Origin of the sequence: Pseudomonas sp. GD03862, from assembly GCF_029840855.1 — a bacterium.
Classification (GTDB): domain Bacteria; phylum Pseudomonadota; class Gammaproteobacteria; order Pseudomonadales; family Pseudomonadaceae; genus Aquipseudomonas; species Aquipseudomonas alloputida.
Window position 1 is genome coordinate 1 of record NZ_JAOCDI010000041.1, and the last position, 52454, is coordinate 52454.

The window sequence follows — 52454 nt, forward strand, 5'->3', positions numbered from 1 at the left end:
CCGCTTTGCGGCCCTTCGCGGGCACGCCCGCTCCCACAGGATTGGCGCGACATTTCAAGTGTGCGCTATCCCTGTGGGAGCGGGCGTGCCCGCGAAGGGCTGCAACGCAGCCCCAGTTACTTCAGTCAGCCAGACGCCAGGTAGTCGTGCCCTTGCTGTCTTCCAGCACTACACCCATGGCGGTCAGCTGATCGCGAATGCGGTCAGACTCAGCCCAGTTCTTGTCCGCACGCGCCTTCAGGCGCGCCTGGATCAAGCCCTCGACTTCAGCCGCATCGACCTTGCCTTCGGCACCAGCACGCAGGAAGTCATCGGCCTCCAGTTGCAGCACACCCAGCACATCACCCAGCTCGCGCAGTCGACCGGCCAGGCCAGCAGCGGCCTCCACGTCGCTGTCGCGCAGGCGGTTGATCTCGCGCACCAGGTCGAACAGGACGGCACAGGCTTCGGGGGTGCCGAAGTCGTCGTTCATCGCCACGCTGAAGCGCTCGACAAACGCTTCGCCACCCTTGGCCGCCACCCGTGGCAGGCCGCGCAGGGCGTGGTAGAAGCGCTCCAGCGCGCCCTTGGCGTCACGCAGGCTGTCTTCCGAGTAGTTGATCGCGCTGCGGTAGTGGCTGGCTACCAGCAGGTAGCGCACCACCTCCGGGTGGTACTTCTCGAGCACGTCGCGGATGGTGAAGAAGTTGTTCAACGACTTGGACATCTTCTCGCCGTTGATACGGATCATGCCGCAATGCATCCAGGCGTTGGCGTACTGCTTGCCAGTGGCCGCCTCGCTTTGGGCAATCTCGTTCTCGTGGTGCGGGAACTCCAGGTCGCTGCCGCCACCGTGAATGTCGAAGCTCTCGCCCAGGCAGCAGGTGGACATCACCGAGCATTCGATGTGCCAGCCCGGGCGACCCGGGCCCCATGGCGATTCCCAGCTCGGCTCGCCCGGCTTGACGCCCTTCCACAGGACGAAGTCGAGCGGGTCCTGCTTGGCTTCGTCGACCTCGATGCGTGCACCGATACGCAGGTCTTCGATCTTCTTGCGCGACAGCTTGCCGTAGCCGACGAACTTGCCAACCCGGTAGTACACGTCGCCATTGCCTGGCGCGTAGGCGTACCCCTTGTCGATCAACGTCTGGATCATCGCGTGCATGCCGGCGATATGGTCGGTGGCACGCGGCTCCTGGTCTGGCGGCAGAATGTTCAGGCGGCGCTCGTCTTCGTGCATCGCGTCGATCATGCGGGCAGTCAGGGCGTCGAAACTTTCGCCGTTCTCGTTGGCCCGGTTGATGATCTTGTCATCGATGTCGGTGATGTTGCGCACGTAGGTCAGCTCATAGCCACTCTTGCGCAGCCAGCGGGTGACCAGGTCGAAGGCCACCATGCTGCGGCCATGGCCCAGGTGGCAGTAGTCGTACACGGTCATGCCGCACACGTACATGCGCACCTTGTTGCCATCCAGCGGCTTGAAGGTTTCCTTCGCTTTGCTCAGGGTGTTGTAGATGGTAAGCACGGCGGTTCCTCAGCTGCCCCAGGAGTCACGCAGGGTGACAGTGCGGTTGAACACCGGGCGACCCGGCTGGCTGTCTTTCAGGTCGGCGCAGAAGTAGCCTTCGCGCTCGAACTGGAAACGGTCCTCGGGCTGCGCCTGGGCCAGCGACGGCTCGGCACGGCAACCGCTGAGCACTTGCAGCGAAGCAGGGTTGATGTTGTCCAGGAAGCTGCCGCCCTCCTCGGTCTTTTCCGGGTTCGGCGAGCGGAACAGGCGGTCGTACAGGCGCACTTCGCACTCGACGCTGCCTTCGGCCGGCACCCAGTGGATCACGCCCTTGACCTTGCGGCCTTCAGGGTTCTTGCCCAGGGTGTCGGGGTCGTACGAGCAACGCAGTTCGACGATATTGCCGTCGGCGTCCTTGATCGCTTCGTCAGCACGAATCACGTAGCTGCCGCGCAGGCGCACTTCACCGGCCGGTTCCAGGCGCTTGTAGCCCTTCGGCGGTTCTTCCATGAAGTCGTCGCGGTCGATGTACAGCTCGCGGGAGAACGGCAGCACACGCACGCCCATGTCTTCCTTCGGGTGACGTGGCAGCTCAAGCTGCTCGACCTGGCCTTCCGGGTAGTTGGTGATGACCACTTTCAGCGGGCGCAGCACGCACATCGCGCGTGGCGCGGTGCGGTCCAGGTCGTCACGGATGCTGAACTCGAGCATCGACATGTCGACCACACCGTCGGAACGGTTGGTGCCGATCATTTCGCAGAAGTTGCGGATCGAAGCCGGCGTGTAGCCACGGCGACGGAAGCCGGACAAGGTCGACATGCGTGGGTCGTCCCAGGCATCGACGTGCTTCTCGTCCACAAGCTGCTTGAGCTTGCGCTTGGAGGTAATGGTGTAGTTCAGGTTCAGGCGGCTGAACTCGTACTGGCGCGGGTGTGCCGGCACCGGCAGGTTGTCGAGGAACCAGTCGTACAGCGGACGATGCCCTTCGAACTCCAGGGTGCAGATCGAGTGGGTAATGCCCTCGATGGCATCCGACTGGCCGTGGGTGAAGTCGTAGTTGGGGTAGATGCACCACTTGTCGCCGGTCTGGTGGTGGTGAGCATGGCGAATGCGGTACAGGATAGGGTCGCGCAGGTTCATGTTTGGCGAGGCCATGTCGATCTTGGCCCGCAGCACACGCTCGCCGTCCTTGAACTCGCCGGCCTTCATGCGGGCGAACAGGTCGAGGTTTTCTTCCACGCTGCGCTCGCGGAACGGGCTGTTCTTGCCCGGCTCCTTGAGGTTGCCGCGGTATTCCTTGGCTTGCTCGGGAGTAAGGTCGCAGACGTAGGCCTTGCCGCGCTTGATCAGCTCGACCGCCCAGTCGTGCAGCTGGTCGAAGTAGTCGGAGGCGTAACGCACGTCGCCGCCCCACTCGAAGCCCAGCCATTTGACATCGCTCTGGATGGCGTCGATGTACTCCTGGTCTTCCTTGGCCGGGTTGGTATCGTCGAAACGCAGGTGGCAGACGCCGCCGAATTCCTTGGCCAGGCCGAAGTTGACGCAGATCGACTTGGCGTGGCCGATGTGCAGGTAACCATTGGGCTCCGGCGGGAAACGGGTGACGATGCTGCTGTGCTTGCCCGAGTCCAGGTCGGCCTGGATGATCGGCCGCAGGAAGTTCGCAGGGACAGCGGGGGCGCCTTTGGCAGCGGCGTTGGGCGCGTTGTCGGCAGTGGGCTTGCTCATAGGATCCTTGAATGCGTGTGTCCAGCCTGGGTAGGCCGATTGAATCAAAGGGCCTATCATAGCCGAAGCAGTCAAGCTGCTGACAGCCGCGCCCGGACAAACTGATGTGATTTATCACGGCTTTTTGCCGCAGCCTGGCAAAATGGCCAGTGCGCGCCATGTGTCGCGATCGCCTGATCCTGCGTCTGGTGATAACCCGCGCCCTGCGCACCCTAATTTCTGATTGCCTTGAAAGAGCGAGTTTCAGCATGTCCAAAGTCAAACTGAGCACCAACCACGGCGACATCGTCCTGCAACTGGACGCCGAGAAAGCGCCGCTGACTACCGAAAACTTCGTTCAGTACGTCAAGGACGGCCACTACAATGGCACCGTATTCCACCGTGTGATCAAAGGCTTCATGATCCAGGGCGGCGGCTTCGAGGCCGGCATGAGCCAGAAGAAAACCCGCGCCAGCATCCAGAACGAAGCCGACAACGGCCTGAAGAACAAGAAGTACAGCATTGCCATGGCCCGTACCATGGAGCCGCACTCCGCCTCGGCGCAGTTCTTCATCAACGCCTCCGACAACGACTTCCTCAACCACAGCGGCAAGAACGTGCAAGGCTGGGGTTATGCCGTATTCGGTGAAGTGATCGAAGGCCGTGAAGTGGTCGACGCCATCGAAAAAGTGGCCACCGGTTCCAAAGCTGGCCACCAGGACGTACCGAAGGACGACGTGATCATCGAGAAAGCCGAGATCATTGAGTGATTCTGCTGATCTCTGATCTGCACCTGCAAGAAGAACGCCCGGATATTTCCCGGGCGTTTCTTGATCTGCTCGATGGCCGCGCCCGCCACGCCAAGGCCCTGTACATCCTTGGTGACTTCTTCGAAGCGTGGATTGGCGACGATGCCATGACGCCCTTCCAGCAGTCGATCTGCCAGGCCATGCGCCGGCTGAGCGACAGTGGCACGGCCATCTACCTGATGCATGGCAACCGTGACTTCCTGATTGGCCAGGCCTTCTGCGATGCCGCTGGCTGCACCTTGTTGAGCGACCCCAGCGTGATCGAGCTGGGCGGTGAACAGGTGCTGCTGATGCACGGCGACACCCTGTGCACCCGCGACCTGGGCTACATGAAGATGCGCCGCCTGCTGCGCAATCCGCTGAGCTTGTGGATCCTGCGCCACCTGCCGCTGTCGGCCCGCTACAGGCTGGCGCGCAAGCTGCGCAATGAAAGCCGTACACAAACGCGGATGAAGTCCACCGAGATTGTCGACGTCACGCCGGAAGAGGTACCCAAGGTGATGGCGGCGCATGGCGTGCGCACCCTGGTGCATGGCCATACCCATCGGCCGGCGATTCACAAGCTGGTGGTCGACGGCCAACCGGCACGGCGTATCGTGCTGGGCGACTGGGATCGCCGCGGTTGGGCCTTGCAGGTTGACGAGCAGGGCTTTCAGTTGGCGCCGTTCGAGTTTTCCTGACATTACAGGGCCTCGCGGGCAAGCCCGCAGGCCCCTGTAGGAGCGGGTTTACCCGCGAATGGGCCGGCGCAGGCTGACGCCTCAGGGCTGGCTGACTACCGCCCCCTTGTCCCGCTCACTGATCACCACTTCCCGGTACTCAGGGTCTGCCTTGATCTGCGCCTCGGTAAACGGGATCAGCGCCAGCTGTTTGGCCGCAAAGGCCTTGGTCTGGTCACTGGCATGCGCCGAAGCCTTCTCACTCGACTGGGAAAACGCAAGCAGGCCACGGGCTTCTGGCCCCTTGTCGGTGAAGCTGACTAGTTGCAGGTAGCTGGTCCCGCTCACCACCAGCCGCTTGCCCTGCCCGTGCGGCACGCTGTAGATCGCGTTGTACACCCCTAGCGCCTGCGGGCCGCCCGGTACCGGCGTGCCATCAAGGGCCTGTTGCACCTGCCCCCAGCGTGCCGCCTCGGCAACGCCGCTTTCACTGACCTGCTTGAGCGACGCCAGTGCTGCCTGATGAACCAGCCTGCTTACCGCCGCCTGCTCGACAGCCAGGCCGCGCGGGGTGTGCTGCGGGTCGGCCGGATTGAATGCCACTCGCCAGCTTTCCGGGTGCTCGGCCAGCGCATTGAACAGGTTCTGGAAGTGCACCAGGCCCATACCACTGTCGAGGTCGGCCTTGCCGTTCCAGGCGGCCAGGCTGCTGCACACGGCCTGCACATCTGCGCTGGCGCCCTTGCACCATTGCAGCAGGTCTGGCAACACCAGGCTGGCCAGGTACACCTCGTCATCGGTGACCATGCGCTGCAATTCATCTACACCTAACCGGGCTTTGCCCTGTAGGCGTTGCAAGGCAAAGCGGCCACGCATGCCCAGTGGTTGGTCATTGCGGCTGACCAGTGGCGAGTAGCCGGTCAGCGGCTGCGCCGGGTTGGCCATCCAGGCCGGGTCGTTGGAGTTCTGTACGAAGTCTTCACGCTCCAGGCTTGGCAGCAGCCGCGCCGGGAAGATGCCCGGTTGCGCCGCCTGCGCGTCAACCTTCCACTGGCATGCACTACGCGAGCCATCCAGCACCACCAGGCGCCCTTGCGCCCGCGGGTTGCTGCAGGTATCCAACAGTTGCTGGTCAACATAGGGCACTACCGACTGGTTCAGGTACAAGGCCCGACCTCCCTGATCCACGGCCAGCGTGTTGACCCAAGGGATACCTTGCAACTGCTCGACCGATCCCTTCAATGCCGCCAGGCTGTCGGCTCGGTTGATCTGGTACCACTGCTGCAACACCCGCGAGTTCTCAAGGTTGGCGTCTCGCACGCTGTAGGCTGCCTGCGCGTCCCAGTCCAGGCGGCCTGGCCATTGCACCACCGGGCCGAACTGCGAACTGTAGACCTGCCGCTCAATCTGGCTCAGGCTGCCATCCGTGCCTTTGACCGCGACACGGATGGTTTGCCGGGCCATCGGCAGCGACTTGCCATCGAGCACATAGCGGGTCGGGTCTTTGGGGTCGAGTTGCAGGCGGTAGAGCGTGAAGTGCTTGGAGGTGTCGACGGTGTGCGTCCACGCCAGGTGCTGGTTGAAACCGATGTTGACCACCGGCAGGCCCGGTAGCGCCGCGCCCATCACATCAAGCTGGCCGGGAATGGTCAGTTGCATCTGGTAGAAGCGCATGCCGCCCATCCACGGGAAGTGCGGGTTGGCCAGCAACAGGCCGCGGCCATTGGCTGAGCGCTGCGCGCCTACTGCCACCGCATTGCTGCCACGCTCCGCGGCGAACCGCTCCTGCCGGGCCAGCGCGGTGGCAAAGCCCGCTGACGATTGCTGACGGGCCAGCGTTGGCGGTTGCGCCCCTGCCAACGCCTCGACGAACTGCCCGACACCGCCCTCGGCCAGTAAACGGCGGGTCAGTTTGACCAGATCCTGGCTGCTGATGGGGCGCACCCACTCACCATCACCACACTCGGCGGGCAGCCCTTGACGACGGCGCTCGACCAACGCCCGGTTGTAGCCGCTGGCATAACCCGCCAGCAAAGCCTGCACCGGCGCGGGTTGCGCCTGCAGGAAGGCATCGACCGCCGCTGGGCTATTGAGCCAGGTGAAGAACAGGTCGCTGGCCAGGTTGTCACGCTGCTCCAGGGTCTGGCCCTCGGCGCCGAAATAACGTGAGCGCTCACCGCTCACGGTCAGCACTTCATTGGCGAGCAGGCATAGGTTGTCCTGGGCGTAGGCATAGCCGACGCCATAGCCCAGACCACGCTCATCCTTGGCCACGATATGCGGTACGCCGTAACGGGTGTAACGGATCTGGGCACTGGCGTCGGCTGGCGCGGGCTGCGCCTGCACACCGACGCTGAAGGCCACCAGGGCAGCGGCCAGGCCGGCGCAGGTCATGGGACGGCAAAGTGAAAACACGGGCACTCCTCGGGTTCGGGGGTCATCCCGATCAGACGAATGGCCAGATGAATATTTTACGTATTACAAGGCGATGGAGCGTCTTGATGAGAAACAGGCATTTTTTTCACGAATGGGTTGCAGTTTTTGCGTGCTCATTCGTCCTAGTAAGTGAGCCACCCACATTTCGGGTTCGTCCACGAAAAGGAGCATTCGCATGTACAACCCGCAAACCTCGGTCCAGGCCGGGCGCGTCCCTGGCAAAACGTCCAAGGGACAGGACGTGTTTGCCGAAGAACGAATCGGCAACGAACAGATCCGCGAGCTGTTGCGCACCTTCGGCCTGCGCACCAGCCTGATCCGCCTCAAGGTTATCGACGCCTTGCACGCCGCCGACCGCAATGGCCGCAGTATTGGCGTGCGCGGGGTGCACGCACAACTGGAACAACTGGATATCCCGCTGTCGTTCCTCAGTGTGCGTGAAGTGCTCAAGCGCCTGTGCACCGAAGGCGTCATACAACTGGGTAGCGACAAGTGCTACAGGCTCAACCCCCAGGCGCGCGCCGTACTGGAGCAAACACCCTCGCGCTGAGCGCATGGCCGGCCATACCTGGCCGGCCCGCGCAGATCAGGGCTTGACCTTGCGCCGCAGAATGCCGTTGATCACCACGACCACCACGGCAATGGCGATGGCCAGCATCTGGAAGGTCTGCTCACTGATCGTGCCCTGCTTCTGCAGGTGGGACAGGCCCAGCATCAGGCCCAGTACCACCAGGATGATCAGAAGTGAATATTTGAGGCGCTGCACGTGTGTCATCGAATGTTCCTTGCAACATCAGGGGCAAATGGCTCGCAACGAGCCGCGGCAATGATACAACGGTCACCGCCCCCGGCGCTGGATTTCCTGCTGGGTGGGGTGACGTCAGCCTGAAAGCATGGGGCTTCCTAGCACCCACGCCGGAGGCACCATGTACAAACCCCTGTTGTTCGCATCGCTGTTACTGACCCCGCTCTCCCTTCATGCACTGGACACCCAGCAGACGCCGACCGAGCACCTGCTCGAACTGGGCCGCGAGTTGGCCACCCATGCCGGTGCCAGCCAATGGCAACAACTGTGGCAACGCGTACGCCAGGCCGGCTACCTGCAGACCGACGCCGCACCGGTACATTTCAGCGTGCCCACAGCCCGCTTGCCCGACCTGGCCCGACAAACGCTGGCGCAGGCCGACCAGGCACAGCCACTGAATCAGACCCAGGTACTGTACCGCCGCCATTTTGCCGACCAGGTCATCGGCCAGCGCAACGGCCAGCCGTTGCACGCGCTGTGCCTGCTGGTCGATTGGCGCACGTTGCCGCCGGGCATGCGCGCCACCCCTCAAGCCTATCTGGGTAGCGCCAGTTTGCTGAGCAGCTACCCGTGCGATTGAGGGGTGCTGTACCCACTGCGCATCATCGCGAGCGCCCCGACAGGAAACCAAGAGGCGCAGCCAGATGTCCACGCCATTTCCTACAGCGCCAGATATCGCTGCCTGCAAATCCTGTTCACCGAAGCTACAACCCCCAACCCATATGCCGCCTAGCGACGCGCCTCGGCTGTCGCACAGAATTTGCTCACACCTTCGACACAACGCCGCGGGTGATCGGGTCGCACATCCCATCCACCCCGAAGGAGCGCCATATGCAAATGCCAGATTTGAGCCAGATCGATATCAGCCAACTGCCCCACTCGCTGCAGGCCCTGATCGACTGTATCGGCATCGAAAACGCCTACCAGCTGACCTGCGCCTACGGCGGCAGGCCCAAGTACATCCCCAAGCACCGCGAGCGCACCAAGCTCGCTGACGTGCTGCCGGCCGAAGCGCTTGACGCACTGATCAAGCGCTTTGCCGGGGTCGCCCTGGAGATCCCCAAGGCTGACCACTTTCTGCGTCAGCTGCGCAACCAGCAGATCCAGAAGGAAAGCGCCAACGGTTTGTCCCGCAGCCTGCTGGCCAACAAGTACGGCCTGAGCCTGCGGCAGATCGGCAACATCCGGCGCCAGGAGCTTTGCGAGCGCTGACGCCCGAACACCTTGGCAGCTATTCGCGGCTGCCTTAACCCACTAAATAGAGCGAGCTTCCCGATATGTCGTTAGATAACAGCCTTATAGGCTCCGTGATCAATGCCCTACCGATGGACCGCATGATCGCCGGTCCCTTGCAGGCCATGGTCCAGGCGCAGGTAACCGCCAGCAAATCGTACGCCGACTTCCTGATGCAGGTATGCGTCCAGGATGGCAAGGCAGTGGCCATCCAGTTCGACTACGACGAAACCATCGTCGACGAACAGGGCGAATACAAAGGCGTGGTCAGCAAGACCATGAAAGTGCCGCTGATGGCGGCCATTACCCACCCGAACATTTCCATCGAAGAGGGCAATGTAGAGTTCGAGCTGGTTATCAACCAGATGTCGGAAGATGTTTCCAGCAAGGACATGAATGCAGAAGTTACCGGCTCACTGGGATGGGGGCCGTTCAGGCTGAACGTGAAAGGCAGTGTGAGCCACAAATCCACGCAAACCCGCAAAACAGATACCCGCGCCCGCTATGCCTTCAACACGACCCTGAAGCGTCAGGAACCGCCCGAAGCGATGATGAGGGTAATCGAGTTCCTCACTGATGCCGCGACCAAGCCAACCGTTGTCCGAACCGCCGAGTTGGAAAGCCCGGACGAAATATCCCAGGCGGATACCTTGAAACGGCCCGCGCCTGCGAACCTGGCGACCCCGTAAGACACTGGCACTTGACCCGACAGCCCCTCCTGCCGGTAGTGGGAGGGGCACACCCTGGCCTGAGGAGTCGAATCATTGCAAAAGCCCCCCGCCCCCATGACCTCCATTGACCTGCGTGAAATTACCCGTGGCCTGCAAGAAGCCGCCAGTGCCACCAACAGCCTGATTGCCCAGCAGTACATCAACCTGTTCGACCAGTTTTTCGAGTGCGACACCGAGGCGCTGGGCGCCCCCATGAAAGCCAAGATGGTCGAGGTGGCCATGGATGGGCAGCACATCATGCGCGTCCCCCTGTTTGCGCTGGTGTCACCGAAAGGCCTGGCCCTTGAGCGCATGCAGGTCGACCTGTCGGTAAGGGTCAAAGGCACCGAGGCGCAGCAGGCACTGCTGACCGCAAGCGAGAGCAAGGCCGCGAGCTTCAAGGTCACCATTGGCGGCCAAGGCCGTCAGGGCGAAAACCGCGATCCGGACGAAGTGCAGATCCGCATGCAGTTCCAGGCAAGCGAACCGCCAGAGGCCCTGAACCGGTTGATCGAGGAATACACCAACCTGATCGTCCCGGTACGCGCCACCCCCCCACCGCCCTCACCCGACACCAACGAGTTCATCGAGGCGGCCACCGTCCGTTGATGGCCGCCACGCTGCGGGCCTAGAAGTCGCGCTTGTAGAAGATGTCCAGTGAGCTTGCCAGCCCACTGGCGGCCTCGAGGTAGACCTTCTTGCTCAGCTTGTAACGCAACGCGATCGTGTTGGCCGGTTCGAACACGCCCACCCCGTAACGAAGGCTGAGCTTCTCGGTGATGTTACCGCTGGCGACCACGCTGGTGCTGTTGCCAGAACCTTCGGTATCCAGTTGAAAGTCATCGATCCCCAGGCTCGACGCCAGGCTGCCGGTAATGCCGGCGCTCCCGGCAAGGCCCAGGCCCAGCGCCGCCTCGGCGAGCATGTTGTTATCTTCGCCGGTATTGCCCAATGGCCGGCCCAAGACCAGGTACGAAAGCGCCTGCTCCTGGCTCATGGCCGGCTCCGAGAACACTTTGGTCGTCGGCTGCTCGGCGCTGCCGCTCAGGCGGATACCGGCTATTACATCGTCAACCTTGCGGATCGCTTCGATGTCCAGATACGGCTGGTCGATCGGGCCGGCGAACAGCAGACGCGCCCGGCGGATGGTGAGGCGCTGGCCGTAGGCACGGTAGCGGCCGTCTGCCAGGCTCAGTTCGCCACGGGTATCGAGGTTATCACCGATGTGCACATGACCCAGCAGGTTGGCAGTCAGCCCGAAGCCGCTGAACGACAGCTTGTCGCGGCCGACTTCGACATCGATGTCCATGGCCATGGCCATGGGAGGTTTGCCTTCCTCGGTCTGGTGACCGACGATTACCGTGTCATCCGACACCTTGACCGTGGACGGCGGCAGCTCACGTACAGTGATCTTGCCCTTGGGCACCTGCACCTTGCCGGTCACTGCCAGCTTGTCATCGATCAGGCGCAAGGTCAGGTCCGGGGCAACTTCCAGTGTGGCGTAGGGCTCGACCGCGACCGGCAGTTGCTGGCCTTGCAGACGCACGTCCATGCCCAGTGCCTGCCCCCAGGTGAGGTTGCCGCTCAACTGGCCACGTCCCGCCTCGCCACTGCGCCAGTTACCGTTGAGCTGCACCTGCTCGCCGGCAATCAGCGCCTGCAATGACAGGTCCTGAAGGCTGGCCGGCAGCTCGGCGCCACTGACTTCGCCACCGCTGAGCATCAGGTTGCCGTTGACCTGAGGTGCCAGCAAGGTGCCTGAAAGCCGACCACTGCCATTGAGCTGCCCCGCCAGGCGTTCGACCATGGGCACGAATGGGCGGGCCACCGACAGGTCCAACCCGGCCAGGCGGAAATCACCCGACAACGGTTTGTTCTTGCCCAGCGGATCGAGCCGGGCGTTGACGTTCAGCTCACCCAGGCGCTCACCGCGAAACGCCAGGCGCGTATCGATACGCCGCGGTGCCAGCGTGCTGTCCAGCCGCAGGGTCTGATAAGGGAAATCGATCCAGCGGCCTTTGTCGCGCACGCGCAGGGTGCCGCCACTGGCATCGACAACGACAGTGCCCTTGGGGCCGCTGGCCGGGATGTCCAGGTTGATGTCGGCATTGAGCAGGCCTTGCCAGGCAAAGTCCTTCGGCAGCCACTGGGCCAGGCTGCCCAGCGGGAACTGCTTGAGGTGGTAGCGCAGGCGCGGTTCGGGGGCCAGCCGCTGGTCGTCGCCACACAGGCTTGCCTGGCCGGAGCGCCAGCAGTGGGCCCCGAAGTCGAGCTGGCCGCTGGCCAGCCGCTGCAGGCGTGCAGGCGCCTGCAACTGCCAGTCCTGGCCACCGGCCTGGATTCGGCCAGTGGCCAGTCGGCCGCGCCAGTCACCTTTGTTCAACTGACCATCCAGGCCAAGGTCGAGCTTGAGCTGCGGGCCGTCCAGCGCCAGGGTCAAGGCCTGTTGGCGAATGTCGCCCTTGCCGTTGGCCTGCAACGTGCCCAAGGCTGTGTCACCCAGGTGGATACCGGTTGCCTTGAGCTCGACTACACCGCGTTGGGCGTTGTCCAGGCGGGCATCCAGGTCCAACTGCTGCAGGCGGTTTTCGGCCTGGGCCAAGCGCTGGCCCTGCAGGGTGAGCGTACCTTGCGGGGCCTGCAAGGTGCCGGCGACATCCAGCCGGCCCTTGACCCGGCCTTGTAGCCTCGGCCACAGCTGGCCCAGGCGCGGCAAGTCAAGGTCGATTCGCCCAGCCAGGCGCTGTTGCAAGCTGCCACTGCCGTTGATGCGGTTGTCACCCAGCTGGATGGCCAGTGTGCCCAGGGTCCAGTTTTGCCCCGCCCCCTGGGCTTCGGCCTTGAGCATGGCTGGCTGGCCACGCAGGCGGCCCTTGAGGTCAAGCTGGGCATCCAGGGTAAGCGTATCGCCTTTCAGTTCGCCTTTGCTGCGCAGTGGCCCCGCCAGGGTACCCGGCAGTTCGGCCAGCCAATAGGCCGGGTCGAGCGCGGAGAGCTGCAGGTCGACATCCCAGGCCAGGGTGTCGGCAAAACGTACGGCGACACTGCCGGCTGCCTTGCCTTGGCCGGCGGTCAGCGCCAACTGTGGCAGTTTCACCTGGGTGAGGTCACCTTCGAACGGGCTGGCGATGCTGAACGCTCCCGCCGGGCCGTCCAGGTCCCCCGTGAAAGTCCCCTGGTAATTGCCATCGCGATAATGCACCTGGGTATTGAAGCGCTTGAGGGTGACTTCGGGCGGGGTCTCCAGTGGGTACAGGCGCAACCACGGGAAGTCCTGCCAGTCCAGCTGCGCATCGGCGCTCAGGCCTTGCTGCCAGTCAGCCGTGGCTTGCAGCTTGACCCGTTGGCTGTCGCTGGCGGTCAGGTCCAGGGCATCGAGCCTGGCGCCTTTGCTGTCGACCAGACCGGACAGGAGCAAGGCGATCGGTGACTGCTCGGCCGGCAGGCTGGCCTTGCCGGACAGTTTATAGCCATCGAGCAGATCGCCCTTGGCATCGAGCTCGAGCGCGTTCAATTGCAGGGTGTCAGGCAACGCACCAGCCGGCTTGAACGCCTCGGAGCGGATGTGCAAGGTCGCCGGCAGGTGCTCGGCCAGTGCCTGCAACTGCCCGCTCACTGTGGCATCGAGGTAACCACTGCTGGTGCCGGCGAGTTCCAACGTCTTCTGCAATTGGCCATTGGCCGTCAGTGCCAGTTGCCAGGGTTTTTCGTCTACCGCAGGCAACTGCAATTGCGCCTGTAGTTTTACCGGCCAGTCGCCTTCGGGTTGCAGGTCGCCCTGTAGGCTCAATTGCAGGTCGTCGCGCAGCAGCCGCAGGCTGTCGATGCGTATCCCGCTGTTGGTCCAGTGCGCAGCCAGTTGCAAATCGCCAAGCAGATCGCTGCCATCCAGGCGAAGCTGCCCGACCTTGACCTCGCCCAGTTCGATGGCCAGCGGCAAGCGCAGGGTCGGCAATTGCAGCGGGGCGCTCTCGGTGGGTTCGGTGCTTGGCGCAAAGGCCATGTCAATGCGGTCTGCCTGCAACCGGTCAATGCACAAGGTCGCGCGCAGCAAGCAGGCAGGCGACCAGGCCAGCAACGGCGCCTGCATCTCTACCGTGCTGCCGCCGTCGGCCCAAGTCAGCCGGCTGGCCTGCCAACTGCCCGCCAGGCGCCCCTGGAAGTCGGCCACTTCAAGCCCGGGCACCTTGCCCAGTACCCAGCGGCTGCCGGCCTGGGTACCCAGCAGCAAGCCGAGCACCAGGCCCACGCTCGCGACGCCCCCCAGCAGGCCCAGTGAAGTAAATTTGATTACGCGTTTCACAGCTCGGGCCCCATGGAAAAGTGCAGGCGAATGCCCCCTTCGTCATCCAGCGCCTTGGCCAGGTCCAGGCGCAGCGGCCCGACTGGCGATACCCAGCGCACACCAAAGCCGACACCGGTCTTGAGGCTGGGCAGCTCCAGGTCGTTGAACGAGTTGCCTTGGTCGACGAACGTCGCGACCCGCCATTTTTCGGTCAGCGAATACTGGTACTCGACACTGCCTGCCACCAGGTAGCGCCCGCCAATACGGTCACCGTCGCTGTTCTTCGGCGACAGGGTCTGGTAGTCGTAACCGCGCACACTCTGGTCGCCACCCGCGAAGAAACGCAGCGACGGCGGAATGTTGTTCTTGAAGCCATTGGTCGCACTGCCACCAAACTGTACGCGCCCGAGAAAGCGGTGGTTGTGGCCGAGTGTGGTCAGTCCTTTGAGCAATACGTTGCCGTGCAGCAGGTTGGTGTCGGACACCAGCCCTTCCTTGGCGCCTTGAACATCGAACTGCAGGCGATAGCCGTTGTGCGGATCGATACGGTTGTCACTGCGCAGGAAGGAAAAGCTGACGCCCGGCATCAGCAGGTTGCTCAAACCGGAGTCGTCACCCAGGCGATATTCTTCGCGTTGGTACTTGAGCGAAATCACCCGCTGCCAGCCACTGGGCAGCTTGCTGTGCCACTCGGGGCCGACCGTCAACAGCTTGCTGAGCGTGTCGGTGCCGGCAAGCTCCTCGTTCTGGTAGCCACCGGCAAAGCGCAGCTTGTCGGTCAGCGGCGGATCAAGCGGAATGTCATACCACAGGCCGACGTTCTGGCGCGGGGCCGACAGTTCGGTTTCCCAGCCATAGCTGTGGCCTTGTGGGTTGACCCAGTGGCGGGTCCAGTTGGCCTTGCCGCGCGGCCCGACGTCGGTCGAGAAGCCCAGGCCAAGGCCCATGGTGCGTGGTTTACGGGTTTCCAGGTGAACATCCACCGGGACTTCTTCGCCCACAGCAGCAGTGGGCGCCGCATCCACGCGCACGCCTTCGAAATAGCCGCTCGATTGCAGGTCGTTGTTCAGCTCTGCGACCAGTTCCGAGTCGTAAGGGGTACCCGGCTTGAACGACACCATGCGCTGCAGCAGGTCCTCGTCCAACGGTGTGTCGCCACCGAAGGTGACGGCGCCCAGGCGATAACGCGGGCCACTCTGGTAGACCAGTTCGATATCCGCCACACCGGCTTGCGGATCGACGGCCAGGCGCTGGCTACTGAAGCGCCCACTGAAGAAGCCATAGCGCGACGCCTGGTTCTGGATCAACCGCTTGGCATCCTCGTAATGGCCGTGATTGAGTTGTTCACCCGCCCGCAGCGCCTTGCTGTCAGGCACGCGGAAGGCCTTCATCTCGCTGGCTGGGCCCTCGATGCGCACGGTCACGTTGCGCAGGCGAATCGGTTCGCCCGGGTTGATGCTGATGATCAGTTGTGGGGGATGGTCTGCGTCGCTGGCGGGCTTGACCTCGGTATCGATCTGCGCCTGATAGTAGCCAAGTGCCTGCGCCGCTTTGCGCGCCTGCTCCTCTGCCCCGCGACTGAAGCGCAAAAGTGCTTCTTCGTCGCGGTCACCCAATGTGCCTATATAGCCTTCGACATTGGCCTTGAGCGCCTTGTTGGCCGGCTTCACCTTCACCAACAACTCGCTCTGGCCCCATGCTGCGAAACTGGCGACCCAGAAAACCAGGCCCCAGGTCAATCTTCCTGAATACGTCATGCGGCGCATGCTACCAGAGCCGGGCGCTCAAGGGAGCCGCCTGGCGGCCTGTTCAGGCAAAAGCGGGTTTTGAAGAGACTGGATTAGGATGAAAGAACACCCTCTCTCGGATCGGTCCTACAGCTACTTCGCCAATTTCCTCATAACCCTGACGCTGGTAAAAAGCCAGGTAGTGCTCGTTACCGGTGTCCAGCACCACCCCTTGGGTGCCTGGGTCTTCCGCGCACCAGTCGTGCACGGCTTGTAACAATTGCTCGCCGTAGTGCTTGCCCTGAAATTGCGGATGCACCCCCAGCAAAGGCAGCACATGCACCTGGTCAGTGGGCAGACAGCTGGCCAACGCAGCCTGGTAGTCCATGTAGCGCCGCGTACAGCGCAGGCCGGTACCCAGCACCATGCGCAGGCGCCAGGCCCAGCTGTCGGCCACGCCCAGCCGGCGCTGCGGCGGCACGATCAGGGCCAGGGCAATCAGGCGGTCCTCGACCAGCAGGCCAATGGCGGGCAGTTGCAGGTAGAAGTGCTGGCGCACCCATTCGCGCACCATCACCCGCAGGCGCCGCTCATACCCCGGGCGCTGGGCTTCGAAGATATAGGCGAAGGTGGGCTCGTGGCGGTAGGCGTTGTACAGCAGCGAACGTGCCTCGCGGCTGTAACCATCGTCGAGCAGGCAGACACGGGCCGGGGCGGCTGTGGTTTCGGGCATTGCGGGCAGACCTCCTGGAATGGGCGTTCAGTGCCTTGGAGGTGCCCCAGCGCGCTTCGTTCACCCCCAACAGCACGTTAGCAGCAGGCTCGCCTGGCCGCCATGCTGGTGATGCAGGTCGATGTCGGCTAGCATCGCGCCTTTTACCGGGATTGTCTTTCCATGAAGATCGTCTGTTTCAACATCAACGGCCTGCGGGCCCGCCCGCATCAGCTGGCGGCGCTGATCGAAAAGCACCAGCCGGACGTGATCGGCCTGCAGGAAACCAAGGTCAGCGACGATCAGTTCCCGCTGGCCGATGTGCAGGCACTGGGTTACCACGTGCACTACCATGGCCAGAAAGGCCACTACGGCGTGGCCCTGCTGTCGCGCCAGGCGCCGCTGAGCCTGCACAAGGGCTTTGCCACCGACGAAGAAGATGCCCAGCGCCGCTTCATCTGGGGTACCTTCGCCGATGCCGACGGCAGCCCGATCACCATCATGAACGGCTATTTCCCCCAGGGTGAAAGCCGCGACCACCCCACCAAGTTCCCAGCCAAGCAGCGCTTCTACAGTGACCTGCAGGCACTGCTGGAAAGCCAGTTCCGCAACGACCATCCAGTGCTGGTGATGGGCGACATGAACATCTCGCCGCAAGACTGTGATATCGGCATTGGCCCGGACAACGCCAAACGCTGGCTGAAGACCGGCAAGTGCAGCTTCCTGCCGGAAGAGCGTGAGTGGATGGAACGTTTGAAAGGCTGGGGGTTGGTAGACAGCTTCCGCCACCTGTACCCGGACGTGACCGACCGTTTCAGCTGGTTCGACTACCGAAGCCGCGGCTTCGAGGACGAGCCCAAGCGCGGCCTGCGCATCGACCTGATCATGGCCTCACAGCCGCTGGTGCCGCGCATCAAGGCAGCGGGCGTGGACTATGAGCTGCGCGGGATGGAAAAACCGTCGGACCATGCGCCGATCTGGCTGGAGTTGAGCTGACTCTGGTGACGGGCCCAAGGTGCACGCCTTGGGCCCACACTCACAACCCCAGCCTCAACGCCTCCCCCACCCCTGCCCCACGCACATCGTCCGCCGCGCTGACCAGGGCAAAGTTATAAGCCCCATGCGACCAGTACCGCGCCTCCAGTTGGCCATCGACCCGCTGCCCGTCCGGCATGCGCCGATAAAGGTTGCCCGGCGAGCGCAGGAACAGGCTGATGCGCTGGCCCTTGCCATCTTCGAACACCAGTAATGCAGCCGGCCCCTGCTCGTTGCTGAGCAAGCGCGCGCCCACCGGTTTGAAGCCATACCCCGCCAGGTCCGGTAACTGGCCCACCCGGCTGAAATGGCGGCCCAGCCAGTCGCGCAACTGCTCAGGATCACTGGCCTGGATATCCAGTGCTTCACTGCCGGCGAACAGACGGTGCGCCTGAACAGCATCAGCCATGGGCAGGTCGACCCGCGCCAGGGTTGCATCGCGCACTTGCCAGCCGCCCAAGCCCCCCACACCCAACGCCAGCATCACCACCGCCGCCGCAGCCCAGCGCCGCTGCCGACGCTGGCGCAATTGCCGACGCAACTGGCCAAGGTCCAGCTGCGCCGCACCGGGCAGCTCGCCCAACCCGGCCAGCGCTGTGCGCAGCCTTCGGGCATCGGCGCGCCAGCCTTCCACACGTGCCGCAGCTTGCGGGTTGGCCGCCAGCCAGGCCTGCACCTCGGCCCGGCGCACAGGTTCCAGGCGCTCATCGACGTAAGCGTGCAATTCATCATCGCTGGGGATCAGGCGCGTCATTTCAGTCTCCGCAAGGCCGGGGGTTGGGGGTTGCCCTCGGTCAGTTCGCGCAAGGCATTGCGCGCGCGCGACAGGCGCGACATCACAGTGCCGATGGGGATGCCCAAGGCCTGGGCGGCCTCCTTGTAACTCAAGCCTTCGATGCTGACCAGCAACAACAAGGCACGCTGCTCCGCCGTCAGCCGGGCAAACGCCTGCAGGTCGGCCTGTGCCAGGACGATGGTTTCGAGGTTGTCACCAGCCGGCTCATCGTCGTGCTGGTTACGGCCGAACCAGGACAACCAGCGCGCATGCAGTCGCTCGCGGCGCTTACCGTCGAGGAACTGTCGATAAAGTATGGTGAACAGCCAGGCACGCAGGGCATCGGCGTCCCGTTGCTGGTCGCGACGGCTCAGGGCCCGCTCGACCGTAGCCTGCACCAGGTCGTCGGCGCTGCCCGGCTCGCGGGTCAGCCACACGGCAAAGCGGCGCAGGCGGGCCAGCAGCTCGCGCCACTGGTGGTCGTCCAAATCATGCATGGCTAGGTCCCGGCCTCTGGGGTTGTCAGTGTAAAGGGCAGACGCCTGTGAACAAATTCTATTCCCGATGAGGGAATAACTTTTTCTCTGACACGTCGTACTGGCACCTTCACTGAACCGGACGATGACCATGAACACACCCTTGCACGGCCCGGCCAAAGCCTTGCGCCTGGCCGCCATTGGCGGCGTGCTGCTGGCCGCAGGTGCCGGCTTTGCCTATGCCGCTGGCTGGCTCGGCGCCCCCCGACTGACGCCACAGCGCATTATCGACACCTTCGAAGCCCAGGCCGGGCATTACCCAGGCTACCGCAAGAACCACGCCAAGGGCTTGTGCGTGAGCGGCTACTTCCAGGCCAGCGGGCAGGCCGCCAACCTGTCCACGGCGCGCGCCTTCAGCCAGCAACGGGTGCCGGTGGTTGGCCGTTTTGCCATCGGCGGTGCCAACCCGTTCGCCCCGGATACGGGTATACCCGTACGCAGCCTGGCGATTGAGCTGAGCACCGACGACGGCCAGGTCTGGCGGACGGGCATGAACAACCCTCCGGTGCTGGCAGTCAGCACGCCGCAAGCGTTCTACCAGCAAGTACTGGCGAGTGCACCAGACCCAGCGACCGGCAAACCGGACCCTGGCAAGCTGCAGGCGTTCTTCGCCGCCCACCCGGAAAGCGCGGCGTTTCGCCAATGGGCGGCGGGTTACAAACCCAGCGACAGCTTCGCCAACACGCAATACCACAGTATCAATGCCTTCCGCCTGATCGACGCAGCTGGCGCGGCGCATCCGGTGCGTTGGCAGCTCGAGCCACAAACTGCATTTGCAGCATTGCCCGCGCAAGTTGATGACAAGCAATTCCTGCAACACGACTTGCAGCAGCGCCTTGCCCAAGGCCCGTTGCGCTGGACGCTGCGCCTGGTACTGGCCGAACCAGGCGATGCCGTGGACGACCCTGCACGGCCGTGGCCCGCCGAGCGGCGCAGCGTGGACGCCGGCACTCTGGTGCTGGAACAGGTCGACGCCCCCGAGCAAGGGGCCTGCCGCGACCTCAACTTCGACCCGCTGATCCTGCCGCGCGGTATAGAGGCGTCGGCCGACCCGATCCTCGCCGCCCGCTCGGCCGCCTATTCGGAATCGTTCAACCGCCGTAGCCGCGAATCGCTCAGCACCGGAGCCAAGCCATGAAACCTCAAGCCTTCCACCCTTTCGCCCGCTTGTTGCACTGGCTGATGGCCGTGCTGATTCTGGCCATGCTGTTCATCGGCGTGAGCATGGTCGCCGACCTGTCGCTACGCCACCCGGTGCTGATCAGCCTGCACAAGGCCACCGGGCTGGCCCTGCTGGTGCTGGTGGTACTGCGTATCGCTGTGCGCCTGACCCTACCTCACCCGCCCCTGCCGAACGACCTGCCAAAACTGCAGCGCTGGGCCGCCGGAGCCTCGCATCTGCTGCTCTATGGCCTGATGCTGGCCATGCCGCTGCTGGGCTGGGCCATGCTGTCGGCAGGCGATTACCCGCGCCCGCTCGGCTTGCCCGCCATCGCCCCCCACAACCTGCAGCTATATGCCGTGCTGCGCCAGGCCCATGGCTGGGCCGGCTACCTGCTGTTCGCCACGGTGCTGGTGCATGTGGGGGCCGCCTTGATGCATGCGTGGGTGCGCCGTGACGGTGTGTTGCGTAGCATGTGGCCTGGCCCCTTGCGCCGCAGCGAATGAACGGCAGCGGCCCAGGGGTTCGACAATCGATAATGATTCCTAATAATATCGGTTTGTTTACCACTCTGCCTTGGACTGCCCATGAACGTCGCAAAGGATCCTGCAACCCTGCTGCCTGCCAGCACCCTGAACTTGCGCCCGCTGTTGCTGGCCAACATGGCCTGCACCATGTCGATGATGGCCTTCGTCGCCCTGATCGGCCCGATAGCCCGCCAGCTTGGCATGGCCACCTGGCAAGCCGGCGCCGCCGTGACCGTGGCTGGCGTGGTCTGGGTGCTGCTGGCCCGGCCCTGGGGCCGCGCGGCAGACCGCCTGGGCCGCCGGCGCATCCTGCTGCTGGGCAGCGCCGGCTTCACCCTGGCCTACTGGCTGCTGTGCCTGTTCGTCGAAGGCGCACTGCGCTGGATGCCGGGGGCAACCTTGGCGTTCATCGGCCTGATGATCGCGCGTGGTTGCATCGGCGCCTTTTATGCCGCCATCCCGGTAGGCTGCAATGCGCTGATCGCCGACCATGTGGAGCCGCAACGCCGGGCGCGGGCCATGGCCTCACTGGGGGCAGCCAACGCCGTCGGTCTGGTGGTCGGGCCGGCGCTGGCCGCACTGCTGGCGCGGCACAGCCTGAGCCTGCCGTTCCATATCATGTCGCTGCTGCCGGCCACTGCCTTCCTCGTGCTGTTTTTCACCCTCAAACCACAGGCGCTGCCGCACAGCCACGCCCCCAGCCCGGTGCGGCTGAACGACCCGCGCCTGCGCCGGCCGCTGCTGGTGGCATTCAGCGCCATGCTCAGCGTGACCGTGTCGCAGATCATCGTCGGTTTCTTTGCCCTTGACCGCTTGCATCTGGGCCCTGCCGAAGCGGCCCAGGCGGCTGGCATCGCCCTGACCACCGTGGGTGTGGCACTGATGCTGGCCCAGGTGATACTGCGCCAACTGGAGTGGCCACCGCTGAAGATGATCCGGGTGGGTGCCACGGTATCGGCACTGGGCTTTGCCTGTGGCTCGCTGGCCACCACGGCGCCGTGGCTGTGGGCTTGCTATTTTGTTGCGGCGGCCGGCATGGGCTTCGTCTTCCCGGCGTTTTCGGCACTGGCGGCCAATGCCATGCAGGCCTCCGAACAAGGCGCCACGGCCGGTTCCATTGGCGCCGCCCAAGGCATGGGCGCGGTGATCGGGCCGCTCGCCGGTACCTTGGTGTATGCCCTTGATCCGCGCTTGCCATTCCTGGCCGTGGCCGTGCTGTTGCTGCTGGTCGGGCTGTGGCCAATGCCGCGTGAGCAGCGGGTTTGAGAAGCACAGCGCGCAAGGGCGCAGAGTGTGTTTTAATGCGCATCGCTCATTATTATTGACACCTCTGATTACAAGGCGGCTATGGACACGGGGACGCGACTCAAACTGGTGCGTGAACGCAACAACCTCTCCCAACGGGAACTGGCCCGTCGCAGCGGGCTGACCAATTCGACGATCTCGCAGATCGAGCAGAATCGCGTCAGCCCTTCGGTCAGCTCCCTGAAAAAACTGCTCGAAGGCATTCCCATGAGCCTGGCGGAGTTTTTCAGCTTCGACGAGCCGGTGCGTGAGGAACGCTACGTATTCCGTGGTGGCGAACAACCCGACCTGGGCCGCAATGGCCTGCGCATGCTGCTGGTCGGCGCCAGCGTCGAAGGCCGCCAAATGCGCATGCTGCGTGAGCTGTACGCACCCGGCGCCGACTCTGGCGAGCCGATCGTGCACGCTGAAGGCGAAGAATGCGGGTTGGTCACCCGCGGTACCGTCGAGCTGTGGGTCGACGGCCAGGTCAGCGTGCTCAATTCGGGCGACGGCTACTACATCCCCACGACCCTGCCGCACAGTTTCAAGAACATCGGCCCGGATGAGGCCGAGATCATCAGCGCCAACACGCCGGCGAATTTCTGATCTTGACCCACAGACGTTCACCGAGCGCCCGGGATGTCTACCAGTGCCTGCGCAATGTGGCGCTCGGCGTGCATCACCTTGAGGTGGCTGCACGCCGTGATGGCGGCCTGGTCGATGTCGGCATCCAGGGCTGGCAACTGACGTTGGCCCTGGATACCGAAGGCCTGGCGCATTGCGTTCATTGCCAAGCCCCCGACGGCGAACAGGCCGGCCTCGAACACTGGCAGCGCTATGGCACCAACCCCACCGACCTGCTCAGCCTGTGGGAGCGCACTCAGCTGGAGAGGCTGCTGGCCCCCTGACGTAGCGCCTCCTCGACAAAGTCCAGGCGGTCCTGGCCGAAGAACATCCCATCACCGACAAAACAGGTGGGCGCGCCAAACACCCCGCGCGCCACAGCGGCCTCGGTCGCGTGCTTTAGCGCTGCTTTTACTTCGCTGTCAGCGGCCAGGGCATGAAAAAACTGTGGGTCGAAGCCTGCCTGCGCGAGTGTTTCATTCAGCACAGCGCTGTCGCTCAGGTTGCGCCGCTGTACCCACAGCCCAGTGAACAGCACCGATAGCAATGCCTCGAACCGATCCGGTGAATGCAACTGGGTCCCTGTCACGCCGCGCATCAACGTCAGGGTATTGACCGGGAAGCCCGGCGGCATCCCGAACGGCACACCGTAGCGTTCGGCAAAGCGGGCCAGGTCGGTGAACATGTAGCGCCCTTTGGCCGGGATCATGGCCGGCGAAGCATTGCCGGTAGCCTGGAAAACCCCGCCAAGCAGCATTGGCCGGTAGCGCAGCGTAGCGCCGTGGCGGGCACACAGGTTCGGCAGTTGGGTCCAGGCCAGGTAGCTGGCCGGGCTACCCAGGTCAAAAAAGAAATCGACAGACGTTTGCATGGTGACGGTCCTTGCATGTTAACGGGGGTTACCAGCGTTCCATCCAGGGGCGCAGGTCCAGCTCGAAGGTCCAGGCATCGCGGGGCTGGGCGTGCAGGAACCAGTAACTGTCGGCAATGTGCGCCGGGTCAAGGATGCCATCCTGGTCCTTGAGGGCATAGCGCTCGGGGAAGCTGTCGCGGATGAAGGCCGTGTCGATGGCACCGTCCACCACCACATGGGCGACATGGATGTTGCGTGGCCCCAACTCGCGCGCCATGCTCTGCGCCAGGGCACGCAAGCCATGCTTGGCCCCGGCGAAGGCGGCAAAACCGGCTGCGCCGCGGGTACCGGCTGTAGCGCCGGTAAACAGGAGGGTGCCGCGCTCACGCTGAACCATGCGCCGGGCCACCGCCTGCGCGGTGAGGAAACCGGCAAAGCAGGCCATTTCCCAGATCTTGAAGTACTTGCGTGGGGTTTCCTCGAGAATGCTGCACGGAACATTCGCACCGATATTGAAGACAAATGCCTCAATCGGACCTATATCACGCTCGATAGTCTCCACCAGCTCGGCCACCTCCTCTTCCTTGCGCGCATCAGAGCCAAAACCGTAGGCCTGGCCGCCAGCGGCGTGTATTTCCTCCAGCAGCGGCTGCAGTTTGTCGGCCTGGCGACGAGTTACGCAGGCAATATAGCCCTCACGCGCAAAACGCTTGGCGATCTCGCCGCCAGTGGCGTCGCCCGCCCCGATCACCAGCACGACTTTTTGTTGTTCTGACATGCTTGCCTCCATTGGTAAATGATCGTTTAGTAAACGAACGCTATGTTATGATCGCGGTCATCGTCAAGCCTGTTTGCCGAGGCATGTGAATGCGCTATTCCAACGAACACAAACAGCAAACCCGCGAACGGTTGCTGGCCAGCAGCGGCGCGCTGGCCAAGCGCGGGGGGTTTGCCAGCACCGGCGTGGCCGGGTTGATGAAAGCGATCGGCCTGACCGGCGGTGCCTTCTACAACCACTTCCCGTCCAAGGACGACCTGTTTACCGAGGTGGTACGCCAGGAGCTGAGCAACAGCCCCCTGGCACGCCTGGCCAGCAAGGGAGCCAACCGTGAACGCCTGGGCCGCTGCCTGCAGCAGTACCTGAGCCTGGTCCACCTGCGCAATGCCGAAGGTGGATGCCCGTTGCCGCCGCTGGGAGTGGAAATCGCCCGGGCCGACACGCCAGTGCGTGAAGTGGCTGAGCACTGGCTGGTAGAACTGCACCGGGCCTGGAGCACAACCCTGGAGGATGAGCAGCTGGCCTGGGTGCTGATCAGCCAGTGCGTAGGGGCATTGCTGGTCGGGCGCATGCTGGCCAGTGAAAGCGTGCAAGTGCAGGTACTGGACGCCAGCCGCCAGTTTGTCGAACAGGCCCTGCATGAGGCGGATTAGTGCCCTGCTGGGTTTGCTATTGGCCCTCCCTGCGCTTGCCGAACAGGCCTGCCCGCCTGGGCAGTATCAAGTGTGCCTGATGGGCTGCTTTTGCGCCCCGATCGACCCAGGCCAGGCCGGGCAGATCCTCAAGGATGTGGAGGTCATGGCCTCGTCCAGCCTGGCATACGCCTTGCGCCAGGCCCGCGACGAAGCCACGGCCAGCGGTGTGCAGCCGATTCCGTTGCATATTCGGGCGCAGCTGGAACCCTGGTATGACTTTGCCGTGCTCGACGCGGCGCGCTTCCGGGTGGGGGATGAGCAACAGATCAGCGCAGCCAATGCGCTATTGCAGAACCCCGATGTGAACGCCGTTACACTGATCGACACGATCATCTTCCGCCGGGCCGCCGATGCCGAGGACAACGTGGCCTTGTGGGCGCACGAGCTCAAGCATGTGCAGCAGTATCAGGAGCTGGGCGTGGAGGAGTTTGCCCGACGCTATACGCGCAACTTCGACGACCTGGAGGGGCCGGCCTACAAGATCGAGGCCGAAGTCGACAAGGCGCTGCGCGAGCGTCGTTCAGGCCTGGCCCGCTGATCGCTGCCATTACGCTCCACATCGACAGTGCAGGTCTTGCCCAGCGCAAAATTCAGCCGTTCGCGCGAACCGTGGTAGGAGCGGGTTTACCCGCGAATACGGTAGCGGCGGCAACAGAGTACGACTGGTGGAGATTGGCCAGCAGGCCCGGCCCTTTCGCGGGTAAACCCGCTCCTACACGACGGCATGCGCCCAACCCCCGATGTGTGTCCACCCCGATCTGTGTAGGAGCGGGTTTACCCGCGAATACGGTGGCGGCGGCAACGATGAACGACGGGTGGAGATTGGCCAGAAGGCCCGGCCTCTTCGCGGCTATCAACCCTTTGATACGACCAAGCTTTTCAGCTCTCAGCACCGCAGAAAAGCTTGACCGCCAACACAGCATCTACATGGGAACGTAAAGGCGCTCAAGACACCGCCGAAGCCTCCACCGCCTGCTCACGGCTGGCATAACGCTGCGCCAGCACAGCACACACCATCAGCTGTATCTGGTGGAACAGCATCAGCGGCAGGATCATCGCGCCAATGCCACTGCCCACGAACAACACCTGGGCCATGGGCACACCCGTAGCCAGGCTTTTCTTGGAGCCGGCAAACAGGATGGTGATGCGATCCTCAAGGTCAAAGCCCAGCGCCTTGCCAAGCAAGCGGGTGCCAAACAGCACCACTGCCAGCAGAATTGCGCACACCACGAACAACCCCGCCAAGTGCTGCGGCGATACGGTGTGCCACAAACCGGTAACCACGGCCTCACTGAAGGCGGTGTACACCACCAGCAGGATCGAACCCTGGTCCACCACCTTGAGCCAGCGCGCATTGCGCTTGACCCAGGCGCCGATCCAGCGCCGCGCGACCTGCCCGGCAACGAACGGCACCAGCAGCTGCAAAGTGATCTTCAACACCGCATCCAGGCCGGAACCTGTATCACCACCGGCGCCCAGCAGCAGCATCACCAGCAACGGTGTGAGGAAGATACCCAGCAGGCTGGAGGCCGCTGCGCTGCAGATGGCCGCCGGCACGTTACCGCGGGCCAGCGAGGTAAAGGCAATGGCCGACTGCACGGTTGCAGGCAAGGCACACAGGTACAGGATGCCAAGGTAAAGCTCGTTACCCACCAGCGGTACGAACAGAGGTTTGAACGCCAGGCCCAGCAGCGGGAACAATACGAAAGTACAGGAGAACACCAGTAGGTGCAGGCGCCAGTGCCCGGCACCGGCAATGATGGCTTCACGGGACAGTTTGGCGCCATGCAAGAAGAACAACAGGCCAATGGCCAGGTTGGTCAGCCAGCCGAAATACACCGCGCCATCGCCCGAGCAAGGCAGTACGGTGGCGATGAGTACCACACCGAGCAAGGCCAGGGTGAAATTGTCAAATAACATGCGCAAATACTTCATCACTGTATCCATCTTGTCATGGTGGGTGGGCAGACGATAAGGTCTTTGGCTCCCCGTCGCTAACGCCGGAACCCCGAGTGGTATCGCTCAACGGACACGCTCCACAAAAGGACTCACCATGCTCCGCCCACGTCTGGCTGCACTTGCAGCCGCCATTACCCTTGCCTTAGGCCATGCCAGCGCCCAGGCCGACGACCAGTTACAGGCCAAGGTCGACCAGATCATCCGCCCGCTCATGCAGGAACAAGGCATCACCGGCATGGCTGTGGCCATCTATGCACGCGACCACGCGCATTACTTCAGCTACGGTGTGGCCAGCAAGGCCGACAACGTACCGGTCAGCCGCGATACGCTGTTCGAGATCGGTTCGCTGAGCAAGACCTACACGGCCACCCTGGCCGCGCTTGCCAGCGCCGAGGGCAAGCTTGACCTCGAGGCCCCGGCCAAGCGCTATCACCCGGCATTGGCCGGCGTCCCCATCGGCGACGCGACGGTGCTGGAACTGGGCGCCTATAGCGCCGACTGCCTGCCACTGCAGTTCCCCGACACCGTACAAACACCGCAACAGGTAGTCGATTTCTTCCGCCACTGGCAACCTCGTGCCAAACCTGGCACCCAGCGCTGCTACTCCAACCCCAGCCTGGGTTTGTTCGGTGACCTGGCCGCCCGTGCGCAGCACCAACCGTTCTCCACGCTGATGAGTGAGGGCCTGCTGGCGAAGATGGGCCTGAAAAACACCTACCTTCAGGTTCCGGCCAGCGCCCAGGGGCTTTATGCCCAAGGGTATGACGCCGACGACAAGCCGGTGCGTGTAGGGCCCGGCCCTTACGCCGATGAGGCCTACGGCATCAAAACCAGCGCCAGCGACCTGCTGCGCTATGTGCGGTTGCACATGCAACCGCAGGGCCTGCCACCGGCCCTGGCGAAAGCCACCGCCCTTACCCAGCAGGGCTACTTCCAGGTTGGCGCCATGACGCAAGGCCTGGGCTGGGAACGCTACCCCTACCCGGTCACGCTGAGCACACTGATCGATGGCAACAGCCCACGGCTGATCCGCGAACCGCAGGCCACCACTCGCTTGCAGCCGGCCCTGCCCGCGCTGCCGGCAGCCTGGTACAACAAGACCGGCGCCACCAACGGCTTCGGCGCGTACGCCGCGTTCGTGCCGGCAGAACAGCTGGCAGTCGTGCTGCTGGCCAATCGGAATTACCCCAACCAAGCGCGGGTTCAAGCCGCCTTCGACATCCTTTCCGGCTTATAACGCTCGCGTTGATTGTCGGACAAAACGACAGAATGTAGTGAGCTAAAATATTCACTACAAAATGGTTGACGCCGTTCATCGCGCTTGGGCATGATGAAGCCGTCTCCCCGATCGGGAGCGGTGGCAAGGGTGTTCCAGACGGCCTGCGCGGTAACGCAGGCCGTCCGTGGAGAGGGAAACTGTCCAAAAGGCAGCGTGAGAAAGCCCCTGTTGCGATGCTGCTGTAGCAGCCTTGGTAGTGCGCTACACCGTGATAGCGCCAACTGTGAAAATCACCTATGAATGGGTAATGGGGGCTTTATGATGAACTTGAACAACAATCCGACTATCGACCAATTGGCCCAGCTGTTTGCCGTGCGCAAGGACAGCCTTGACGACCATTTGCTGTGGGTTAGCCAAACCGGTGAAGTGCGCCTCGACCGCCTGCCACCGAACACCGTCGAAGATGAATTTGAAGAGCACCTGCCCAGCATGCGTGCCCGCTTCAAGGTCTACCGCCGTGGCCAAGGCTACGTCGGCAAGAAAGCCGCCGCCGACACTGAATTCGTTGGCCGCGTGCTGCAGACCCTGCAACAAGAATGGCCCGCTGCCCGTGAGCAGCAGGCAGTCAAGGTGATCGAACCGCTGAATTGAGGGTTCGCACCCTTACCAGAGCCCGGCCTGCATAGGCCGGGCTTTTTCATGCCTGGCGCCGCTGCAGACGGGTTTCCGGCAGAGGCAAGGCGCCTGTTGCCATCGCCCGGGCGCGGTCGACACCCCACACCAGCGCACGGGTCATGGTCTCGCCCGGCAGCGCGGGGTAATACTCTTCCAGCAACGCCCGCCCATCCCCGGCGTACAACCCCAGAAACAGCTGCGTCGCCCCCAGGCGCGACAAGCGCACCTGCACGTCCAGTGTGGTGCCGTCGCTGAGTGCTTCGTCGTGGCAGCGGCTGTGCAGCTGTGCGTCGGCCCACTGCCAATAGGTTTCTTCCCTGACTCGCATGAGCATTCAATCCTCCGTTGCTGGAATGCCGCGTCAGAAAACCACAGGCCGGGCCATCCGGCGAGCGCTACCGGGCAATACCATGAGGCGGATCAACGAATGGCAATAAAAACCCCGCCGTTGGGCGGGGGGCGTGTGCAGGCGCGGGATCACTTCTTGAGCGGTACCCGCGGCATGAAGCGGCCTTTTTTGCTGCGCTGCAAATGTGCAGGCTGGAGCTGTTCGGAATCATCCAGCGTCATGTGGGCGAAACCCAGGCGAAATGCCGCCTGGCCGCAACGCACCTGGCTGTTGATCGGGAACGCATCGTTCAGGTCTTCGAAAAAGGATTCGCTCATGCCCAGTCTCCCTCCAGTGGCGGTCGCGTCGGCAACCAGACAAGTTGCCCAGGAAACGCGGCCTGTGAAAGTGAGACTAGCTGGTCATTTGCGGACCGACCGGACAAGAACCTTGCAGCCGACCAATGGCAAAAGGCTTTACTTCAGTCGTACTGCCGTACCGGTGGCAAATACCACGACCATGCCGCCCTGTACCGACGGCATGCTGATCTCAAAATCCACCCCCACTACCGCATCGGCTTGCAACTGTCGTGCCCGGGCCTTGAGTTCTTCAGTGGCCTGCTCCCGGGCCTCGCGCAGCGCGCTTTCCAAGGTTTGCGAACGGCCACCGAAGAAGTCGCGAAACCGTGCAAAGAAATCGCGCACGAAGTTGATACCTTGCACCGATTCGGAACTGACCACGCCCAGGTATTCGGCAATCGGGCGGCCTTCGAGCTGGCTGGTGGTGGAAATGATCATGGATGCGCTCCGTTGGCCTGGCAGAAAGAGGCCGATTCTAACAGAGCGCAGGTCAGCAGATTTAAGCGCTTTACGCGTTGGCAGCCCGCAAACGCTGACCGATGCGTGCACCGAATACATTCACCAGCAGGCCGGCCATCACCAGCAATGCGCCCCAGCCCTGCGTAGCGGTCAGGCGCTCTCCCAGCAGCAATGCCGACGAACTCAGGCCAATCACCGGTACCAGCAGCGAGAATGGCGCCACTTTGCCTGCCGGGTGACGCGACAGCAACTTGCTCCACAGGCTGTAGCCGAGCATGGTGGCCACAAAGGCCAAATACGCCAGGGCCAGCACCGAACTCCAACTGATATTGGCCAAGGCATGGCCAATGCGCTCGGGGCCTTCCAGCCACCAGGACAGTGCCAGGAATGGAAGTGGCGGTATCAGCCCACCCCAGATCACCAACGCGACCAGGTCGACCGAGCCGAACCGCCGGGTAATGATGTTGCCCAGGCCCCACATCGCACCACCACACAGGGTCAGCACCAACGCCAGCATGGGCACATGGCCGCCGTCTTCGCTGCCGATCAGTGCCAGGCCGCCGGCCGCCACCAGCAGCCCCAGCACGCTGGCCAGGCGCAGCCGCTCACCGAGAAACAACGCAGCAAAACCGAGGGTGAAGAAGGCTTGCGACTGCAGGATCAACGAAGCCAACCCTGGCGGCATGCCGCTGTACATGGCCTGAAACAGGAACGCGAACTGGCCCAGTGAAATGGTCGCACCGTAAGCGATCAGCCAGCGCCACGGCAGTTTGGGCCGCCTGACCAGCAAGATCGCCGGGAACGCCACCAGCAAGAAACGCAATGCCCCCAGCAACATCGGTGGCAGCCCGTCGAGGCCAACCTTGATGACCACAAAGTTGACGCCCCAGGCGACAATCACCACCAGGGCGATAAGCAGGTCCTTGAGTGGCATTGCGGCTTCCTTCTGCAGGCTTTTTAGACATATTTCGTTACAGCATAACGGTATTCCTTGAAAAGGGACCAGCACAGTTGAAACCAATGGTTGCACTACAGTGACTGTTCCGTCTGCCCGCTGTCGGCTGGACGACTAACTGCCAAATCAGCAAGCACAGGTTCAATCCTGATAACCAGGCGCCACCTTTTCCAGCATTCGCAACAACGCCGCCCACGCCAATTGCAGCGCATCCGGGTCGGTCAGTTCCCCCTGCTTCAACCCTCTCCCCGGCGCGTTGAACTGCCGTTCGGTACGCACGCACACGTCGGTCGACGGCAATATCAGTTGCCCAGCACTTTGCGCCGCCAACTGGATCTCGCAAGCCTTCTCCAGGTAGTACATGCGCAAGAAGGCTTCAGCCACACTGCGCCCCGTGGTCAACAGCCCATGGTTGCGCAGCATCATCACCGGCTTGTTGCCCAGGTCGGCCACCAGCCGTTGCTGTTCATCCATGTCCAGCGCGACGCCCTCGTAGGCGTGGTAAGCCACATTGCCGTAAAACTCCATGGACATCTGGTTGACCGGCAGCAGGCCACATTCCAGTGCGGCCACCGCGCAGCCTGCGCGGGTGTGGGTGTGTAGCACGCACCGGGCATCCTCGCGGGCAGCGTGAATGGCACTGTGAATGACGAACCCCGCCGGGTTGACCGGGTGACGGGCAGCCTCCACCGGCCGCCCCTGCAGGTCGATCTTCACCAGGCTGGACGCTGTGATCTCCTCGAAGAGCAGGCCATACGGGTTGATCAGGAAATGGTGCTCCGGCCCAGGCAGGCGCAGGGAGATATGCGTGAAGATGAGATCGCTCATGCGAAAGTGCGCGATCAGCCGGTAGCAGGCAGCCAGCTCCCGACGCAGGCTTAGTTCCGTTTCAGTCATCTTGTTGCCCCTTTACTGAACGCTATTTGCTGGCCCAGGCGTTGAAGCGTTGCTCCAGCTCTTCACCATGATCGACCCAGAATTCCACGTTCATGGCCAGCGCCCCTTGCAGGTTCTGTGGCGAGGTGGGTACCCAGTTGGCCAGCGCCGGGTCAAGCCTGGCCGCGGCTTGGGTATTGGTTGGCCCATAGGGGATCTGTTGTACATACCGCACCTGGGTATCCGGCTGATTGGCATAGGCAATCAGCCGCTTGGCCTGGTCGACATGCCGCGAGCCTTTGATGATCGCCCAATAGTCCATACCGTACAGGCTGCCAGGCCATACCACGGCCAACGGGCTGCCCTGCTGCGCCGCCACCGCAATTCGTCCGCTGTAGGTGGAGGTCATGACCACGTCACCGGCTGCCAGCCATTGCGCGGGTTGAGCGCCGGCGTCCCACCACTGGATATGGGGTTTGAGTTCGCTGAGTTTGGCGAAGGCCCGTTCGACACCTGCCGGCGTGGACAATACCCGGTAAACGTCCTCGACCTTGACCCCGTCAGCCAACAGTGCGAATTCCAGGTTGTACACGGCACGCTTGCGCAGGCCGCGCTTGCCAGGGTACTTGCCGATGTCCCAGAAGTCGGCCCACGACGCCGGCGCCTGGGCCAGTTTGCTGCGGTCGTAGGCAATAGCCACGCTCCAGACCAGCGCGGCCGACCCACAATCCTGTGCGGCTGCCGGGATCAGTTCGGCTGCATGGCCCAGGCGCTGCCAATCCAGGCGCTCGTAAATCCCCTCGTCGCAGCCGCGCATCAAGTCAGGGCCTTCGATCTGCACCACATCCCAATCGACATTGCCGGTGTCGGCCATGACCTGGATCCGTGCCATTTCGCCGTTGTATTCACTCTGGATCAGCTGGCTGCCGTCCTGGGCAATGAAGGGCTTGAAGATCGCCTCATCCTGGGCCTTCTGGCCTGCACCGCCATAACCGACCACGACCATCTGCTGCGCAGCTTGCGCATTGCTCAGGCCAAGAGCCAACAAGGCTGCACAAAGGCCGGTCACACGTGGATATAGCTGCATCGTAGTTTCCTCCTGGCGGTGCCCGACGGGCCCGTTTTCTTGTTGTTCTGAGGTCACACCCTCGCCATGCGAGTGAGGAAAACCTAGACAGACGCAAGTAAAAAAACAAGTTGATTTTTTACTATCGCTACACTTTTATAAGTAAAAATAACAACACCGCACCGGAGCCGCCTGATGCAGACCGCCTTCCCACACCTGTTCGAGCCCTTGCAGATCCGCGGCAAACGCTTGAAAAACCGCATCATGTCCACCGGTCACGACACCTGCCTGCCCACCGACAACCTGGTCAACGACAAGCTGATCGCCTACCAGCGCGACCGCGCTGCCGGCGGCGTCGGCCTGATCGTGCTGCAGGTCGCCGGGGTGCACGACAGTGCCCGCTACACCTCGCATGTGCTAATGGCCACTGACGATGCCTGCATCGAGGGCTACCGCCAGCTTGCCGAGGCCTGCCACGCGCACGGCACCGTGGTGCTGTCGCAACTGTTTCACCCCGGGCGGGAGATCATGGAGTCGGCAGACGGCCTGTTGGCGGTAGCCTACTCGGCGTCTGCGGTGCCCAATGAGCGCTTCCGGGTGATGCCCCGCGCGCTGGACCAGGCAATGATCGACGAAATCGTCCAGGGCTATGCCGGCGCCGCCCGCCGCCTGCACCAGGCCGGCCTGGATGGCGTCGAGGTGGTGGCCAGCCATGGCTACCTGCCCGCGCAGTTTCTCAACCCGCGGGTGAACGTACGCAGTGATGGCTACAACGGTGACCTGGATCAGCGCCTGAGGTTCTTGCGCGAAGTGCTGGCCGCAGTGCGCGCCGCCACCGATGAGCAGTTCATCATCGGCCTGCGCATCAGCGCTGACGAGCGCGACAGCCAGGGCCTGAGTGAAGTCGAGTCACTGGCTGCTGCCGTGGCCTTGCAGGGCCAGCTCGACTACCTGCATATCGTCGCCGGTACCTCGGCCTCGCTGGGTGGCGCGGTCCATATCGTGCCACCGATGGCCATCGAACCGGCGTACCTGGCCCGCGAGGCTGGCACCTTCAAGCAACAGCTGGCTATCCCCCTGTTCGTCACCGGGCGCATCAACCAGCCCCAGGAAGCCGAGCTGATCCTGGCCCGCGGCCAGGCTGATGTGTGCGGCATGACCCGGGCGCTGATCTGCGACCCGTCGATGCCCGCCAAGACCGAACACGGCCAGGTCGAAGACGTGCGCGCCTGCATCGCCTGCAACCAGGCATGCATCGGCCATTTTCATCGTGGCTTGCCCATTTCCTGCATCCAGCGCCCGGAAACCGGGCGTGAGTTGCAGTACGGGCACCTCACGCCCACTTCCTCGCCCAAGCGCATAATGGTCGCCGGCGGCGGGCCTGCCGGCATGAAGGCCGCCGCCGTGGCCGCCGCGCGCGGGCACCAGGTCACGCTGTACGAGGCGGGCCCGCAGCTCGGTGGGCAGGTGCTGCTGGCCCAGCTACTGCCACGGCGTAGCGAGTTCGGGGGTGCCAGCACCAACCTTCAACGGGAAATGGCCCTGGCAGGTGTAGAAGTGGTGCGCAACACCTGGGTCGACCGCGCGCTGGTCGAACGTGAGCGCCCTGATCTGGTCATTGCCGCTACCGGCGCCACCCCCTACTGGCCGGCGTTCGAGCGTACCGGCGAGCTTCAGGTAGTGGACGCCTGGCAAGTGCTGCGCAATGAGGTGAAACCGGGGCGTTCGGTGCTGGTGATCGACTGGCGCTGTGACTGGATCGGCCCCGGTATCGCCGAACGCCTGGTGCGCGAAGGTCATCAGGTCCAGTTGGCGGTCAACGGCACTCATTGCGGCGAGAGCCTGCCGCTTTATGTACGTGACCAACTGGCCGGCGAGCTGCATCGCCTGGGTATCCCTGTCACCCCATACGCACGCCTGTATGGCAGCGACGACAACACGGTGTATTTGCAGCACACCGCCAGCGGCGATCCGATGATCTTCGAAGGCATCGACACCCTGGTGCTGTGCATGGGGCATCAACCGCAAGACCGCCTGGCCACTGAACTGGCAGGTGTGGTGGACGTACGGCGGATTGGCGACTGCCTGGCGCCGCGCACAGCCGAAGAAGCGATTCACGATGGCCTGACGGTTGCCTGGGCACTCTGAGGCTGTACATACTGCGGCTTTTGCGATGGACCGACGCGCATGAGCCAACCCTCCCAGCCCACCGCCAGCGAACCCGGGGGCGCCGCGCCGCAGTTCCTCGGCACCCGCATCCGCGGCCTGCGCAAGCGCCGCGGCATGACCTTGGCGGAGCTGGCCGCACACAGTGAACTGACCGCAGGCTACATCAGCCAGCTGGAGCGCAACCTCTCCTACCCGTCGATCCCGGCGCTGTTCAATATCGCCCGCAGCCTGGGCGTGACCATCCAGTGGTTCTTCGCCAGCGAAGCCACCACCGCGCCCGAAGACCAAGGCTATGTGGTGCGGCGCAACAGCCGCCTGAGCGTGCACTACGAAGATGGCATCGTTGATCAACTGCTCACCCCCCAGCCCAACCGCCAGCTGGAGATGCTGCACTCACGTTTCCCGCCAGGTACTTACAGCCAGCAAAGCTACAGCCACGACGGCGAAGAAGCCGGTTACCTGCTCAGCGGCACGTTTGAGCTGTGGGTGGGCGAGCGGCATTTCCAGCTGAGTGAAGGCGACAGCTTCAGCTTCTCGAGCCAGGAACCTCACCGCTACGGCAACCCCGGTGAAGTGGATGCCGTGGTGATCTGGGTGATCACACCGCCAACATTCTGAAGCACTCCGGCAAGCACTGGTAACACCGTTGACCGGCAATACGGTCTACCTTGTCCACCGAACTTCAAAGGAGCACAACCATGAAGCAGATCCTGATCATTGGTGCGGGCTTTGCCGGCCTGTGGAGCGCACTCAGCGCCATCCGCCAGCTTGACCTCAACGGCAGCAAGGGCGTCGAGGTCACCTTGCTCGCCCCCCAGGCTGAACTGCATGTGCGTCCGCGCTTCTACGAGCCAGACGTGCATACCCTGGCCGCCCCCCTGCAGGCGCTGTTCGACGCTGTCAATGTCCGTTTCGTGCAGGGCACGGCATACCACATCAATGAAGCGGCCCGCCGCGTGGGCTATCGCACCCGCAGCGGCACTCGCTGCACCCTGCCCTATGACCGTCTGATCATGGCCTGCGGCAGTGAGCTTGAGCGCCCTGACATGGACGGCATCGAGCATGCCTTCGACGTCGACAAGCTCGACAGCGCCGCACGCCTGGAAACCCACCTGAAGTCACTGGCCAGCCTGCCGAACACGCCGGCACGCAATACCGTAGTGGTAGCCGGGGGCGGCTTTACCGGCATCGAGACGGCCACCGAATTGCCGGCCCGCTTGCGCGCGATACTGGGTGAAGACGCCGCGTTGCGCGTAGTGGTAATCGACCGCGGCGCCAGGATTGGCGCAGCCCTGGGTGACGGCATCCGCCCAGCCATCGAGCAGGCATGCGAGGCCCTGGGCGTGGAGTGGGTTTGCGGTGCCACAGTAGTTTCGGTAGACCCTGCCGGTGTGCAGCTGGACAACGGCCAGCGGATCGACGCCAGCACGGTGGTCTGGACGGTTGGCTTCAAGGCCAACCCGCTCACCGAACAGATCAGCGGCGAGCGCGACAACCGCGGCCGCTTGCATGTCGATGGCAACCTGAAGGTCAAGGGCAATGATGCCGTGTATGCAGCTGGAGACGTGGCCTACGCCACCTGTGACGAGCTTGGCAATCATGCCGTGATGTCGTGCCAACATGCGATTGCGCTGGGGCGCCATGCGGGCAACAATGCCGCTGCCGAGTTGCTTGGCGTAGCACCAATGGCTTACAGCCAGCCCAAGTACGTGACGTGCCTGGACCTGGGGGCCTGGGGCGCGGTGTACACCGAAGGATGGGACCGTGAGGTTTCGCCACCGGAGGACAAGGCCGAAGCCAAGGCGCTGAAGCGCCAGATCAATTCAGTGTGGATTTATCCGCCAGCGGCTGACCGGGCATCGGCCCTGGCGGCAGCTGATCCGCTTATCCCGGTGGCCTGAACGCTTCTACAGGTTGGAGTGGCCTTGTGCTTCCACAGGGCCACGCTTGCAACCAACCGCTCCCTTGATCAGGCAGCCGCAAACAGCTCGTTGGCAATCTGCGCCTGTGCAGCATCGATCGCCTGGCTGCGCTGCTCCGGGCCATAGGCCAGGCCGTGGGCCCGGACGATTTCCAGGTCGGTAATCCCGATGAAGCCCAGGAACACTTTCAGGAAGTCTTCATGCCCGGCACCAGTCGGCTGGCCAGCGTGCAGGCCACCCGCAGTGGAAACCAGCACCACTTTCTTGTTGCCGCACAGGCCTTGCGGGCCGGCTTCAGTGTAGCGGAAGGTCTTGCCGGCGACGGCCACGCGGTCAATCCAGGCTTTGAGCTGGGTCGGCACGGTGAAGTTGTACATGGGCGCACCAATCACCACGGCATCGGCAGCCAGGAACTCTTCGAGCGTCTCGGCGCTCAGCTTGGCTTCGAAAGCCTGGGCCGCGTCGCGTACGTCTTCAGGGGTGCCTGCAGCGACCAGGGTGGCAGCGGAGAAGTGGGCGATGGCATCGGCAGCCAGGTCGCGATAAACCACTTCAACGCTTGGGTCTGCAGCCTTCCAGGCTTCGACCACTTCACGGCTCAGCTGACGCGAGGCGGAATTGTCGCCCAGGATGCTCGAATCGATGTGCAACAGTTTCATGGGACTCTCCTGTGAGTGAAGACCGCAGCTGTGGGCGATCACGATGGGGAGAATCCTACCGAGATGATCAATAGCTGATAAGTAAGCAAAAATGCGTTAGTTTGTCCCACAGGTGGAACAGTGAGACTTTCCCATGCAAGACCTTAACGACCTCTTCTACTTCGCGCGCGTCGTCGAAGCCGGCGGATTCGCCGCCGCCGGGCGCCAGCTGGGCATCCCCAAGTCGCGCCTGTCGCGGCGTATCGCCGAGCTTGAAGAGCGCCTGGGCACACGCCTGTTGCAGCGCACCACCCGGCAACTCAAGCTCACCGCAGTAGGTGAACGTTATTTGCATCATTGCCAGGCCATGTTGCTGGAGGCCGAAGCCGCCGACGAGACCGTGGCCAGCATGAGCAGTGAGCCGCGCGGGCGTTTACGGGTATCGTGCCCGGTGGCACTGGCACACGCCTTCCTGCCGGATGTGATCAGCCGCTTTCTCGAGCAGTACCCGCTGGTGCAACTGGACATGGTATTGCTCAACCGCCGGGTCGACCTGATTTCCGAAGGCATTGATGTGGCGTTGCGCGTACGCGACCTGGGCGACGAAGACCCGGCCCTGGTGACCCGCCGCCTGCGCCAGGCGCAAATGCAACTGGTGGCCGCCCCCGGTTTTGCCGACCACATTCGCGAACCAGGCGAGTTGGCATCATTGCCCGTACTGGGCGCAGCCGAAGCAGACCGGCTGGTACACTTCCGCCTGTTCGGCCCCCATGGCAAACAGCAGGAAATAGCGCTGGAGCCACGCTTGGCGATCGATGATTTCGTAGTGCGTAACGCTGCTGTACGTGCCGGCCTGGGGTTCACTGCGCTGCCCAGCATGTTCTGTGAAGAGGAACTGGAACGCGGCGAACTGGTGCGCCTACTGCCAGACTGGTCGCTGCCGGGTGGCTACCTGCAGGCGGTTTACCCACACCGGCGTGGCCTGCTGCCTGCGGTCCGGGTGTGGATCGATCACCTGGCGGCGTCATTCGAGGCTTGTGGAGAGCGGTATGTCTGAACGGAAGATGAGCGAAGCCCAGGTAGCGGCATTTTGCCTAAGCCTGCCGGGTGCGCGGGAAGACTACAAATGGGGCGGCATCCGAGTGTTTTCGGTGGCAGAAAACAAGATGTTCGCGGTGCTCGACCTGGCGGGTGCCGGGTTGTCGTTCAAGGTAGCCGACGAGCTGTTTCTGGGTTATTGCGATCGACCCGGGATACGGCCGGCGCCGTACCTGGCGCGGGCGCGGTGGGTCAGCATGGCGCCGCCCTACCCCATGGGGCGTGATGAACTGTGTGAGGTGTTGCAGCGGTCGCACCAGTTGGTAGTGCGTCGGTTGCCAAAGCGGTTGCAGGTGGGGTTGGTCATGTGATCCAGCTGAGCCGGCCCTTTCACGGCACTAGCCGTGAAGAGGCCGGTACAACTGCACATCAGCCAAGGGGCAGATAACGCCCGTCAAGAAACAGCCAGTCTGCCCAGAACACCTGGTGCAGCAGCACAATCCCCCAGCACACCACCTGGAACGACACCTTGCGGGTCTTGTGCCGAAACAGCTGCTGCGCCAACAGCGCCCCCGGCCAACCACCGAGCAGCTCACTGGCATGCAGCACTTTCTCGGGGGTACGCCAGGCCTGGTTACGTGCCTGCTGCTTGTCCTGCCAATACAGCAACAGGCTGATCAGGCTCATGGCCGGGTACAACGCCAACGGCCACCAGGCCTGATCGTTCCAGGCCATGCGCGCCGCCCCCAGGCCGGGCAACAGGCAAAGCACGCCCAACAGCAGCAGCTTCAGGCGCACGTTGCGCACGCCTTCAGCCCGTTGCCCACGCAGCGCCTCAGCCATGTGCCGTGGACCAGTCGACCCAACCGAACTGCCAGGTCGCCAGAATGAACAGGCCGAACACAATGCGATACCAGGCAAATGCCGCGTAGCTATGGTTGGCAATGAACTTGAGCAACGCCCGTACGGCAATCATGGCGAAGATGAACGAGGTCACGAAGCCGAGCGCGAACACCGGCAGATCGCCGGGCTGGAACAAGTCACGGTATTTGTAGCCCGAATACACCGCCGCACCGACCATGGTCGGCATTGCCAGGAAGAACGAGAACTCGGTCGCTGCCTTGCGCGACAAGCCGAACAGCAGGCCACCGATAATGGTCGAACCGGAGCGCGACGTGCCCGGGATCATCGCCAGGCACTGGATGAAGCCGATTTTCAGCGCATGGCTCCAGCGCATGTCGTCCACATGGTCCACCTGCACGCGGTGCTCACGGCGCTCGGCCCAGAGCATGATGACGCCACCCACCACCAAAGCCGCCGCCACGGTGACGGGGTTGAACAGGTATTCGTGAATAAGGTCGGCGAACAGCACACCCAGGACCACCGCCGGCATGAACGCCAGCAGCAGGTTGCCCGTGAAGCGGCGCGCCTTGGGCTGGTGGGTCAGGCCGAAGACCACTTCGAAAATCTTGCTGCGAAACTCCCACACCACCGCCAGGATCGCCGCCAGCTGAATGATGATGTTGAAAGCCATGGCCCGTTCGCCGCCAAAACCGATCAGGTCGGCGACGATAATCTGGTGACCGGTACTGGAGATCGGCAGAAACTCCGTCAGCCCTTCGACCACGCCTAAGATGATTGCCTGGAAGGCAGTCCAAAAATCCATCATTCCCCCGGATGGAGCGCTGCTTGTCGCAGGCCCCTTGTTCTTGATTTGCTTGAAATTGCCTTACACGGCCCGGCTGTTTTACAGCGACTGTTGGGCGCAACGCCAGTAGAAAAGTTCACGCCTGTTAAAGGTTTCATCTTGCGCGGCCGAAATCCTGACAGAGCCCCTTGGCAATCGCTTTACCTGACCCGTTGCAGACTATCACCAACATAGCACTTAGCCATTAGTCGAGTGGGGGCTCGCTGCAAAGCATGCTTCGATGCACCTCAATAAAAAGAACAATGCGGGAGCTGATGGATGAACACTCTGAGATCGATGTCAATCAGTCGGCGCCTGTGGCTGATCCTTGTGGTGGCGGTGGCCATGCTGGTGGTACTGGGCCTGCTGATGCTGCGGCAGATCCATGGTGACCTGTACCAGGCCAAGGCAGAGAAAACCCGCCACGTGGTGCAGACCGCCGCGGGTGTGTTGGCCTATTACCAAGGCCTGGAAGCTGCCGGTACGCTCAGCCGCGAAGCCGCCCAGCAACAGGCGCTGCAGGTAGTGCGCGCGCTGCGCTACGACCATGACGACTATTTCTGGATCAACGACCTGGGGCCGAAGATGATCATGCATCCGGCCAACCCCAAGCTCGACGGCCAGGACCTTTCCGCCATCCGCGACCCCGATGGTTTCGCCGTGTTCAACGAAATGGTCGCCCTTGCCCGCCAGCAGGACGCCGGCCCGGTCAACTATCGCTGGCCCAAGCCCGGCGCCAGTGAGCCGGTAGCCAAGACCTCGTATATTCAGTTGTTCAAGCCGTGGGGCTGGATCATCGGTTCGGGCGTGTACGTCGATGACGTGCAGGCCGAATTCGCTCGCCAGTTACGCGACGCTTCGCTGGTTGGTGTGGGCATTGCCCTGCTGATGGCACTGGTGGTCATGCTGATTGCCCGCAGCATCGCCCGCCCGCTGCAGGAAGCGGTGCAGGCAATGGGTAACATCGCCAGCGGCGAAAGCGACCTGACCCGGCGCCTGGACACCCATGGCCGCGACGAGATCACCTACCTGGGCGAGCACTTCAACCGTTTCAACGGCAAACTGCAAGGTGTCGTCGGCCAACTGCAAGGCGCGGCCCACGCATTGGCCCAGTCCGCCGGGCACGTCGGTGACAATGCGGGTGCCGCACAACAGCGTAGTGCCCAGCAATCGTTACAGATGGACCAGGTGGCCACTGCAGTCAATGAGGTGACCTACGCCGTGCAGGACGTGGCCAAGACGGCTGAACAGGCCGCGGGAGAAATGCGTACGGCACAACAACAGGTGACGCACGGCCAGCAGGCCATCCACGGCAGCCTGGCGCAGATTGATCGCCTGTCGCTGACCATCGATGAGGCCGTACAGGTAATCCGCGACCTGGCCGGCCACAGCACGCGCATCGGCGGCGTGCTGGACGTGATTCGTTCCATTGCCGAACAGACCAACCTGCTGGCGCTGAATGCCGCGATCGAGGCGGCACGGGCTGGCGAGCAAGGCCGGGGCTTTGCCGTGGTCGCCGACGAGGTGCGACTGTTGGCCCAGCGTACAGCACAATCGACGGCCGAGATTCATACCATGATCGAGCACCTGCAGAGTCAGTCGGACGCTGCGGTCAAGGCCATAGACACCAGCAGCGAGGCATCGCGCCAGACTGTCGAACAAGCCCGCGAGGCCGGCGCCAGCCTGGACGCCATCAACCAGGTGCTGAACAACCTCACCGCATTGAACGCCTCCATTGCCAGCGCCACCTTGCAGCAGTCGCATGTGGTCGAAGAGATCAACCGCAATGTGCTGGATACTGCCGGGTTGTCGCAGCAGACCGCCGATGCGGCGCGTCAGTCCAGCGATGCCGGGGTGGCATTGGGGCGGTTGAGCGAAGAGCTGGAGCAGTTGTTGCGGCAGTTCCGGGTCTGAGAACAAGCCCTTTGGGGGAGCGGGCAGGCCTGCTCCAGCAGGTATCGAGTGACCTTGAAGCCTGCGCTGCACCTGTGTGCGGGCATGCCCGCGAAGGAAGCAACGCGGTGGATGGCACCGGCGTTGCCGGTGTTCGCGGGTAAACCCGCTCCTACAAAGGGGTATCCCACCGCTGCGCCCTACACCTTCACCGGCCGACCCGCTACAATCTCGCCCCTTCCCCGTAGTCTCCAAGGATCGCCGATGTCCGGCCTTGAACTCATTGCCGCCCTCCTCGGCGTTACCGCTGTCTGGCTCACGGTCAAGCAGAACGCCTGGTGCTGGCCGATCGGCCTGGTCATGGTGCTGATCTATGGCTGGCTGTTCTACGAAGTAAAGCTGTACTCGGGCATGTTGCTGCAAGTGGCCTACGCCATCCTGCAACTGTACGGCTGGTGGCAATGGAAGCGCCCCGACCACGCTGAGGACGCCCGTCAGGTCTCCCGTCTGCCACGCCCGGCACTGCTCACCGGCCTGGCCGCCGGGGTGCTGCTGAGCGCCGCCCTGGGCGCGGCCATGGCCAACTGGACCGATGCCGCCCTGCCCTGGCTGGATGCCACCCTGACCGGATTCAGCCTGGTCGCGCAACTGTGGATGGCGCAGAAACGCCTGCAGTGCTGGCCACTGTGGGTCGTGGTCGACATCGTCTATGTGGGCCAATACCTGCATCAGCAGCTGTATTTCACCGCAGGCTTCTTCGCCGTGCTCACCCTGATTGCTGTACGCGGCTGGCTGGAATGGCGGCGCGACCCGGCGTTGGTACAGCCATGAGTGCGCCGCAAGCAATGAAAGTGCTGGTACTGTGCGGCCCAGAATCCAGTGGCAAAAGCTGGCTCAGCGGGGTGATCCAGGCACATTTTGGTGGCGTGGTGGTGGGCGAATACGTGCGCCATTTCATCGACCAGCAATGCCGTGACACCTGCTACGCCGATATTCCCGCCATCGCCCGCGGACAACTGGCATGGGAGGACCGTGCACGTGAGCAGGCGCCCCCGCTGCTAATTCTGGACACCCACCTGCTAAGCAACATGCTCTGGAGCCACGCACTGTTCGACGACTGCCCAACCTGGCTGGAAGAGGCACTGCTGGCACGGCGTTACGACCTGCACCTGTTGCTCAGCCCGCAAGGGGTGGACTGGATTGCCGATGGGCAGCGTTGCCAACCCGACCTCAGTGATCGTCAGCGCTTTTTCGACGACAGCCAGGCGTGGCTGAGGCGACACAACCAACCGCACCAAATACTTGATGGCAATTGGCCGCAACGCCAATTGCTGGCCCTGCAATCGGTTGCTATGCTGCTTGGTAGCGATGCGCCATCATGCCCAACCGAGTGTTAAACCACTGACACACCCCGGTGGGGCAAAGCCCCCGAAATTGCGGGGCTTCCCCCTGTCCTGGGGGCAGTGTCAAGCCCGTGAAACACACTTGCAAAAACCCTTCCCATCAAGGCCACAGCTGACTTTGCCGGCAACGCGCAGGGCAAGCTGTTTCAAGCCTGAGACAGCATGCGCCGCATTTTGTCAGCCTCTTGCCCTAACTATCTGATCTGAAACGTATTCTAAAAAGCGGCACACCTTCTGCTCTGTCGTTCGCATCGCTGAACAGGCCCAGCGCTCAAAGAAGGAGTTGCCGTCGTGAGGAAACGTGACAAACGCCTCTATCACCTATTACTGGTGGGTTGTGTACTGGGGTCACTCAGCCTGACGGCTCAGGCGGACAAGGGGATCATCATCATCAAGCGCGATGTGCAGGTGCGCAACGCGACCATCCCGCCGCTGATTCCAGACCCGAGCCCTACCACCGTCAATGCCAACCCTTCTGCCCACGTGCTCAAGCAAACCAACGAGCTGAGCGATGGCGATTTCGCCAGCATCAGCAGTGGCGCAGGCATCAGCAACCTGGTCACCCAGCAGACCAACAACCTGGGTGGCAACCTCGGCAACCAGAACCAACTTCCCAACTTGGCGGGCGGACGCGGCACGGGGTCGGGTAACGGTATCTCGAACATGGTCAACTCAAGCGTGCAGCGAGGCCTCGCGCCACTGCAGATTCTGACCGGCGGGGGCAAGTGAGATGAAGCGCACACTGCTGATGCTGGCCGCCCTTTGCACTGCACCGGCCTTTGCGCAATCCCTGGTTCCGGTCATCAACAACGCCGATATCGACAGCTCCGGCAGCCGCTATCAGGGCAACCTCTCTGTCAACCAGGCCGCTGGTGACAAACAGCAGCAGGTCAATGCGCGCGCCATCGCCGTCGGCCCCGAAGCCAATGCAAGCACCCAGATCCGACAACGGCTCGACACGCCCGCCGACCCCGCGATGGACGCCCGCTCGACCATCCAGGGCAACGCTTTCAGCAACGGCAGCGGCGCCCTGGGCGTCAACCAGAGCGCAGGTGCCAACACCCAGCAAGCCAACGCACTGAGCATCAGCATTGGTGCACAACCGCAAAGCATCGACGACAGCGTCCTCATGCAACAGAACGTGGCGCTGATCAACAACTCAGGAGCAACTGACATTCCAGCAGGCTATCGCCAGGTCACTACCAGTGACCAGGCCTTCACCGGTAGCCGAGGGGTGATCCAGTTGAACCAGAGTGCCGGGGTGGGAAACCGAATGGCCAACACCTTGAGCATCCGGGTCGCGGATTGACCCTGCAGTTAAGAACGACACTTAACCTAATAGCGTACGGAGAATCACCATGAAACCCTCGATGGCAATCAAGCCTCTGGTTTTCGCAATTGCTGCGGTCATGGCTGTTGCTGTACAAGCTGGGCAAAATGATCGGCGTAATGACCACCATAACGGCCACCATAACAATGGTCATCACAATCCTCCACCCACCAAGATCCCTGTGTATGCAACGGCCAATGCCTGGGACACCCAAACCAGCACTCGCAACCGCATCTCCAATCAAGGCACCATCAACGAAGCCGAGATGAGTGACTCTGGCACCGGCTCCAGCGGCAACGTTGGCATAAACGTGGCGGCCGGTAACGGCAACCAGCAAGACAACGCCGCTGCCATTGCCAACGCAGGCTCCGACTCGAGCCTGGACAACAGCTTCGTGTTCGGCATGGCCAGTGCCACGGCTGACGTCGTGCAAACCAGCAGAAACAACCGGGTCGACAACTATTCGACCCAGTCTTCGGCTGTGATGAGCGGCTCAGCCAGCGGGGCTGAGGGCAACATCGGCATCAACGTTGCCGGTGGCGACCTCAACCAGCAGAAAAACACCATGGCCATCGCCAACACCGGTGCTCCGCTGGGCAACGCCACTGCCACGGCTTCGGCCAATCAGGACGGCCCAGGCCTGGTTGTAAACAACAGCGCCGACCGCACCTACCGGGTGGATACGATTACCATCACCAAGTCGGCCAGCGGTTCAAGCTCGAAGGAGGGCAGCTTCAACTCGACCGACGACCGCAGCTCGTCTTCGAGCTTCAGCCTCGCCGGTGCGCATAGCGCCAGCTCCAGCGGCTCCAGTGGCTGGGACTCCAGCGGCTCGCAATCCAGCAGTGCCAGCGGCTCCCACAACTCGAGCGCAAGTGGCTCGTTCGGCTGGGGTGCCAGTGGCTCTGCCAGCGGCAGCCACAGCGCGTCGAGCAGCGCCAGCCTGGCAGCTTCGCTGGACGCTGACGTTAGCGCCTCGCGTACCCATACCACCGACTATGGCCGTTACGAGCGCTCCCACACCAAGTCCTTCGATGGCTCGCTGAGTGCGTCGCTGGATGCGTCGATCGACAAGTCGCACGAAAGTGCATACGACTCGTCGTTCGAGAAAGCATTCGACTCCAACTACGACAAGTCGCATCAGTCGTCGTACGACAAGTCCAAAGAGTCTTCGTACACCAAGTCTCACGACTCTTCGTACGAGAATGCTTCGGCGTCTGAGTTCTCGAAGTCTGGCGAGCATTCGAAAGAATCCTCGAACGACATTTCGAAGAGCTACAGCGAAAGCAGCGCTTACGACTTGAGCAATACTGTGTCCTTCCAAGTGCTGACCCCGACCGGCTGGGCCAACCCAGTCACCAACACTGCAACCCTTAGCGGTTCGGTGAACGGTGGCAGCGGTAACCTGGGCGTGAACGTAGCAGCCGGTGTGGGCAACCAGCAAAGCAACTCGCTGGCCATCTCCAACACCTCGTTCTGACCGCTGTGCTTGAGGCCCCCTTCGGGGGGCCTTTCTTCAACACACCGTAAGGCACCCGATCATGCGTATTTTCGCCTTGGCGTTTTTGCTGTGCCTGGCCAGCGTGAGCGAAGCTGCACAAATGCCGCTGTCCGTCCTCCCGGGCGGCGCCGTGGTGTTCAAACCGATCCAGAGCTTGCGCGAACGCAAGTTCGCCGACCTGGTGCAACAAAAGACCGACTTCAGCTGCGGCGCCGCCGCGCTGGCGACCATCCTGCGCCAGGCCTACTGGCTGGATGTGGACGAACATCAGATCATCGAAGGCATGCTGGCCCACGCCGACCAGGACCTTGTGCGCACGCAAGGCTTCTCGATGCTCGACATGAAGCGCTACGTCGAAAGCCTCGGGATGCGTGCCCGCGGTTACCGGGTGGCGCCCGAAACCCTGAACAGCGTACGCATTCCTGTCGTGGTGCTGATGGATGTGCGCGGCTACAAGCACTTCGTGGTCATGCAGAAAGTCGACAAAGGTTGGGTGTACATCGGTGATCCGGTGCTGGGCCACAAACGATACAAGGTCGACGATTTCCTCAAGGGCTGGAACGGCATCATCTTCGCGGTGATCGGCCAGGGTTACGACAAGAACAACATCCTGCTCGACCCGCCCCTGCCACTGACCGCCAAGGGCCGGGTGAACAACTTCACCCCCGTGCAGGACGCAGAGCTGCTGGACTTCGGCTTCATCAGAAGCGACTTCTTCTAACGACTGTTCTAATGACAAGGAGCATGAGGCTCCAGGGAGCATTTCATGAAGACTTCATTGTGGTTGGCCATGGCCTGTCTGGCAGCCAGCTTGCCCAGTCACGCAGAGGCATTCAAACCCATCGAACTGAAGGATCAGGAGCTGGCCAACCTGCGGGGCCGCTATGTGATGCCCGGACGAATCGTGAGCTTCGGCATTGTCATGTCCAGCACCTGGCAAAATGCAAAAGGGGATGTGATCGGGGCAACGTCCACGCTGCAAGTTCAGCAATCGACCATCAAACCCCAGTTCTATGTCTCGATGATTGACAAAAAAGGCGCAGGTACGGCACCGAGCAGCGCGTCTGCTGCCGGGACTGGCGTGGTAACGGGCGGCAACGGCCTGACCACCACCGAAGGTGTGACCCAGGTGGTCCGTGCAGCCGGTGATAACAACGCCGCTTACAACAACGTCGATATCAACGTGACCAAAGCCAACCAGGCCCCCGCTGCACAACAGCAAGGCCAGGTACTGGCCGCCGGCCAGACCCTGGTCGGGGAAAATGGCGCCGGCGCGCTCAGTGTGTCCTCAAGCGGTGTGGGCGTGCAGCTCAACATCAATGCCAGCAACAACCAGGGCAGCAGTGTGCAACGCCTGGCCCAGGGTGGCCTGCTGCAGAACTCGACGCTGCTCGGCAACGGTAACCTGGTCAACAACGTCACCACCTTGAACGTTGTCATGCGCGAGAGCGTGCCGACAGCGGCTTCCCTCAACGGTAGCCTCGACCAGCTCAAAGGTCTTCGCACCTTCGGATACTGATCTACGCTCAGTCTCATCAAAAGTAGTTGGAAGGGACGGCAACTCCATGTACCGATCTTTTACGCTCAGAGCTTTTGTGTGCTTGACTGCCTTGGCCCCAGCCACAGCACTTTACGCAGCCGCCGACCCACAGGTCGAAGCGCTGAAACAGGAACTGATTGAACTCAAACGCCGCTATGAGGCACAGCAACAGGCACTGATGGTGCTGGAGCAACGTGTGCGCCAGGTCGAGGAGGCCCCTGCTGCCGCGCAACCCAGACGCTTGGTCAAGTCTCCGGCCGAGGGGGTGAAAGGTGCTCAGACCGTCGCCTCTGGCGCACCGGGCACTACAGGGAGCTCCTACGGCCAGGCGCTGACAGCCGATTCCGAGCCGGCGCAAAGCGTTTCCAACCTGTATGACGAAGCCAGCGGATTCTTTGGCGGGGGCAAGTTCAGCTTCGAAACCGGCGTCACCTATACCCATTACGATACCCGTGCGCTGACCCTCAATGGCTTTCTGGCACTGGACTCGATCTTCCTCGGCAGCATCAACCTCGACCGGATCAAGGCTGACAACTGGACCCTGGACATGACTGCCCGCTATAACCTGGCGCAGCGCTGGCAGTTCGACATCAACGTCCCCGTGGTTTACCGCGAGTCCACCTACTCGTCCGGTGGTGCGGGGGGGGCCGGGGCAACCACTTCCGATGCCAGCGTGACTCGCGACCCGGAAATCGGCGATATCAACGTCGGGGTGGCCTACAAATTCCTCGACGAGGACGAAACCTGGCCTGACGCAGTGGCCACCCTGCGCATCAAGGCACCGACCGGCAAAGACCCCTACGGCATCAAACTGCGCGAGGTGGACGGCAACAACAACCTCGCGGTACCGGAAAGCCTACCGACCGGCAACGGTGTATGGTCGATCACACCGGGCATCTCGCTGGTCAAGACCTTCGACCCGGCCGTGCTGTTCGGCAGCCTGTCCTACACCTACAACATGCAAGACTCGTTCAGCGACATCAGTCCGCAGGTGAACAGCAAGGTGCCGGGTGACGTCAAGCTTGGCGACTCGTGGCAGATCGGCGGGGGCATCGCCTTTGCCCTTAACGAAAAGATGAGCATGTCGTTCTCGGTATCCGACCAGTTCGCCCGCAAGAGCAAGATCAAACCTGATGGCGGCGACTGGCAATCGATCTCCAACAGTGACTACAACGCCGCCAACTTCAATATTGGCCTGACCTTCGCCGCCACCGACAACCTGACCATCGTGCCCAACCTGTCCATTGGTCTGACCGATGACGCACCTGACTTTTCTTTCAGCCTGAAATTCCCTTATTACTTCTGATAGTTGCCATCGGCCGGGCCTGTGCGAACGGGCCCGGCTTTGGTTACAAGCCTTGTAACCGGCCGCCTTCCCTGCCCTGGCCTGATATCATCAAGCACAGATGCATGACGATTTAATGGCAAAAGGGAAGTTTTTGTGAAGAACCTGTCCGACCACCCGAGCACCCGGCTTGCCACTTTGGCGGCTCTGGTGCTGGTGATCCCACTGGGTACACGCGCCATGCTGGGTTGGTCCAACCCGTTCGGTTACCTGTCCGATCTCGCCCTCGGCAGCCTGTTGATAGTGCTGCTACACCGCAGGCCATGGTGGCTGGCGCTGCCGGTGCTGCTAGCCTGGGCGGCGCTTTGGGTGGCCTCGGCCGAACTGGTGAGCGCGGTGGGTCGACTGCCCACCAGCGCCGACCTTAACTACCTGACCGACCCGCAGTTCATGGAGAATTCAACCGGTGGCGGCCTGGCCCATGCCTGGCTGCCCTGGGCCCTGGGTGGCGGCCTGCTGGCCTGGCTGGCCTGTGCGTGGCGCAGCCGTGCACGGTGTAGCCAGCCACTGCCGCGCAAAGCCTGGGCCATACCCGTACTGCTGTTCGGCGCGCATTGGGGCAGCCAGCAGTTGCTACCATCCGATGCCGACCAGTGGCGGCAATACAACCTCCCCCACCAGTTGATGTCTGCCGGGGTCGGTAACCTGCAACGCCAGGTCGAAGGCTGGATGGGCCGCACACAAACCTTCACACCGCTCGCCAGCAGCGGCCTGACTCAATCCGACCTGCATGGGCAAAGGCTGCTTGCCGGCCCGGGAAGCGCCCGCAACTTGCTGGTGATCACAATGGAAGGCATCCCGGGCGCCTACCTGCGACCTAACCGCCAGGCGCTAAACAGCCGCTTCAATGAGGACTTGATGCCCAAGCTCAGCAAGTGGGCCGAGCGCGGCATGAACACCCCAGACTACGTGCTGCACACCCACCAGACCATCCGTGGCCTGTATGCGATGCTGTGCGGCGATTACGACAAGCTGGCCAACGGCACGCCCAAGGGCGTGGAACTGCTGACCCAGAACCAACGCAACCAGGCCTGTCTGCCGGCACAATTGCGCCAGGCCGGTTTCACCACTCACTACCTGCAAGGCGCGGGCCTGCGCTTCATGGCCAAGGACCGCATCATGCCGCACATCGGTTTCGATGCGGTGCATGGCCAGGAATGGTTCAGCAACAAGAACTACCTGCACTTCCCATGGGGCAAGGATGACCGCGCTTTCTTCGAAGGCGCCCTGGGCTATGTAGGCAAGTTGCAGAAGCAGGACAAGCCATGGATGCTGACGCTGCTCACCGTGGGCACCCACCAGCCCTATTCGGCGCCGGCCGAGTACCTCGAGCGCTACGCCACACCGAAACAGGCAGCGGTCGCCTACCTGGATGACGCGGTCGGGGCATTTCTTGACAATCTTGAGCGCCAGGGCGTCCTCAAGGACACACTGGTGGTGCTGACTTCCGACGAGTCCCACGGCATCGATGGCGTGCGCCTGGCCTCCTCCTGGGGCTTCAACCTTACCCTGGCGCCGGAGCAGGCCCAGCTGCCAACCATCAAGCGCGGCACCTACGGCCATATCGACCTGGCCACCTCGCTGCTCGACTACTTCGCACTGCCCATTCCCGTCGCGCTTGGCGGTCGCTCGTTGTTCCGCGACTACGACAGCGGCCGCGAGATGATCTCCTACACCAACGGCATGCTGCGCTACCACAACGGCCAGGGCCTGTTCACCGAATGTGACTTCCAGCAGCGCTGCCGGCGTTATGCCAGTGAAGGCTTCATCGCCGACCAGGCCCGCTACCTCGGTCCGGCCGACAGCCTGCTGGGCCAACAGATCGGCGCCTTGGCCGGGGTGCTCGACCAATCCTTGCTGCAAACCCCGCTCAACCTGCGCTACCAGTTCGGCGGCCCTTCGCCGATCAAGTTGCGCAAGCGCATTGACGATGACTGGGCCGACAACCTCATTGGCGCCCAGTATCTGGAAATGCCCGGAGGCTCGCACACCCGCGTGCGGGTCAAGGTCCGCTCGCTGGACCCCAAACGCGCGGCCTATATCCGGCTCAAGGCCAAGCAGTTGGAACAGGACGTGCCGCTGGGCCTGCCCGAAGAGGTAAAGGTCACCGCCGACGCGCCACTGGAGATGGAGTTCAGCTTCGACAACCCAACCGAGCGCAAGGCGTTTTCCTTCCACTTGCTGGGCTATGGCGGCGGCAAGGTAGAAGTCAGCGACTTCAGCGTGATCACCGCCCTGCCTGGCGAGGATGACGGCGCCGATGAACGGGCCGAGGGGCATATCGCCCATTCGGGCTAAGCAGGTACCGCTCATCGCCCGGCCACCGGTGCTTGTCGAATCGACCTGGTCGTACTCGACCAAGGTGTGAATCCCCCAGCGAGGAGACAGCACCATGAGCACACGCGAAAGCAGGCACCCGGTGGTTTCCCGCAGCCAGTGGCTGGCGGCTCGCCAGCAACTGTGGCTGCACGAAAAAGCATTTACCCACCACCGCGACGCGCTAGCTGCAGCCCGTCGCGCCCTGCCTTGGGTAAAGGTCGAGCAGGATTACCGCTTCTTCGGGCCAAACGGCGCGTTGAACCTGGCCGACCTGTTCGCAGGCCGCAGCCAGTTGTTGCTTTACCACTTCATGTTCGCCGAAGGCTGGAGCGAGGGCTGCCCCGGCTGCTCTTTTCTGGCCGACCACTTTGACGGCGCCAATCTGCACCTGGCCCACCACGATGTGTCGCTGGTGGCGGTGTCACGGGCGCCGTACACCGAATTTCAGGCATTTCGCCAGCGCATGGGCTGGCAGTTCCCGTGGTATTCGTCGCATGGCAGCGACTTCAACGAGGACTTTGGCGTCAGTGTCGGCAGCGAAGGCCAGCGGCAGTACAACTATGAGCCGTATGAGGGCAATGAAAGCGAGCTGCCCGGCTTGAGTGCTTTTTTCCGCGAAGGCGACGGCAGCGTGTACCACACCTACTCAACCTACGCCCGCGGGCTGGACATTCTGGTCAACACCTACAACTTCCTCGACATTGCGCCACTGGGGCGCAATGAAGGTGGGACCATGGACTGGGTGCGGCACCATGACCGCTATGAAGGTCAACCGGACAAGCCTCACTGCTGTCACAGATGATGCTGGCAACACGCACACCTGTGGGGGGGGGCAACTGTCCTGCTCAACATTGACGGCCTGCGCGGTCGCCCCGTAGGAGCGGGTTTACCCGCGAAGAGGCCGGCCCTGCTGGCCAATTTCCACCCGC

The 52454-nt window shown here is 62.8% G+C and carries 54 protein-coding genes; 33 read left to right on the top strand and 21 right to left on the bottom strand.

Annotated elements, in window-relative coordinates:
* Positions 1-121: 121 nt before the first annotated feature.
* Positions 122-1504, bottom strand: coding sequence for a cysteine--tRNA ligase (gene cysS / locus N5D53_RS21825; protein WP_104887522.1), 1383 nt, complete (start codon positions 1502-1504; stop codon positions 122-124).
* A 9-nt stretch (positions 1505-1513) separates the two neighbouring features.
* Positions 1514-3217, bottom strand: a complete 1704-nt coding sequence (locus N5D53_RS21830; protein ID WP_010953806.1) for a glutamine--tRNA ligase/YqeY domain fusion protein — start codon at positions 3215-3217, stop codon at positions 1514-1516.
* Positions 3218-3465: 248 nt separating this feature from the next.
* Here N5D53_RS21830 and N5D53_RS21835 point away from each other — a divergent pair, with 248 nt between their 5' ends.
* Complete coding sequence (locus N5D53_RS21835; protein WP_010953805.1) at positions 3466-3966, top strand: peptidylprolyl isomerase; 501 nt, start codon at positions 3466-3468, stop codon at positions 3964-3966.
* Positions 3963-4685, top strand: coding sequence for a UDP-2,3-diacylglucosamine diphosphatase (locus N5D53_RS21840; RefSeq protein WP_020193813.1), 723 nt, complete (start codon positions 3963-3965; stop codon positions 4683-4685). The genes N5D53_RS21835 and N5D53_RS21840 overlap by 4 nt, the downstream gene beginning before the upstream one ends.
* Before the next feature lie 81 nt (positions 4686-4766).
* Here N5D53_RS21840 and N5D53_RS21845 read toward each other — a convergent pair whose 3' ends face one another.
* Positions 4767-7079 carry an acylase gene (locus N5D53_RS21845; protein ID WP_104961840.1) on the bottom strand — a complete coding sequence of 771 codons (2313 nt, stop codon included), beginning with the start codon at positions 7077-7079 and terminating at the stop codon, positions 4767-4769.
* Between the two features lie 196 nt (positions 7080-7275).
* Between N5D53_RS21845 and N5D53_RS21850 the strand changes: the two genes are divergently transcribed.
* The gene (locus N5D53_RS21850; RefSeq protein WP_010953802.1) at positions 7276-7650 is read left to right on the top strand and encodes a hypothetical protein; all 375 of its coding nucleotides are present in this window, start codon (positions 7276-7278) and stop codon (positions 7648-7650) included.
* A gap of 36 nt (positions 7651-7686) precedes the next feature.
* Here the strand turns inward: N5D53_RS21850 and N5D53_RS21855 are convergent, their stop codons facing one another.
* Positions 7687-7875 (bottom strand): hypothetical protein, encoded by a 189-nt coding sequence (locus N5D53_RS21855; protein ID WP_003248064.1) that lies wholly within the window; start codon positions 7873-7875, stop codon positions 7687-7689.
* A 151-nt stretch (positions 7876-8026) separates the two neighbouring features.
* On the opposite strand from N5D53_RS21855, the gene N5D53_RS21860 reads away from it, so the two are divergent.
* From N5D53_RS21860 to N5D53_RS21875, 4 genes are all read left to right on the top strand, one after another.
* Entirely contained in the window at positions 8027-8485 is a 459-nt protein-coding gene (locus tag N5D53_RS21860; protein WP_012052540.1) for a hypothetical protein, read from the top strand.
* A gap of 251 nt (positions 8486-8736) precedes the next feature.
* Positions 8737-9117, top strand: a complete 381-nt coding sequence (locus tag N5D53_RS21865; protein ID WP_010953799.1) for a Mor transcription activator family protein — start codon at positions 8737-8739, stop codon at positions 9115-9117.
* A 65-nt stretch (positions 9118-9182) separates the two neighbouring features.
* On the top strand, positions 9183-9827 hold the full coding sequence (locus tag N5D53_RS21870; protein WP_104961841.1) for a DUF2589 domain-containing protein: 645 nt from the start codon (positions 9183-9185) through the stop codon (positions 9825-9827).
* 75 nt (positions 9828-9902) lie between these two features.
* Complete coding sequence (locus tag N5D53_RS21875; RefSeq protein ID WP_019437142.1) at positions 9903-10457, top strand: DUF2589 domain-containing protein; 555 nt, start codon at positions 9903-9905, stop codon at positions 10455-10457.
* A 19-nt stretch (positions 10458-10476) separates the two neighbouring features.
* Here N5D53_RS21875 and N5D53_RS21880 read toward each other — a convergent pair whose 3' ends face one another.
* Genes N5D53_RS21880 through N5D53_RS21890 form a run of 3 tightly spaced genes read right to left on the bottom strand, consistent with a single transcriptional unit; the run spans position 10477 to position 16593 of the window.
* Positions 10477-14151 (bottom strand): translocation/assembly module TamB, encoded by a 3675-nt coding sequence (locus tag N5D53_RS21880; RefSeq protein ID WP_279840799.1) that lies wholly within the window; start codon positions 14149-14151, stop codon positions 10477-10479.
* Positions 14148-15890, bottom strand: a complete 1743-nt coding sequence (locus tag N5D53_RS21885; RefSeq protein WP_029615603.1) for an autotransporter assembly complex family protein — start codon at positions 15888-15890, stop codon at positions 14148-14150. Before N5D53_RS21885 ends, N5D53_RS21880 begins: the two co-directional genes overlap by 4 nt.
* A gap of 52 nt (positions 15891-15942) precedes the next feature.
* Positions 15943-16593 (bottom strand): GNAT family N-acetyltransferase, encoded by a 651-nt coding sequence (locus N5D53_RS21890; RefSeq protein WP_279840801.1) that lies wholly within the window; start codon positions 16591-16593, stop codon positions 15943-15945.
* Positions 16594-16755: 162 nt separating this feature from the next.
* On the opposite strand from N5D53_RS21890, the gene xthA reads away from it, so the two are divergent.
* Positions 16756-17568, top strand: coding sequence for an exodeoxyribonuclease III (gene xthA / locus N5D53_RS21895; RefSeq protein ID WP_020192971.1), 813 nt, complete (start codon positions 16756-16758; stop codon positions 17566-17568).
* Positions 17569-17608: 40 nt separating this feature from the next.
* Here xthA and N5D53_RS21900 read toward each other — a convergent pair whose 3' ends face one another.
* On the bottom strand, positions 17609-18361 hold the full coding sequence (locus tag N5D53_RS21900) for an anti-sigma factor (protein WP_279840802.1): 753 nt from the start codon (positions 18359-18361) through the stop codon (positions 17609-17611).
* Entirely contained in the window at positions 18358-18879 is a 522-nt protein-coding gene (locus N5D53_RS21905; protein ID WP_279840804.1) for a sigma-70 family RNA polymerase sigma factor, read from the bottom strand. Before N5D53_RS21905 ends, N5D53_RS21900 begins: the two co-directional genes overlap by 4 nt.
* Before the next feature lie 124 nt (positions 18880-19003).
* Here N5D53_RS21905 and N5D53_RS21910 point away from each other — a divergent pair, with 124 nt between their 5' ends.
* The 5 genes from N5D53_RS21910 (at position 19004) to N5D53_RS21930 (ending at position 22802) form a co-directional block, all read left to right on the top strand.
* Positions 19004-20056 carry a catalase family peroxidase gene (locus N5D53_RS21910; RefSeq protein ID WP_010953791.1) on the top strand — a complete coding sequence of 351 codons (1053 nt, stop codon included), beginning with the start codon at positions 19004-19006 and terminating at the stop codon, positions 20054-20056.
* On the top strand, positions 20053-20586 hold the full coding sequence (locus tag N5D53_RS21915) for a cytochrome b (protein WP_104961845.1): 534 nt from the start codon (positions 20053-20055) through the stop codon (positions 20584-20586). Before N5D53_RS21910 ends, N5D53_RS21915 begins: the two co-directional genes overlap by 4 nt.
* Before the next feature lie 81 nt (positions 20587-20667).
* On the top strand, positions 20668-21873 hold the full coding sequence (locus tag N5D53_RS21920; RefSeq protein WP_003248036.1) for an MFS transporter: 1206 nt from the start codon (positions 20668-20670) through the stop codon (positions 21871-21873).
* Positions 21874-21954: 81 nt separating this feature from the next.
* The gene (locus tag N5D53_RS21925; RefSeq protein ID WP_003248033.1) at positions 21955-22500 is read left to right on the top strand and encodes a cupin domain-containing protein; all 546 of its coding nucleotides are present in this window, start codon (positions 21955-21957) and stop codon (positions 22498-22500) included.
* 2 nt (positions 22501-22502) lie between these two features.
* A complete protein-coding gene (locus N5D53_RS21930; protein ID WP_256597838.1) occupies positions 22503-22802 on the top strand; it encodes a hypothetical protein in 300 nt (99 codons plus the stop codon).
* Here the strand turns inward: N5D53_RS21930 and N5D53_RS21935 are convergent.
* Together N5D53_RS21935 and N5D53_RS21940 are read right to left on the bottom strand one after the other, a co-directional pair.
* The gene (locus N5D53_RS21935; RefSeq protein ID WP_279840807.1) at positions 22775-23389 is read right to left on the bottom strand and encodes a 2-hydroxychromene-2-carboxylate isomerase; all 615 of its coding nucleotides are present in this window, start codon (positions 23387-23389) and stop codon (positions 22775-22777) included. The genes N5D53_RS21930 and N5D53_RS21935 overlap by 28 nt on opposite strands.
* Before the next feature lie 28 nt (positions 23390-23417).
* Entirely contained in the window at positions 23418-24149 is a 732-nt protein-coding gene (locus N5D53_RS21940) for an SDR family oxidoreductase (protein ID WP_064491066.1), read from the bottom strand.
* 89 nt (positions 24150-24238) lie between these two features.
* Between N5D53_RS21940 and N5D53_RS21945 the strand changes: the two genes are divergently transcribed.
* Positions 24239-24802 carry a TetR/AcrR family transcriptional regulator gene (locus N5D53_RS21945; RefSeq protein WP_104961849.1) on the top strand — a complete coding sequence of 188 codons (564 nt, stop codon included), beginning with the start codon at positions 24239-24241 and terminating at the stop codon, positions 24800-24802.
* Entirely contained in the window at positions 24789-25382 is a 594-nt protein-coding gene (locus N5D53_RS21950; RefSeq protein WP_020193791.1) for a DUF4157 domain-containing protein, read from the top strand. The genes N5D53_RS21945 and N5D53_RS21950 overlap by 14 nt, the downstream gene beginning before the upstream one ends.
* A gap of 407 nt (positions 25383-25789) precedes the next feature.
* Here N5D53_RS21950 and N5D53_RS21955 read toward each other — a convergent pair whose 3' ends face one another.
* The gene (locus N5D53_RS21955) at positions 25790-26791 is read right to left on the bottom strand and encodes a bile acid:sodium symporter family protein (RefSeq protein ID WP_010953782.1); all 1002 of its coding nucleotides are present in this window, start codon (positions 26789-26791) and stop codon (positions 25790-25792) included.
* Between the two features lie 106 nt (positions 26792-26897).
* Between N5D53_RS21955 and ampC the strand changes: the two genes are divergently transcribed.
* Entirely contained in the window at positions 26898-28040 is a 1143-nt protein-coding gene (gene ampC, locus N5D53_RS21960; RefSeq protein ID WP_279840809.1) for a class C beta-lactamase, read from the top strand.
* 300 nt (positions 28041-28340) lie between these two features.
* Positions 28341-28673 carry a hypothetical protein gene (locus N5D53_RS21965; protein WP_003253895.1) on the top strand — a complete coding sequence of 111 codons (333 nt, stop codon included), beginning with the start codon at positions 28341-28343 and terminating at the stop codon, positions 28671-28673.
* Positions 28674-28719: 46 nt separating this feature from the next.
* Here N5D53_RS21965 and N5D53_RS21970 read toward each other — a convergent pair whose 3' ends face one another.
* The 6 genes from N5D53_RS21970 to N5D53_RS21995 form a co-directional block, all read right to left on the bottom strand.
* Positions 28720-29031 carry a hypothetical protein gene (locus N5D53_RS21970; RefSeq protein ID WP_010953779.1) on the bottom strand — a complete coding sequence of 104 codons (312 nt, stop codon included), beginning with the start codon at positions 29029-29031 and terminating at the stop codon, positions 28720-28722.
* Between the two features lie 143 nt (positions 29032-29174).
* Complete coding sequence (locus tag N5D53_RS21975) at positions 29175-29363, bottom strand: hypothetical protein (protein ID WP_003253897.1); 189 nt, start codon at positions 29361-29363, stop codon at positions 29175-29177.
* A gap of 138 nt (positions 29364-29501) precedes the next feature.
* Complete coding sequence (locus N5D53_RS21980) at positions 29502-29822, bottom strand: YbjQ family protein (RefSeq protein WP_003258990.1); 321 nt, start codon at positions 29820-29822, stop codon at positions 29502-29504.
* Positions 29823-29892: 70 nt separating this feature from the next.
* Positions 29893-30777: an EamA family transporter gene (locus N5D53_RS21985; RefSeq protein WP_003253899.1), complete on the bottom strand. Its 885-nt coding sequence runs from the start codon at positions 30775-30777 to the stop codon at positions 29893-29895.
* A 162-nt stretch (positions 30778-30939) separates the two neighbouring features.
* Positions 30940-31695: a class II aldolase/adducin family protein gene (locus N5D53_RS21990; protein WP_104961852.1), complete on the bottom strand. Its 756-nt coding sequence runs from the start codon at positions 31693-31695 to the stop codon at positions 30940-30942.
* 22 nt (positions 31696-31717) lie between these two features.
* A complete protein-coding gene (locus N5D53_RS21995) occupies positions 31718-32761 on the bottom strand; it encodes an ABC transporter substrate-binding protein (protein WP_104961853.1) in 1044 nt (347 codons plus the stop codon).
* Between the two features lie 174 nt (positions 32762-32935).
* Between N5D53_RS21995 and N5D53_RS22000 the strand changes: the two genes are divergently transcribed.
* From N5D53_RS22000 to N5D53_RS22010, 3 genes are all read left to right on the top strand, one after another.
* Positions 32936-34888 (top strand): FAD-dependent oxidoreductase, encoded by a 1953-nt coding sequence (locus N5D53_RS22000; RefSeq protein ID WP_104961854.1) that lies wholly within the window; start codon positions 32936-32938, stop codon positions 34886-34888.
* Positions 34889-34927: 39 nt separating this feature from the next.
* Positions 34928-35527 carry a cupin domain-containing protein gene (locus N5D53_RS22005; RefSeq protein ID WP_104961855.1) on the top strand — a complete coding sequence of 200 codons (600 nt, stop codon included), beginning with the start codon at positions 34928-34930 and terminating at the stop codon, positions 35525-35527.
* Between the two features lie 80 nt (positions 35528-35607).
* A complete protein-coding gene (locus N5D53_RS22010; protein ID WP_104961856.1) occupies positions 35608-36810 on the top strand; it encodes an NAD(P)/FAD-dependent oxidoreductase in 1203 nt (400 codons plus the stop codon).
* A gap of 68 nt (positions 36811-36878) precedes the next feature.
* Here N5D53_RS22010 and N5D53_RS22015 read toward each other — a convergent pair whose 3' ends face one another.
* The gene (locus tag N5D53_RS22015) at positions 36879-37490 is read right to left on the bottom strand and encodes an FMN-dependent NADH-azoreductase (RefSeq protein WP_020191409.1); all 612 of its coding nucleotides are present in this window, start codon (positions 37488-37490) and stop codon (positions 36879-36881) included.
* A gap of 133 nt (positions 37491-37623) precedes the next feature.
* Here N5D53_RS22015 and N5D53_RS22020 point away from each other — a divergent pair, with 133 nt between their 5' ends.
* Both N5D53_RS22020 and N5D53_RS22025 read left to right on the top strand, forming a co-directional pair.
* Positions 37624-38526 carry a LysR substrate-binding domain-containing protein gene (locus N5D53_RS22020; protein WP_003253907.1) on the top strand — a complete coding sequence of 301 codons (903 nt, stop codon included), beginning with the start codon at positions 37624-37626 and terminating at the stop codon, positions 38524-38526.
* Positions 38519-38878 carry an MmcQ/YjbR family DNA-binding protein gene (locus tag N5D53_RS22025; protein ID WP_047605158.1) on the top strand — a complete coding sequence of 120 codons (360 nt, stop codon included), beginning with the start codon at positions 38519-38521 and terminating at the stop codon, positions 38876-38878. The genes N5D53_RS22020 and N5D53_RS22025 overlap by 8 nt, the downstream gene beginning before the upstream one ends.
* Positions 38879-38936: 58 nt before the next feature.
* Here N5D53_RS22025 and N5D53_RS22030 read toward each other — a convergent pair whose 3' ends face one another.
* Positions 38937-39350, bottom strand: a complete 414-nt coding sequence (locus tag N5D53_RS22030) for a DUF1294 domain-containing protein (protein ID WP_064491057.1) — start codon at positions 39348-39350, stop codon at positions 38937-38939.
* Positions 39343-40173, bottom strand: a complete 831-nt coding sequence (locus N5D53_RS22035; protein ID WP_026031837.1) for an undecaprenyl-diphosphate phosphatase — start codon at positions 40171-40173, stop codon at positions 39343-39345. Before N5D53_RS22035 ends, N5D53_RS22030 begins: the two co-directional genes overlap by 8 nt.
* A 300-nt stretch (positions 40174-40473) precedes the next feature.
* Between N5D53_RS22035 and mcpP the strand changes: the two genes are divergently transcribed.
* The 11 genes from mcpP (at position 40474) to N5D53_RS22090 (ending at position 52327) form a co-directional block, all read left to right on the top strand.
* On the top strand, positions 40474-42108 hold the full coding sequence (mcpP, locus tag N5D53_RS22040; RefSeq protein ID WP_279840820.1) for a methyl-accepting chemotaxis protein McpP: 1635 nt from the start codon (positions 40474-40476) through the stop codon (positions 42106-42108).
* A 243-nt stretch (positions 42109-42351) separates the two neighbouring features.
* Positions 42352-42918 carry a nicotinamide riboside transporter PnuC gene (gene pnuC, locus N5D53_RS22045; RefSeq protein WP_020191413.1) on the top strand — a complete coding sequence of 189 codons (567 nt, stop codon included), beginning with the start codon at positions 42352-42354 and terminating at the stop codon, positions 42916-42918.
* Positions 42915-43484: an AAA family ATPase gene (locus tag N5D53_RS22050; protein WP_064491055.1), complete on the top strand. Its 570-nt coding sequence runs from the start codon at positions 42915-42917 to the stop codon at positions 43482-43484. The genes pnuC and N5D53_RS22050 overlap by 4 nt, the downstream gene beginning before the upstream one ends.
* Before the next feature lie 297 nt (positions 43485-43781).
* Positions 43782-44219 (top strand): hypothetical protein, encoded by a 438-nt coding sequence (locus N5D53_RS22055; RefSeq protein ID WP_014591274.1) that lies wholly within the window; start codon positions 43782-43784, stop codon positions 44217-44219.
* Position 44220: 1 nt separating this feature from the next.
* Complete coding sequence (locus N5D53_RS22060) at positions 44221-44799, top strand: hypothetical protein (protein ID WP_010953763.1); 579 nt, start codon at positions 44221-44223, stop codon at positions 44797-44799.
* 49 nt (positions 44800-44848) lie between these two features.
* Positions 44849-46300 carry a heme utilization protein gene (locus N5D53_RS22065; protein WP_104961860.1) on the top strand — a complete coding sequence of 484 codons (1452 nt, stop codon included), beginning with the start codon at positions 44849-44851 and terminating at the stop codon, positions 46298-46300.
* 61 nt (positions 46301-46361) lie between these two features.
* Positions 46362-47042 (top strand): C39 family peptidase, encoded by a 681-nt coding sequence (locus N5D53_RS22070; protein ID WP_104961861.1) that lies wholly within the window; start codon positions 46362-46364, stop codon positions 47040-47042.
* A gap of 45 nt (positions 47043-47087) precedes the next feature.
* Complete coding sequence (locus N5D53_RS22075; protein WP_104961862.1) at positions 47088-47840, top strand: hypothetical protein; 753 nt, start codon at positions 47088-47090, stop codon at positions 47838-47840.
* Between the two features lie 46 nt (positions 47841-47886).
* Positions 47887-49167, top strand: coding sequence for a hypothetical protein (locus N5D53_RS22080; protein ID WP_104961863.1), 1281 nt, complete (start codon positions 47887-47889; stop codon positions 49165-49167).
* 135 nt (positions 49168-49302) lie between these two features.
* Positions 49303-51504 carry an LTA synthase family protein gene (locus N5D53_RS22085; RefSeq protein ID WP_279840825.1) on the top strand — a complete coding sequence of 734 codons (2202 nt, stop codon included), beginning with the start codon at positions 49303-49305 and terminating at the stop codon, positions 51502-51504.
* 94 nt (positions 51505-51598) lie between these two features.
* Positions 51599-52327 carry a thioredoxin family protein gene (locus tag N5D53_RS22090; protein ID WP_279840827.1) on the top strand — a complete coding sequence of 243 codons (729 nt, stop codon included), beginning with the start codon at positions 51599-51601 and terminating at the stop codon, positions 52325-52327.
* Positions 52328-52454: the final 127 nt, after the last annotated feature.

Bases quoted from the DNA above. Each gene is read 5' to 3' on its own strand.
- N5D53_RS21830 (WP_010953806.1), bottom strand. From the start codon at position 3,217: ATGAGCAAGCCCACTGCCGACAACGCGCCCAACGCCGCTGCCAAAGGC.
- N5D53_RS21835 (WP_010953805.1), top strand. From the start codon at position 3,466: ATGTCCAAAGTCAAACTGAGCACCAACCACGGCGACATCGTCCTGCAA.
- N5D53_RS21850 (WP_010953802.1), top strand. From the start codon at position 7,276: ATGTACAACCCGCAAACCTCGGTCCAGGCCGGGCGCGTCCCTGGCAAA.
- N5D53_RS21855 (WP_003248064.1), bottom strand. From the start codon at position 7,875: ATGACACACGTGCAGCGCCTCAAATATTCACTTCTGATCATCCTGGTG.
- N5D53_RS21860 (WP_012052540.1), top strand. From the start codon at position 8,027: ATGTACAAACCCCTGTTGTTCGCATCGCTGTTACTGACCCCGCTCTCC.
- N5D53_RS21865 (WP_010953799.1), top strand. From the start codon at position 8,737: ATGCAAATGCCAGATTTGAGCCAGATCGATATCAGCCAACTGCCCCAC.
- N5D53_RS21870 (WP_104961841.1), top strand. From the start codon at position 9,183: ATGTCGTTAGATAACAGCCTTATAGGCTCCGTGATCAATGCCCTACCG.
- N5D53_RS21885 (WP_029615603.1), bottom strand. From the start codon at position 15,890: ATGACGTATTCAGGAAGATTGACCTGGGGCCTGGTTTTCTGGGTCGCC.
- N5D53_RS21890 (WP_279840801.1), bottom strand. From the start codon at position 16,593: ATGCCCGAAACCACAGCCGCCCCGGCCCGTGTCTGCCTGCTCGACGAT.
- xthA (WP_020192971.1), top strand. From the start codon at position 16,756: ATGAAGATCGTCTGTTTCAACATCAACGGCCTGCGGGCCCGCCCGCAT.
- N5D53_RS21900 (WP_279840802.1), bottom strand. From the start codon at position 18,361: ATGACGCGCCTGATCCCCAGCGATGATGAATTGCACGCTTACGTCGAT.
- N5D53_RS21905 (WP_279840804.1), bottom strand. From the start codon at position 18,879: ATGCATGATTTGGACGACCACCAGTGGCGCGAGCTGCTGGCCCGCCTG.
- N5D53_RS21910 (WP_010953791.1), top strand. From the start codon at position 19,004: ATGACCATGAACACACCCTTGCACGGCCCGGCCAAAGCCTTGCGCCTG.
- N5D53_RS21915 (WP_104961845.1), top strand. From the start codon at position 20,053: ATGAAACCTCAAGCCTTCCACCCTTTCGCCCGCTTGTTGCACTGGCTG.
- N5D53_RS21920 (WP_003248036.1), top strand. From the start codon at position 20,668: ATGAACGTCGCAAAGGATCCTGCAACCCTGCTGCCTGCCAGCACCCTG.
- N5D53_RS21925 (WP_003248033.1), top strand. From the start codon at position 21,955: ATGGACACGGGGACGCGACTCAAACTGGTGCGTGAACGCAACAACCTC.
- N5D53_RS21935 (WP_279840807.1), bottom strand. From the start codon at position 23,389: ATGCAAACGTCTGTCGATTTCTTTTTTGACCTGGGTAGCCCGGCCAGC.
- N5D53_RS21940 (WP_064491066.1), bottom strand. From the start codon at position 24,149: ATGTCAGAACAACAAAAAGTCGTGCTGGTGATCGGGGCGGGCGACGCC.
- N5D53_RS21945 (WP_104961849.1), top strand. From the start codon at position 24,239: ATGCGCTATTCCAACGAACACAAACAGCAAACCCGCGAACGGTTGCTG.
- N5D53_RS21950 (WP_020193791.1), top strand. From the start codon at position 24,789: ATGAGGCGGATTAGTGCCCTGCTGGGTTTGCTATTGGCCCTCCCTGCG.
- N5D53_RS21955 (WP_010953782.1), bottom strand. From the start codon at position 26,791: ATGGATACAGTGATGAAGTATTTGCGCATGTTATTTGACAATTTCACC.
- ampC (WP_279840809.1), top strand. From the start codon at position 26,898: ATGCTCCGCCCACGTCTGGCTGCACTTGCAGCCGCCATTACCCTTGCC.
- N5D53_RS21965 (WP_003253895.1), top strand. From the start codon at position 28,341: ATGATGAACTTGAACAACAATCCGACTATCGACCAATTGGCCCAGCTG.
- N5D53_RS21970 (WP_010953779.1), bottom strand. From the start codon at position 29,031: ATGCTCATGCGAGTCAGGGAAGAAACCTATTGGCAGTGGGCCGACGCA.
- N5D53_RS21975 (WP_003253897.1), bottom strand. From the start codon at position 29,363: ATGAGCGAATCCTTTTTCGAAGACCTGAACGATGCGTTCCCGATCAAC.
- N5D53_RS21980 (WP_003258990.1), bottom strand. From the start codon at position 29,822: ATGATCATTTCCACCACCAGCCAGCTCGAAGGCCGCCCGATTGCCGAA.
- N5D53_RS21985 (WP_003253899.1), bottom strand. From the start codon at position 30,777: ATGCCACTCAAGGACCTGCTTATCGCCCTGGTGGTGATTGTCGCCTGG.
- N5D53_RS21990 (WP_104961852.1), bottom strand. From the start codon at position 31,695: ATGACTGAAACGGAACTAAGCCTGCGTCGGGAGCTGGCTGCCTGCTAC.
- N5D53_RS21995 (WP_104961853.1), bottom strand. From the start codon at position 32,761: ATGCAGCTATATCCACGTGTGACCGGCCTTTGTGCAGCCTTGTTGGCT.
- N5D53_RS22000 (WP_104961854.1), top strand. From the start codon at position 32,936: ATGCAGACCGCCTTCCCACACCTGTTCGAGCCCTTGCAGATCCGCGGC.
- N5D53_RS22005 (WP_104961855.1), top strand. From the start codon at position 34,928: ATGAGCCAACCCTCCCAGCCCACCGCCAGCGAACCCGGGGGCGCCGCG.
- N5D53_RS22010 (WP_104961856.1), top strand. From the start codon at position 35,608: ATGAAGCAGATCCTGATCATTGGTGCGGGCTTTGCCGGCCTGTGGAGC.
- N5D53_RS22015 (WP_020191409.1), bottom strand. From the start codon at position 37,490: ATGAAACTGTTGCACATCGATTCGAGCATCCTGGGCGACAATTCCGCC.
- N5D53_RS22020 (WP_003253907.1), top strand. From the start codon at position 37,624: ATGCAAGACCTTAACGACCTCTTCTACTTCGCGCGCGTCGTCGAAGCC.
- N5D53_RS22025 (WP_047605158.1), top strand. From the start codon at position 38,519: ATGTCTGAACGGAAGATGAGCGAAGCCCAGGTAGCGGCATTTTGCCTA.
- N5D53_RS22030 (WP_064491057.1), bottom strand. From the start codon at position 39,350: ATGGCTGAGGCGCTGCGTGGGCAACGGGCTGAAGGCGTGCGCAACGTG.
- N5D53_RS22035 (WP_026031837.1), bottom strand. From the start codon at position 40,173: ATGGATTTTTGGACTGCCTTCCAGGCAATCATCTTAGGCGTGGTCGAA.
- mcpP (WP_279840820.1), top strand. From the start codon at position 40,474: ATGAACACTCTGAGATCGATGTCAATCAGTCGGCGCCTGTGGCTGATC.
- pnuC (WP_020191413.1), top strand. From the start codon at position 42,352: ATGTCCGGCCTTGAACTCATTGCCGCCCTCCTCGGCGTTACCGCTGTC.
- N5D53_RS22050 (WP_064491055.1), top strand. From the start codon at position 42,915: ATGAGTGCGCCGCAAGCAATGAAAGTGCTGGTACTGTGCGGCCCAGAA.
- N5D53_RS22060 (WP_010953763.1), top strand. From the start codon at position 44,221: ATGAAGCGCACACTGCTGATGCTGGCCGCCCTTTGCACTGCACCGGCC.
- N5D53_RS22065 (WP_104961860.1), top strand. From the start codon at position 44,849: ATGAAACCCTCGATGGCAATCAAGCCTCTGGTTTTCGCAATTGCTGCG.
- N5D53_RS22070 (WP_104961861.1), top strand. From the start codon at position 46,362: ATGCGTATTTTCGCCTTGGCGTTTTTGCTGTGCCTGGCCAGCGTGAGC.
- N5D53_RS22075 (WP_104961862.1), top strand. From the start codon at position 47,088: ATGAAGACTTCATTGTGGTTGGCCATGGCCTGTCTGGCAGCCAGCTTG.
- N5D53_RS22080 (WP_104961863.1), top strand. From the start codon at position 47,887: ATGTACCGATCTTTTACGCTCAGAGCTTTTGTGTGCTTGACTGCCTTG.
- N5D53_RS22090 (WP_279840827.1), top strand. From the start codon at position 51,599: ATGAGCACACGCGAAAGCAGGCACCCGGTGGTTTCCCGCAGCCAGTGG.